Raw genomic sequence first — 56869 nt, 5'->3', positions numbered from 1 at the left:
CTCGGCGACACGCTTGATGCGCTCGGCCGTCGCGACCGACGAACCACCGTATTTCTGCACCACCAGGGCCACGGCGAACCAATCCTCCGGCTGTTCGTACCGGCGGCGCCGGTCAGGACAATCGCCACCACAGTAGCCGCGCCCCAGGCCGGGGCCGACAGGCGATCCCAGATTCCGGCGAATTCCCCGCGGACACGCGCGACACGCCGAAGCCGCGAAGGGCCCCGCAGCCGGGCGATACGGCCGGCGGAGGCGAGAATGTCTCGGTGCGCCCTTCCTCGATGTCTCGACGTGGTTTGTCCGCGTCGGCCGCCGTCCTGCTCCTGACCGGGGTGGCGGCGTGCTCGGGTGAGTCCGAGGGCGCCCCCGAGCCGACGGCCTCGGTCTCGGCTTCCCCGTCGGCCGAGGTCTTCTCGGGCGCTCGCGGTGCGCTGGCGGCCCGGGCGGCGCGAGCCATGGACACGGCGTACGCGGCTCTCTACACCCTCGACGACGGTCGCGGGCAGCCCCGCAACGTGGTCGCCACGGCCGGCCGCGACGGCACCTGGCGGGTCGACGTCACCGGGGGCGCGCTCGGCGGCACGGCCGACGTCAGCATCGTCTCGACCGCGGCCGGCGTCTTCCAGTGCACGCTGGGCTCGCAGTCCAACCCGATCAGCCCGACCTGCGTCAAGGTCGCCAAGCCGGGCAAGCGCGTGCCGGCCGAATACTCGCCGAAGGTCGAGCGGCTCTTCCGGCAGTGGCTGCCCGTCTTCACCGACCGGCAGCCGGCGCTGGCCGTCACCGAGGTGCCGCCGCTGGCCGGGGCCAAGGGCACGTGTTTCTCGATCGACTCGATCTCGGCGTCGCTGACCGCCCCGGTCGACATCGGCATCTACTGCTACGCCGACGACGGCGTGCTGACCGCGGCCCGGGTCGGGTTCGGCGAGGTCAAGGTGACCAACCAGATCGCCGGTCCGGCCACCGTGCCGCTGCCCGGGCCGGAGACCGCCGGCCCGCCGATGGGCATGGACGCGCCGCCGGCCGTACCCGTGCAACCGACCGGTGTCACCCCCTCGGCCTGAGCGTTCCCACGATCCGGGCTTACGGGTGGCAGCGCCCGAGTTGATCACGTAGGGTCATTTTCGACATGTGGCAGGCGTTTCTTCTCCTTCGCTGCCGCGACGAGGCCCCATTCCAGGCCGGCACCTCGTCGCGGGGCTGACGCGCGCCGCCTTCTCGTCTTCTCTCCCTTTGGAGCAGTCCCACATGTCCACTTCCGCTTTCGACACCCAGCGCTCCAGCAAGATGCCGTTCGAGCGCTACACCCCGTACGAGAAGCAGTTCGCCATTGACCTGCCCGATCGGCAGTGGCCCGCGCGGCACGTCGAGGCGGCGCCCCGCTGGTGCGCGGTCGACCTGCGCGACGGCAACCAGGCCCTGATCGACCCGATGTCGCCCGAGCGCAAGCGGCGCATGTTCATGCTGCTGGTCCAGATGGGCTACAAGGAGATCGAGGTCGGGTTCCCGGCGGCCAGCCAGACCGACTACGACTTCGTCCGCCAGCTGATCGAGCAGGATCTGATCCCCGACGACGTCACCATCCAGGTGCTGGTGCAGTGCCGGGAGCACCTGATCGACCGCACCTTCGAGTCGATCCGCGGGGCCAAGCGAGCCATCGTGCACTTCTACAACTCGACGTCCACACTGCAGCGCCGCGTCGTGTTCGGCCTGGACAAGGACGGCATCACCGACATCGCGACCACCGGGGCGCGGCTCTGCCAGAAGTACGCCGAGATTCACACCCCCGACACCGAGATCTTCTACGAGTACTCGCCCGAGTCCTACACGGGCACCGAGCTCGAGTACGCCCTGGAGATCTGCTCCGCCGTGATCGACGTCATCGACCCGACGCCGGACCGGCCGCTGATCATCAACCTGCCCGCCACGGTCGAGATGGCCACGCCCAACGTGTACGCCGACTCGATCGAGTGGATGCACCGCCACCTGCCCCGGCGCGAGTCGGTCGTGCTGTCGCTGCACCCGCACAACGACCGCGGCACCGCGGTGGCCGCCGCCGAGCTGGGCCTGCTGGCCGGGGCCGACCGCATCGAGGGCTGCCTGTTCGGCAACGGCGAGCGCACCGGCAACGTCGACCTGGTGACCCTGGGGCTCAACATCTTCTCGCAGGGCATCGACCCGATGATCGACTTCTCCGACATCGACGAGATCAAGCGCGCGGTCGAATACTGCAACCAGCTGCCCGTGCACGAGCGCCACCCGTACGTGGGCGACCTGGTCTACACGGCCTTCTCGGGCTCGCACCAGGACGCGATCAAGAAGGGCTTCGCCGCCCTGCAGGCCGACGCCGACGCGGCCGGGGTCGAGATCGACAAGTTCGCCTGGGGCGTGCCCTACCTGCCGATCGACCCCAAGGACCTGGGCCGCAGCTACGAGGCCGTGATCCGGGTCAACTCGCAGTCCGGCAAGGGCGGCGTGGCGTACATCATGAAGGAAGAGCACAAGCTCGACATGCCGCGGCGGCTGCAGATCGAGTTCTCCGGCGTCGTGCAGCACCACACCGACGAGGAGGGCGGCGAGGTCAGCCCGCAGGAGATGTGGGACATCTTCGCCGGCGAATACCTGGTCGACCACCAGACGGCCAAGGCCTTCACGATCGAGAACTACACGACCTCGATCCGGGACGGCAAGGTCGAGATCGACGTCGAGATCTTCCACCGTGGACAGCGGCGGCCGCTGGTCGGCGTGGGCAACGGCCCGATCGACGCGTTCGTGCAGGCCATCGCGCCACTGGGGATCAAGGCGCGGGTGCTCGACTACAACGAGCACGCGCTGACCTCGGGCGGCGACGCCCAGGCCGCGGCGTACGTCGAGGTCGAGGTGGGCGATCGCGCGGTGTGGGGCGTCGGCATCGACGAGAACATCGTGAGCGCCTCGATCAAGGCCGTGACGAGCGCCGTCAACCGCGCGCGCTGACCTTTCACCCAGCGGCATGATCCACTGCGGTACGCCGGGCGCACCAGCCTTACGCTGAGCGGGTGCGCCTACGTACCCCCCTGATCCTCGCCGCTGCCCTGCTCACCCTCTCGGCCTGCGAGGGCGTCTCCCTCGAGCCCGTCCCGACCGACACCCGCTCGACAAAGGACGCCTCGACGTCGCAGACCGAGCTCGACGGACTGAAGGTCGTCACCCGCGCGGGCTCGATGAGCGGTTACAGCCGCGAGAAGTTCCCGCACTGGCGCAGCACCGGCTCGAACTGCGACGTGCGCGACACCGTGCTCAAGCGGGACGGCAAGAACGTCAAGACCTCCGGCTGCAACGTCGTCGCGGGCACGTGGACCAGCTTCTACGACGGCAAGGTGCTCAACGCGCCGGACAAGGTCGACATCGATCACATGGTGCCGCTGGCCAACGCGTGGCGCTCGGGCGCCTCGAAGTGGACGACCGACCGGCGCGAGCAGTTCGCCAACGACCTCGACGACCCGCAGCTGATCGCGGTGTCGGCCGCTGCCAACCGCTCGAAGGGCGACCAAGACCCGTCGACCTGGAAGCCGACCGAATCGAGCAGTTGGTGCGAGTATGCGCAAGACTGGATCGCGGTGAAGGCCAAGTGGAAGCTGACCGTCACCACCAAGGAGAAGAACGCGCTCGAGGACATGCTGGGGAGTTGTTGATGACCACACCCGAGGAGCAGCCGGAGGAGACCGGCCCGGCCGCGGAGGCAGCACCCGCGCCCGCTGAGCCGGCGCCGGCAGAGGCAGCGCCGGCAGAGGCAGCGCCGCTCACCACCGACATCGTGGCCGGGCAGGGCGGGGTGATGACCGACGAGGTCGGCGTCGTGACCGGCGATCTGACGCTGCGCTCGGAGCTCACCGGCGCCGAGGTCGTGGTGCGCGTGCAATACAAGGACGCCGACGAGTGGTATGTCGTGACCGGCGCCAAGGCGACCCTCAAGGACCCGGCCGACCTCGAAGCCGTGCACGCTGTCGTAGTGGGCATCCTGAACCGTCCGGAAGGTTGATCTTCCAGGGCGGTACGGGAGAGCGAAACGCCCCCGTACCGTCCTATGCTCTCCTGGCTTCGAGCCACGAGGGAGAGCCAGCTGTGAGCAAGCGCAAGACCGCCATCCGGGCCGGAGCGGGTGTGGCCGGGGCGGCCGCGGTCGCCGGGGCCGCCTGGATCGCGATCCCGGCCGAGGCCGCCACCACCGGGGTCGTCGCCAGGACCGGCAACGTGGTCGTCTACACCGCCGCGGCCGGCAAGGCCAACTCCGTAGTGCTCACCCGCACCGGCGCCACGGTCACCGTCGATGATGTCCACGGCCTCAAGGCGGGCGCCGGCTGTGCCGCCGTCAAGGGCGACGTCACCCGGATCACCTGCGCCGGCGCGGCGTGGGTCCGCGTCGACCTGGGCGACGGCAACGACACCCTGATCAACAACTCCGGTCTCGGCATGACCGCTTGGGGCCGCGCCGGCAACGACAAGATCACCGGCGGCCCGCTCAAGGACGACGTCTACGGCGGCGCCGGCAACGACTCCCTCTGGGGTCTCGGCGGGGCCGACGCCCTGCGCGGCGAGGCCGGCAACGACGCCGTCTCCGGCGGTGACGGCAACGACCACCTCACCGACGGCACCGGCAACGACAAGGTGCTCGGCGGCGCGGGCGACGACACGATCGTCAACGACCAGGGCAACGACATCATCGACGCCGGCGACGGCAACGACTTGATGGTCACGGGCGCCGACTTCGCCGCGGGCACCGACCGCGACTCGTTCACCGGCGGCTCCGGGATCGACCTCCTCGACTACGCCAAGCGCAGCAAGGCCGTCTCGGCCGACGCCGACGGGGCACGCGGCGACGACGGCTCGGCCGGCGAGGGCGACACCATCAGCGGCTCGGTCGAGGGCATCGCCGGGGGCAAGGGCAACGACCGGCTGATCGGCACGGCACGGATGGACGGGCTGTTCGGCGGCCCGGGCAACGACCTGATCGCGGCCGGCGCCAACGACGATTTCCTCGACGGCGAGGCGGGCCGCGACTCGCTCAACGGCGCGAGCGGCAACGACGAATGCGTGTCGGACGGGAGCGACACCGTCCTCAACTGCGAGGACACTGGGCTCGCGGCCGCAGCCACCAAGGCCAGGCTCGTCTCGACCCTGGCGAGCCTGCGCGCCACCAGCAAAGCCGTCGAGTAGCCGGGGGAAACTGCCATGTCTCGTACGCGCTGGGCCGCTCGATCCGGCCTCGCCCTGCTCACCGTCGGTGGCGTGGGGGCGATCGCGATGCCCGCCGCCCAGGCCGCCACGACCGGGGTCGTCTCGATCGTCGAGTCGCAGGTCGTCAAATATGTCGCCGCGGCCGGCCGGGCCAACCGGGTCGTGCTCACGATGACCGGCGCCACCATGACTATCGACGACGTCTACGGCCTCAAGGCCGGCGCCGGCTGCAAGGCCGTCAAGGGCGACAGCACCAAGGTCACCTGTACGCCCACCGGCGGCCGCCCGGTGATCTGGTCCCGCGTTTATCTGGGCGACGGCAACGACACGATCGTCAACAACAGCGGGCGCGGCGCGACGATCGACGCCGGCGCCGGGAACGACCGGATCACCAGCGGCCCCAGCTCGGACAACGTTCTCGGCGGCCCGGGCAACGACGCCATCTGGGGCAACGCTGGTGGCGACCGGATCGACGGCGGGCCCGGCAACGACGCGATCTCGGGCGGCGACCACGACGACATCCTCCTCGGCGGAAGCGGCCACGACCGGATCTACGGCGGCAACGGGATGGACCAGCTGACCGGCGGGCCGGGCAACGACCTCGAGGACGGCGGCAACGACGGCGACAAGTTCTACAACTGGACCCAGTACGCCGCGGGCACCGACTCCGACACGTTCATCGGCGGCGCGGGTCTCGACATCGTGCAGTACACGAGCCGCAAGCTGCCCCTCACGGTCGACATCGACGGGGCGACCGGCGACGACGGCACCGCGGGCGAGCGCGACACGGTGACCGGCACGATCGAGGGTGTGGTCGGCGGGGCCGGCAACGACCGGCTGATCGGCGGCCCGAACGACAACGCCCTGTACGGCCGCGAGGGCGACGACGTGATCGCGGGTGGCGACGGCAACGACCTCATCGAGGGCGGCCGCGGCCGGGACTACCTCAGCGGCGGCGCCGGCAACGACAACCTGACCGGCGACGATCCGTACGGCGCCCCGAAGTACGCCGACCGGATCTTCGGCGGCACGGGTCGCGACCTGGTGTCCTACGCGAACTACGAGCAGGGCGTCCGGGTCGATCTCAGGGGCTCGAACGGCAACGCGGGCCGGGCCGGCGAGGGCGACTGGATCGCCGCCGACCTGGAGAAGGTCTACGGCAGCTACGGCAACGACGTGATCATCGGCAACGCGGCCGACAACTACGTCTCGGCCTTCAGCGGCGACGACGTCATCTACGGCGGCGACGGCAACGACCACCTGGAATCGGGCTTCGGGGCCAACCGCATCTACGGCGAGAACGGCGACGACGAGGTGCTGGCGACCGGCGGCACGCTCGACGGCGGCCCGAACGCCACCGCGGCCGGTGACGCCTGCCCCTCCCGTACGGGAATGACGGTCGTCAACTGCGAGCGTCTGATCACCTGGCCCTGACCACGGGACAGCGGAAGCGCGGGCATCGATCTATCATGCTTGCGCTTCGATCTTCACGAGAGGAAACACCAGCCGTGAACAAGCGCATTGCCCTCCGCACCGGTGCGGCCGCGATCAGTGCCGCCGCCGTCGCGGGCGCCGCCTGGATCGCGCTCCCGGCCGAGGCCGCCACGACCGGCATCGTCCAGGTCGTCGGGGGCAACATCGTCACGTACACCGCCGCCACCGGCAAGGCCAACACCGTGGTGCTGACCCGCTCGGGCAACCGGGTGACCGTGGACGACGTCTACGGCATCAAGGCGGGCACGGGCTGCTCCGCGGTCAGCGGTGACGTCACCAAAATCAACTGTGCCCTCAAGGTCGCCCCGATCTGGGTGCGCGTCGACCTCGGCGACGGCAACGACACCCTGATCAACAACTCCGGCCTGGGCATGACCGCCTGGGGCCGGGCCGGCAACGACAAGATCACCGGTGGTCCGCTCAAGGACGACGTCTACGGCGGCGACGGCGTCGACTCGATCTGGGGCCTCGGCGGCGGCGACACGCTGCGCGGCGAGGGCGGCGCCGACGCCATCTCGGGTGGCGACGGCGACGACTTCCTGTTCGGCGGGGCCGCCGGTGACCGTCTGCTCGGCGGCAACGGCGAGGACGGCCTGTGGGGCGAGGCCGGCAACGACGTCGTGGACGGCGGCGCCGACGACGACGTGCTCCTGGAGTCGGCCGACATCACCGGTGCGGATGCCGACGCGCTCATCGGCGGCGCCGGCACGCAGGACATCGTCACCTACAGCCAGCGCACCAAGCCGGTCAGCGCGGACGCCGACGGTGTCGCCGGTGACGACGGCCGCACCGGCGAGAAGGACACGATCAGCGGCACGGTCGAGGTCATCATCGGTGGCAACGCCGGCGACCGCCTGCTCGGCACCGCCCGCGAGGACATGCTGCTCGGCGGGCCGGGCAACGACGCGCTCGCGGCCGGCGACGCCGACGACATCCTGGCCGGCAACGAAGGCACCGACTCGTTCAACGGAGCCGGCGGCACGGAGGACTTCTGCGCCGACCCGGTGGCCGGCGAGACCGTGCTCAACTGCGAGCTGATCGGCACGGGCCCCATCGCGGCCGCCCGGGCCAAGTCCACCCAGAGCAAGATCGATGAGGTCGAGCAGCTGGTGGCGCGCGTCTCTCGCGTTTCCTGACCGCGTAACGGCGAAGGCCGTTCCGCCCCGCACGGGGTGGAACGGCCTTTTTCGCGTACGGGGTCAGGCGGGGGTGGCCGCGGGCCGGCGGCCGGCCACCGTCTCGTCGTCGACGACGGGGAAGTGACACGCGGTCAGGTGCGACTGCGGGTCCTCGAGCCGGACGGTCAGCGGCGGCTCCTCCGTGGCGCAGATGTCCTGCGCCTTCCAGCAACGGGTGCGGAACCGGCAGCCGGACGGCGGGTTGATCGGGCTCGGCACGTCGCCGGTCAGCAGCACCCGGTCGCGCTGGGCCCGGTCGCGGCGGGCCGGGTCGGGCACGGGCACCGCGGACATCAGGGCGACCGTGTACGGGTGGCGGGGGTTCTTGTAGAGCTCGTCGCGCTCGGCGATCTCCACGACCTTGCCCAGATACATCACGGCGACCCGGTCCGAGATGTGCCGCACCACTGACAGGTCGTGCGCGATGAACACGTACGTCAGGTCGAACTCGCGCTGCAGGTCGTCGAGCAGGTTGACCACCTGGGCCTGGATCGACACGTCGAGCGCGGAGACCGGCTCGTCGGCGACGATCAGCTTGGGCCGCAGGGCGAGCGCCCGCGCGATGCCGATGCGCTGGCGCTGGCCGCCGGAGAACTCGTGCGGATAGCGGTTGTAGTGCTCCGGGTTGAGGCCGACCAGCTCGAGCAGCTCCTGCACGGCCTTCTTGAGGCCCTGCGGCGTCGGGATGTTCTGGATCTGCAGCGGCGCCGAGATGATCGCGCCGACCGTGTGCCGCGGGTTCAGCGACGAGTACGGGTCTTGGAAGATCATCTGTACGTCGCGGCGCAGCGGCCGGAGCTGGCTGACGTTCTTGTGCGAGATGTCCTCGCCCTCGAAAACGACCTTGCCGCCGGTCGGCTCCAGGATCCGGGTGAACAGGCGCCCGGTCGTCGACTTGCCGCAGCCGGACTCGCCGACCAGGCCCAGCGTCTCGCCCGCCCGCACCTGCAGGTCGATGCCGTCGACCGCGCGGACCGCACCGATCTGCCGCTTGAGCAGGCCCTTGGTGATCGGGAAGTGCTTCTCCAGGCCGGAGACCTCGAGCAGGTTCTCGCTCATAGTCTTTTTCTCTCCGCTCACAGGTTCGGGAGCACTTCCTCCTGGAAGATCTTGTTGCGATCCTCCGAGGGCAGGTGGCAGGCGACCTTGTGCGCGTCGCCGCGCAGCTCGGGCACCTCGGTGAACGACCGGTTGCCGTTGCGTCCCGCGTACGGGCAGCGCGGGTGGAAGGCGCAGCCGTCGGGCAGGTTGATCAGGCTGGGCGGCGAGCCCTTGACCGGGTTGAGCCGCTCGCGCACCTCGCGGTCGAGACGCGGCATCGAGCCCAGCAGGCCCCACGTGTACGGGTGCTGCGGGTTCTGGAAGACCTCGAGCGCGGCGCCCTTCTCGATCACCTTGCCGCCGTACATCACCAGGACGTCGTCGGCCAGCTCGGCCACCACGCCGAGGTCGTGGGTGATCATGATGACCGCGGAGTGGAACTCCTCCTGCAGGTCGCGGATCAGGTCGAGGATCTGCGCCTGCACGGTCACGTCGAGGGCCGTGGTGGGCTCGTCGGCGATCAGCAGCTTGGGGTCGTTGACCAGCGCCATCGCGATCATCGCGCGCTGCCGCATGCCGCCGGAGAACTGGTGACCGTAGTCGTTGAAGCGCCGCTCCGGCTGCGGGATGCCGACCCGGGCCAGCATGTCGATCGCGCGCTCGCGGGCGACCTTTTTGTTCACACCGGGGTGGTGCACCCGGTACGCCTCGACGATCTGCGACCCGACCGTGAAGTACGGGTGCATCGCGCTCAGCGGATCCTGGAAGATCATCGCCATCTTGCCGCCGCGCAGCTTGCGGACGTCCTCGTCGGTGGCGGTGACCAGTTCCTGGTCCTCGAGCCAGATCTCGCCGCTGACCTTCGCGTTGCTGCGGGTGCGGTGCAGGCCCAGGATGGCGAGCGACGTGACGCTCTTGCCCGAGCCGGACTCGCCGACGATGCCCAGGGTCTGGCCGGCCTCGAGGCTGAACGTCGAGCCCGAGACCGCCTGGACGATGCCGTCGTCGGTCTCGAACCGTACGGCGAGGTCTTTGATCTCGAGGAACGGGCGGGCGTTGGTGGCGCCGATGGACACGTGACTCTCCCTCAGGCCAGTCGCACGCGCGGGTCGATCCAGCCGTAGACCAGGTCGACGATGAGGTTCGCGAAGACGATGAAGAACGCGGCGATCAGCGTCACGCCCAGGATCACGGGCAGGTCGTTCTGCCGGATCGCGTTGAGCGCCTGATAGCCGAGGCCGCGCAGGTTGAAGACGTTCTCGGTGAGGACGGCGCCGCCGAGCAGGGCGCCGAGGTCCAGACCGAAGATCGTCACGATCGGGGTCAGGCCCGACCGCAGGGCGTGCTTGCCGATGACCACCCGCTCGGTGAGGCCCTTGGCCCGCGCGGTCCGCACGTAGTCCTCGCCCAGCGTCTCGAGCATGTTGGCTCTCGTCAGGCGGGCGTACGTGGCCGCGAACAGGAACGCGAGCGTGATCCAGGGCAGGATCAGGCTGGTGAACCACTGACCCGGATCCTCGGTGAACGGTTTGTAATTGCTCTCGGGGAGCCAGCCCAGCGCGTAGACGAAGATCGCCGAGGAGAGCAGACCGGTGAAATAGACCGGTAGGGAGACGCCGGCCAGTGCCGTGGTCATCGCGGCCCGGTCGACGAACGAGCCTCTGCGGAGCGCCGAGACCACGCCGAACGAGATGCCGATGATCAGCCACAGCACCGCCGCGCCGAGCGCGAGCGACAGGGTGACCGGGATGTCCTCCAGCAGCAGCGGGGTGACTTCCTGGTCGGTCGAGAACGAATAGCCCAGGCACGGCGCCGGGCAGTCGGTAACGTCCGGGCCGTTGGAGTATTCACGGCCGGCCACGATGCCCTTGAGGAAGTTGCCGTACTGCACGTAGATGGGATCGTCGAACCCCATCTTCTGCCGGATGCCCTCGATGGCCGCCGGGTCCGACTGCTTGCCGATGTAGAGCAACGCCGGGTCGGTGCCGATCGCCTTCGGAATGGCGAAGAAGATGCCGAACGTGACCGCAGTCACCACCAGCAGCGTGATGATCGCGTTGAACACGCGACGAACGATGTATGACAGCACGACGTTCGGCCATCGGATGGGCGGGCACCGGCTTCCTTGCGGAAACCGATGCCCGCCCGCTCCGGGCGGCCTTCACCAACCCTTCGAATTACCCGATGCCGTTAAGGGCAGAGCGAGATCACTTACCGTCGCTGACGCCGAGCGCCTGGAAGTCCAGCATGCCGAAGGACTCGTGCACGTACGCGTTCGTCAGCCGCGGGTTGCGGTAGTTGAGCGCCTTGTCGACCACGAACGGCAGAACGTACGCGCCGTCCATGACCTTCTGGTTGATCTGCTTGTAGATCTCGGCCGCCTTGGCCGGGTCGGTCTCGCCGGCGGCGTCGTCGAACAGCTTGTCGATCGCCGGGTCCTTGATCTCCGAACGGTTGAAGTTACCGTTCTTCGTGATGAATCGGCTGTCGGCGAGCGGCTGCATGTAGCCGGCGCCACTCGGGTAGTCCGCGCCCCAACCGGTGATGATGATGCCGTAGCCGCGCTGCTTCACGATCTCCGGCGAACCACCGATGGCCGAGTCCTGCGCGCCGTCGTACTGGTCGATCGAGGCGGTGATGCCGGCCGCCTTGAGCGACGCCTGCAGCGCCTCGGCGGTCTTGACCTCGGCGGCCCGGTTGTTACGGGCGGCGATCTTCACGTTGAAGCCGTTCGGCTGGCCACACTTGGTCAGGGCCTCCTTGGCCTTGTCCAGCTGCGGCTTGCCCTGCTTGCGGTTGTACGGGTCGTAGTTCGTGTCCGAGCCGGCGATGTTCGGCGGCAGGATGCTGGTGCCGATGTCGCCACCCGCGTACGGGCCACCGCGAGCGGTCTGGATCGAGGTCGGGTCGGCGGCGTAGATGACCGCCTTGCGGCACTCGATGTTGTTCAGCGGCGCGACCGGCGTCATGTCGGCGAAGCGGAGGAAGCCCGTGTTGGGGGCGTCGGCGTTCGCCTTCAGGTTGTTGTCGGTCAGCAGCTTGGTGCGGGCCGCGGCCTGCACGCCGGTCTGGCCGACGTCGAGGTCCGCCGTGCCGGCGAGCAGACGGTTGTCCAGGTCGTCGGCGTTGGTGGTGATCGTCAGGTTGATCGCCTCGGGCAGCGCCTTGCGGATCGGGTCGCTGGCCGGGTCCCAGTTCGGGTTCCGGACCCACGACACGCTCTTGCCGGGGGCGATCGACTTGAACATGTACGGGCCGGAGGCGGCGGGCTTCTGGCCGTACTGGGCGCCGGTGTCACGCTTCTGCGGAACCGGGCCGGAGCCGGGCATGGCCAGCAGGTACAGGAAGTCCGAGTACGGCTTGGCCAGCTTGAAGATGATCGTCGAGTCGTCCGGCGTGGTGACCGACTTCAGGCCCAGCTTGTCGGGCGCGGTGTCCTTGTACGGGCCCTTGTAGTTCTGGCCCTGGTCGAGCACGTTCGGCAGGTAGTAGGGGCCGCCGGAGATCACGTCGGTCGCCCAGACCCGCTCGACGCCGTACTTGACGTCCTTGGACGTGATGGGCGCGCCGTCGTCCCACTTCAGGCCGCTGCGCAGCTTGAAGGTGTAGGTCAGCTTGTCCGCGCTGATCGTCGGCTCGGCCTCGGCCAGGTCGGGCACGACCTTCAGGCCGTCCTTGCCCGGAGCGGCGGCGTAGTCCACCAGCTTGCGGGTGTAGAGGCGGTTGAGGTTCCAGACGAAGGCGTAGTAGCCACGCGCCGGGTCCCAGCTGTCTGCGTCCTGCGACGACCACAGGTTCAGCGTGCCGCCCTTGGTCGTGCTCGGGTTGACCACGCTGGTGATCGCGGCGCCGAACTCCGACTTGCCGTTGGAAGCGGTACCGCCGTTGTCATCGTCGTCCGAGCCGCCACCGCACGCGGCGGTGGTCAGCCCGAGTGCGAGAGCGACGCCTGACGCCGCCAGCACCCTTGTCTTGCGTGCCACCTGTTCCTACCTCCTCGAAAGCGAACCCGGCCGGTCCGCGGAAATTGCGTGGTTCTTCGTCCCGCCGGCTCAGCGAGCCTTGGGGTCGAGCGCGTCGCGCAGGCCGTCACCGAAGAGGTTGAAGGCGAGCACGGTAATGAAGATCACGGAGCCCGGAATGATCATGTACATCGGGTCGATGCGATAGAACTGCACCGCGTCCGACAACATGCCGCCCCAGGACGGGTTCGGCGGCGGGATGCCGACGCCGAGGAAGCTCAGGGCGGCCTCGGTCAGGATGTTGGTCGGGATGATCAGCGTCGTGTAGACGAGGATCGGCGCGGCCAGATTGGGCAGCAGCTCCCGGAACAGGATCCGGCCCGAGCGGGCGCCCAGGCTGCGCGACGCCTCCACGAACTCGCGCTCGCGCAGCGACAGCGTCTGGCCGCGCACGATGCGGCCGATGTACGGCCAGCCGAAGAAGCCGATGACGCCGATCAGCACGCCCACCCGCGACCAGCGGGGGCCGAGCCCGAAGAACTCGTCCGGCAGGACCGACAGCAGCGCGATGGCGAACAGCAGCTGCGGGAAGGCCAGCAGGAAGTCCATGATCCGGCTGATCACCGAGTCGACCCAGCCGCCGAGGAAGCCCGCGGCCAGGCCGAAGATCGTGCCGAAGAGCGTCGACAGGAAGGCCGACAGGAACGCGACCGTCAGCGTGGTCTGCGCGCCGTAGATGATCCGGCTGAAGATGTCACGGCCGGTCTGCGGCTCCACGCCCAGCAGGTATTCCCAGCTCATGCCGCCGAGCGCGCCCTTGGGCAGGCCGGTGCCGAGCTCGGTGTCGAGCGCGTCGTTGTGATACTCGTCGATCGGGTGACCGAGCAGCTTGATCAGCAGCGGGGCCAGGATCGCCACGACGATGAGGAAGATGACGACGCACGCACCGGCGATCGCCACCTTGTCCTTCTTGAGGCGACGCCACGCGATCTGCTTGAGCGATCGTCCGGCGATCGCCTGCTCGCCAGGGCGGTCAGCCGCGTCGGCGGTAGGCGCGGTCTTCTCGTCGGTGACCGACGCCTCTGGGCCAAGCGACATCTATGCGCCGGTCCTCTCCCGGCGGCCGGCCGAGCATGAGTCCACGGCCCCCGGCGCGCAGGGCTGGAGAACCCCCGCGAGACCCGGATGACGATGGCCCACGCAGCGAACGGCAACCGATCGGTTATCGCATGCCTCGAGTGCCGACCCTCGTCGCATGGGTCAGATCAGACCGACGCCACGAAGGCACTCGACGGCGGGTGTGCCGCCATCGGAGGAACACTCACCTACTGCGGTGCTTCAGGTCAAGTTCACCGACCGCACACGCGCGGTTCCGTGTCCCCGTCGTGATGTGACCGTGACCTGCGGCCCCGACCAAACGGAAACTACCGTGTAGATGACGTGCGAGGAGCAATTCCGGGCCAAAATGCTATCGCGTTGTGATCATGCAGTGACCCTGCGTACGCCTAGACTGCGCGGCGCCCCTCGAAGGCACGACCCAGAGTGATCTCGTCCGCATACTCAAGGTCACCACCAACAGGCAAACCGCTTGCCAGACGTGTGACGGCAATCCCCATCGGCTTCACCATGATGGCGAGATACGTCGCGGTCGCCTCACCCTCGGTGTTGGGGTCAGTGGCGAGGATCAACTCTTTGACCTCACCCGTGCCGAGCCGCTGCAGCAGCTCGCGAATGCGCAGATTGTCGGGGCCGATGCCCTCGAGCGGATTGATGGCCCCGCCCAGCACGTGATAGCGGCCGCGGAACTCGCCGGTCCGCTCGATCGCCACGACGTCCTTCGGCTCCTCGACGACGCACAACACCTCGTTGGTGCGCCGCGGGTCACGGCAGACCCGGCACTGCTCCGACTCGGCCACGTTGAAGCAGATCGTGCAGAACCGCACGAGCTCCTTGACCTTGCGCAGGGCGGTGGACAGCCGGTTGACGTCGGCCGGGTCCGCGGACAGGACGTGAAAGGCGATCCGCTGGGCGCTTTTCGGGCCGACGCCCGGCAGCCGCCCCAGCTCGTCGATCAGATCCTGGATGGCGCCTTCGTACACGCGATCAGAACCCCGGCAGGGACAGGCCGCCGGTGGCCGGACCCATCTTTTCCTCGGTGAGCGCCCGCTGCGCCTCGGCCGCGTTGTGGATCGCGGCCAGCACCAGGTCCTCCAGGGTCTCGACATCCTCCGGGTCGACGGCCTTCGGGTCGATCTTGACCGACTTGTATTCCCCGAGGCCCGTCACGGTCACGGTCACCAGCCCGCCGCCGGCAGTGCCGGTCAGCTCGGCCTCGGCCAGCTCAGCCTGAGCCTGCGCAACCTGCTGCTGCATCTTCTGCGCCTGCTTCATGATCTGCTGCATGTTCGGCTGTCCACCGGGCCGCATGGCCGCTCCTCCACATCGTTGAACACTCAAGCCCGTCGATCATCTCCGACGAGCCGTCGTAACCGCCGCCCAGCGTAGCCGCCCCCTACGCACACGACACGCCACGCCACTCGGGACACCTTGGACGCCCCGACCCCGTAAAGAGCCAAACCCTCATCCCGTACGAGTCGTCACCGCCCCCAACCGCACCACCACCGAACCCGGCGTGCCGGACCAGCTCACTGCGACACCGGGCCGTCCCCAGCCACCGGCGGCCTGCATGGGGCTGCCCCTGACCGCTTCGTCGCCCCCAGATCCACGAACGCCGGCCCAGTCATGCGATCGGGCACGAGCTGACACGGCAGCCATCCAGCCGTCAGCTCTCGCCGATCTTCTCAGCGCCGAAGGCCTCCTGCAGCAGCCGCATGGCCTGCTGTTCGCTGCTCTCGCGGGCCGTCTTCTCATCGATCACGTCGTCGAGCGGCTCGTCACCCGGGTCGAAGCCCTCGTAACCTCCGCCACCCCGGCCGGACGGCGGACCGTCGAACTCGGGATCGTAGGGCGCTTCCTCGGTGGGCGAGCCGTCCGACCAGCCCTCCGGTTTGCCGCCCTGGCGAGCACCCGCAGCTGGGCCCCGAGCCCCGGCGGCCGCCGCCCGCGCCGCCGCCAGCCCACCACCGGCCGCGCCCCGCCCACCACCGGCCGCGCCCCGCCCGCCACCGGCCGCCGAACCGCCCGCAGCCGCGGCACCGCCAGTGGCCGCGCCGTTGGCACCTGCCGGTCCACCGTTCGCCGGGGCCGCGGCAGCGCCACCAGCCATGGCCGCGGGAGCGCCACCAGCCGTGGCCGCACGCGCGCCGGCCCGGGCCGCAGCAGCCCGCGCAGCGGCTACGGCCGCGCTCCCGGGAGCGGCCCGAACGCCCGAGCCGCTTTCCCCGGCCGCCGTGTCGCTCTCCGGCCGCACGTCACCGGTTGCTCCTGCTGCGTCGCTGCCCGGCCCGGCCGCCGAATTGCCGGGTCCAATCGGGGCGCTGCTGGGCCCAGCCACAGTTCCGGCAGCCTCACTCGATCCAGCCTCGCGATCACCAGGCACGGTCGATGCGCCGCCGTCACTGACACCTGCGTCCGGGCGGTCGGCCGCGACACTCTCCGGAGCTGCCGTACCTGGGCTCGACGCGTGCTGACCCGCACCGATACGCGCCGGATCCGCGTCACCCAGCCCGGCCGCACTGCCCGCCGCGCCGTCGTCGGCCGCGTGGTCGGAGGCACCGCTGTCTCCGCCCGAAACCCATCCGTCCGCCGACTCAGCGCCCGATGCCATGTCGGCCGCTGCGTCGGCACTTCGCAGCGCAGCCTCACCGGATGCGTTGCTATCCGGATCGAGCCGGACCGCGGACTCCGGCTCGGCGTCGCGGGGAGCCGCGCTGGTCGGGATCGCGCGGACCTCCGGCCAGTCCTCGTCGTCGTCCTCTTCTTCCACCGCCGCCGCGGCGGGTGCGGAGGAGTGGCCGCCCGGGCGCGCCGGCTCCGGCCAGTCGTCGTCGCCGACGGGCGGGGCGTCCGCCTGACGCCGCTGAGTGTGGGGAGCTCGTCCGGCCGCCGCGGGTTGGGCCGTGCCGGCGGAAGCAGCACCCGAACGGGCCGGCGCGGCCTGCTGCGAACCCTGCCGCTGGCCACCGGCCTCGCCTCGCTGACCCGGCGCGCTCTGATTGCGGCCCCGGCCCGCGGACCCGCCACCACCGCCACCCGCGGGCCCGGACGGACCGCCCCGACCCGAACCGCCGCCACCGGGCCCGGCGACCTCGCACCGAACTTCCCAGCGCCCGCCGAGAATCTCGTAGAGCGCGTTCGGAAGCGCCGGCTCCTGACCGATCCGCTGGGCATGCGTCGCCGACGGCACGGTCAGGAACAGGGTCTGACCCTCCACCTCGCGCACGGTCGCATCGGCCACCATCGCCCGCAGCACCACGCCGCGGGGCTGCTTCTTGACCTCGTCGAGCACCTCGCCCCACACCTGCCGAACCGCCTGCGCCGTCAACTGCCCCGGCACGGCCGCCGCCTCCACGGCGGCGGCTCCCGGCTCTTCGGGCGCGTCCGGCAGCACCCCGGCGGGCTCCCGCCGACGACCCGAAGCACGCGCGGGCTCGGCCGGCGCACCCGCTTGGGACCGCCCCGCCGACGCCGCCTCGGCAACCGGCGCATCCGCAGCAGCGGCGGGCGGAGCGCTAACAGGCGCAGCACCAGCGCCGACGGACTCGGCACCAGCAGACACAGTGCCGGCGGCCGCCGCACCGGCAGGCGCAGCGCTGACGGGCGTAGCACTGACGGGCGTAGCACTGACGGGCGCAGCACTGACGGGCGCAGCACTGACCGGCGCGGCACTTCTAGGCGCCGCACCCGCCGGCGCAGCACTGACAGGCGCAGAGCTGACGGGCGCAGCGCTGACGGGTGCAGCACTAACGGCAGATTGCTCGTCCGCCTCAGGCTCGTCGTCCCACGGCGGCTCGTCGTATTCGGGCTCGCCAACCGCAGCGCCGGCCGCCGAAGCGGCACCCCCATCGGCTACGCCGTTCCAATCCGGCCCGGCGGCCCCAGCCGACCCGTCGGCCGAAGCAGGCGCAGCGCTAGCGGGAGCCGAGACTCCCCCACCGGCCGCGGCAGAAGCAGGCGCCGACGAACCGGGCGCGGCCGAAACCGGAGCAGCACTGACCGGAGCAGCAGAGACCGGCACCGCCGAAACAGGCGCCGCGCCACCAGACCCCTGCCCTCCGGCGGTCGGACGCCCACCCCCGCCGCCGCCCTTCTTAGCCGCAGCCGCAGCAGCACGCGCCGCAGCAAGCCCGCCCCCGCCGCCCGCGGCACCCCCGCCGCCCGCGGCACCACCGCCGTCGGCGGCAGCGGCAGCGGCAGCGGCCGGAGCCGAAGGAGCCACAGCCGGAGCAGCCGAGACCGGAGCCGACGCCGGCACCCCTTCGGGCAGGGTCAGCGGCTCCCCGCCCAGCGCGAACCGCCGTTCCATCCGCTCGAGCCGCTGCAGCAGCGCGCCGGTCGAATCCTCGGCCCCGGGCAGCAGCATGCGGGCCGTGATCAGCTCGAGCAGGAGCCGGGGCGCCGTGGTGCCGCGCATGTCGACCAGGCCGTTGTGCACGATGTCGGCGCAGCGCGACAGGGTCGCCGGGCCGAGCCGGGTGGCCTGGGCGCCCATCGCCTCGAGCTGGTCGGCCGGCCCGTCGATCAGGCCCTTGGCGACCGCGTCGGGCACCTGCTGCAGCACGATCAGGTCGCGGAAGCGCTCGAGCAGGTCGGACGCGAACCGCCGCGGGTCGTGCCCGGCCTCGGCGACCCGGTCGATCGTCGCGTACGCCGCCGCGCCGTCGCCGGCCGCGATCGCGTCGCACATCTCGTCGAGCAGGGTGACGTCGGTGACGCCGAGCAGGGCGATCGCCCGCGCGTAGCTGACCCCGTCGGGCCCGGCCCCGGCGATCAGCTGGTCGAGCACCGACAGCGTGTCGCGCGCGCTGCCCCCGCCGGCCCGCACCACGAGCGGGAACACCGCCGGCTCGACCTGCACGCCCTCGGCCTCGGTGAGCTGCTGGATGTAGGGCCGCAGCACGGCCGGCGGGATCAGCCGGAACGGGTAGTGGTGGGTGCGCGAGCGGATCGTGCCGAGCACCTTCTCGGGCTCGGTGGTCGCGAAGATGAACTTCACGTACTCCGGCGGCTCCTCGACGAGCTTGAGCAGCGCGTTGAAGCCGGCCGACGAGACCATGTGGGCCTCGTCGATCACATAGATCTTGTAGCGGCTGTTGGCCGGGGCGAAGAACGCCTTCTCGCGCAGCTCGCGAGCGTCGTCGACACCACCGTGGCTGGCCGCGTCGATCTCGATGACGTCGATCGAGCCGGCGCCGTCGTTGGCCAGCGAGCGGCACGACGTGCAGACCCCGCACGGCTCGGGGGTGGGGCCCTGCTCACAGTTGAGCGAGCGGGCCAGGATGCGCGCGCTCGACGTCTTGCCGCAGCCACGTGGGCCGGAGAAGAGGTAAGCGTGGTTCAGCCGGCCGCTGCGCAGAGCCTGCGACAACGGCTCGGTGACGTGCTCCTGGCCGATGACCTCCGCGAACGTGCGCGGACGGTACTTGCGGTAAAGCGCGAGTGCCACTGCTGCCCCTCCTCGACGACCGCGCCATTGTCCGCCGGGGGTACGACAAGAACCAACCCAGGTACCGCTGGGGTGAGGGAGAGAAAAGAAAAGACCTCTCGTGCACCCGTCAGAGCCCGCTTATCCTTGCTGCCTTCCGGCCCTGGGGAGGTTCACGAGATACACGCCGCACGAGAGGCTACGACGAGTGTAGCCGTTGCCTCGCCGTGCCGAGGCGGGGACCCATGCGTCCCGCGGCCCACGCATCTGTATCCTGGCTGACGGAGGATTCGCCTAGAGGCCTAGGGCGCACGCTTGGAAAGCGTGTTGGGTTCACACCCTCACGAGTTCGAATCTCGTATCCTCCGCCACAACAGCATGAGCCGGGCCCGGGGCCCGGCTCAGCTTGTTTTCAGGAGCGCCGCGCCAGCCACAACGTGTGTTCCCGCGAGATGGCCCGCTCCCCGTCGCCGACGTAAAGGCTCCATGCCTCCGGATCGTCGGGCGGCGCGGATTCGGCGATCAGGCTCAGCTCGTTCGCCGCCACCCGGTACGACTCGGCCAGGTTCTGGCTGTCGCGGGTCTGCACCCAAGCCAAAGCGCTCGCGGCCGCGGTCGAGGCGATGCCCAGCAGGTCGGCGTCGACCACGTTGGTGGCCTTGAGCCACGCCAGCACCACCCCGGCGGCCTGGAAGGCGATCGCCCACAGGAACCAGCGCCGGGCCCGCCGGCGGTTCTCCTCGGCCTTGCGCGTGTAGTACCGATGCTGGTCGTCGATCCGCTGGGCCCGATAGATCGCCTGCCGGTCGGCCAGCGGCAGTTCGCGCACCGCCCGCATGGTCTCGGTGACGCCCGCGTTGTGGCCGGTCACGGTCAGCCCGGCGTGCCGCATCGCCCCTGCCACGGCGGCGACCTCGCGGGCGAAATGCCGTTCGTCGCCGGGCGTGTCGCGGTCGAGGGAGCCGCCGCGCATGCAGAACTGCCAGGCCAAAGTCTTGATCGATTCGGCCGCGGCCCGGCTCTCGTACCAGGCGCGGTCGGGCCGGCGCCGGAAGAGATAGAGCGTCAGCCCGCCGCCGACCAGGAAGGCCAGGCCGGAGATGGCGCCGCCGAGGTCGAGCGACGGGGTGACGTCGATGGAGAGCGCGCTGCCGATCGACGCGACGACCGCGGCGATCAGCCCGATCCGGCTGACCGCCAGATAGCGGCCCTGTCGTTCGATCGCGGCCCGGTCGGCGTCCCGGAACAGGCCGGGCAGGTCGCTTTCCACAGTCGAGGGTGCCGCCACGCCCCCAACTGTAAAGAGTCAGAGCTGCGCGGCCGCGATCGCGTCGTCGACCTCGGGGAAGATGGCGAAGTATCGGCTGAGGCCCACGGTCTCCATCAGCTGGGTGAGGAAGGGGTTGGCGCCGGCGAAGCTGAGCCAGCCACCCCGCGCGTTGATGACCTGTTTGCTGGTGATGAAGGCGCTGAGCCCGACGGAATCGCAGAATTTGAGGTCGGTGAGGTCGACCACGATCCGCGGGACCGGGCGTTCCAGCAGGTCGGCCAGCGTCTTGTGGAGCTGCACGGCGGTATCGGCGTCGAGTTCGCCGCGCAGGTGAAGAACGGCGATGTCGCTGCGGTGATCGGTGACTGAGGCCTGCATGGGAATCGCTTCCTGGGCGCTGTTGATGGCAACTCAGGCTAGATCCACGCAAACAATTGTCACCGGACAAACGGTCCGCCGGAAACGGGAACGCAATGGGGACCAGATCCCGAATAGGATCCGGCCCCCATTGGAAAGATCGGCTGGCCGATGAAGTCAAGCCTGCGGCGCAGCCTGGGCTCCTGGCGCTGCTAAAGCTTGCGCCACTGCCAGCGTGGTCCACGCCACGCGTCGGCCAGGATCATGGCAGAAGCCCGTCCTGGACACTGCTGCACCTTGGACTTGCCCTCTGGTCCGCCCATCTGAGCTTCGACTTCCCAGAGATCGCCGTCGGTGCGGACGTAGACGTCACGGCGCGCAAGCCGGACGTCACCATTCCACCAGTGACTGTCAACTCTCACCAGTCAAATCTAGGACAGTTCCCAGGCATCGGCGTAGGGCAATCTTGTGAAATTTTCTCACCAGGCGGTTAAAGGGGATTGTCTGATCCGGTGGTTTTCGGCTGCGTGACTTGCGCGACAGCGGACGTATTAGGGCCGTCCCCATACCATCACCGTGAGTCATCAACACTGCCTGTGAATGCGGCAGCCGGACATCGAAACGGCGGCGTTACGTGCACGATACCTGATCATGGAGAAGAGCCGATCGTACGACCCACGGCCGGCCCGAACGGACGTCCCGTTCCGTGACACGCAGAGTGACCACAAACGGAGCCCAAAACAAAACCGGCGACCCCGTCAATGCGGAGCCGCCGGTCGGTGGCGGTGGTGAAGGGATTTGAACCCTTGGAGGGCTTGCACCCTCACACGCTTTCGAGGCGTGCTCCTTAGGCCGCTCGGACACACCACCGGGAAGTACGTTACCGGATGCCGATCGGCGCTCGCCGCCGGGTTCCCCAATACCCGCGCCCACCCGGAGTCACCTGCTCCGGCCTGGCAGGATCGGGGACATGAACGAGCGAGAAGAGACGCGCCGATGAGCGTGCACATCGGCGGACAGCCGGGCGACATCGCCGAGCGGGTCCTGCTCCCGGGCGACCCGATGCGGGCGAAATGGATCGCCGAGACCTTCCTGCAGGACGCCAAGTGCTACACCCAGGTCCGCGGGATGCTCGGCTTCACCGGCACCTATCAGGGTGTCCCGGTGTCGGTGCAGGGCTCCGGCATGGGCATGCCGTCGGCGTCGATCTACACCCACGAGTTGATCAACGAGTACGGCGTGAAGTCGGTCATCCGGATCGGCTCGTGCGGCGCGCTGGCGCCCGACCTCCAGCTCGGCGACGTGATCGCCGCGATCGGGTCGGCCACCGACTCCAACATGAACCGGTCCCGCTTCGACGGCCTGATCGACTACGCGCCGGTGGCCGATTTCGGTCTGCTGCGCACCGCCGTCGAGGTGGCCGAGCGGCAGGGCACGGCGATCCGCGTGGGCCCGATCCTGGCCGCCGACGCGTTCTACACCGACCGGCCCGACCTCTACGACTCGCTGGCCGACTACGGCGTGCTCGCGGTCGAGATGGAGTCGGCCGCGATCTACACGATCGCGGCCCGTTACGGCGCCAAGGCGCTGACCGTCCTGACCGTCAGCGACCACATCAAGACCGGCGCCAAGATGGACTCGGCGCAGCGCGAGCAGGGCTTCGGCGACATGGTCAAGATCGGCCTCGAGACCGCGATCACCGGCGCGTCCTGAGCCGGCTGCCGCGGCGCCACCTTCGTGCGGCGTCGCGGCCCTCACCCCGTACGGGGAACTCAGCGGAAGAAGTCGCGCAGGAGCGCGGCGCACTCGTCCTCGAGCACCCCGGCATACACCTCGGGCCGATGGTTGAGCCGGCGATCCCGTACGACGTCCCACAGCGACCCGACCGCGCCGGTCTTCGGCTCCCAGGCCCCGAAGACCAGAACCGACACCCGCGCCAGCACCAGCGCCCCCGCGCACATCGTGCAGGGCTCGAGCGTGACGACGAGCGTGCTCCCGTCGAGCCGCCACGAGCCGGTCTGCTCGGCGGCCCGCCGCAACACCAGGATCTCGGCGTGCGCGGTCGGATCGCCGGTCGCCTCCCGCTGGTTGCCCGCCGCGGCCAGCTCCCGGCCGTCCGCGTCGAGCAGCACGGCCCCGACCGGCACGTCGTCCCCGGTGGCGGCGGCCACCTCGAGCGCCCGCCGCATCCAGGCCACGTGCTGCGGCCGCGCCCGCAGGCTCACGCGTCCCGCAGCTCTTCCATCTCGTCGCCGCAGCCGATCCGCCCACAGATCTCGGCCGTCACGTCGGCCGGCATCGTGCCCTCGCGCCCGCACAACGTGAGCAGCCGGTGCGCGTTGATCCCGAGGTCGTTGAGCAGCTCCGCGTCGCCGACCGGATCGGCGTCCGGGTCGACGGCGGGCTTGTCGTCGTCCTCGTCGTCCGCCCCGCCGTCGGTCAGCTCGTCGAGCTCCAACGCCGGCGCCTCGATCTCGCCGAGCAGCATCGCGCCGATCCGCGACTCGTCGGCGAAGGCCGAGTCGGAACCGAAGATCCGCAGGTCCTCACCCTCGTCGAGCCGCAGCACGGCCAGATATTGGTCGTCGCTCTCGACGAAGAGCAGCGTGACGTCCGCGTCCGGCTCCACGTCGCGCATCGCGTCGACGACCTCGTCGATGTCGGCCAGCCCACCCAGGTCCAGCTCGGACGCCGTCCAGCCGTTCTTGCCCCGGCCCACGGCGGCAGCGAATGTCGACAACTTTCCCCCCACGACTGATGTCTTCGCGAGTGACGGTAGCGGGAAGAACGGCGGGCGCGGCGCGCCACGCCTTGACTGTGGCGGAAGTCAGTTCACCAGGCGACGGCGCATCGCGATGAGCTCGCGCAGCCGGGCCCGGCGCAGCCGCTGCGGCTGCGTCGTCTCCCGTGCCGTTTTCGCGCTGGCGAGGGCGGCCAGCAACTCGAGGCGGCGTCGGCGACGATCGGGGTCGAGCCGATTCGCTGAGGGGGGCATGGACCCGAGGTTGAACCTTATCCGGACCTTAAGTCAAGACCGTGTGCGCACGGCGACGAGGACGGCACATCGGGTCGCCGACAAGCCCGGTCAAGATCGGACAATCACCACAGCGGCCAGTTCTCCGTGGTGATCCACTCGGCGCCGACGAAGGCCACGGCGATCGATAGCCCGACGCCGCTCGCGAGGGCCACGCCGACGGCCGTGCCGCGATCGCCGATCAGGGCCAGCACGATGGCGACAACCCACGCGCAGACCGCCGCGCACAGCGTCCACCACGCATATCCGGCCAGGTCACGGGCGAGCGCGCCGAACAAGGCCAGCCAGATCACCCCGGCCCCCAGGCCGGCCAGCAGCGGGGCCGCGGTGACCGGATGCGCCTCGCGATAGGTCGGCCGCGTCGGACCGGGAAACAGCCCCGACGGCGGCCGCATCGGCGGGGCCGGGGCCGTCGACCAGGCCCCCCGCCCATCAACCGCACCCGGATGAGGCGGCGGCGGGGTCGTAGCCCAGGCCTCGCGCCCATCGGCCGCGCCCGGGTGAGGCGGCGGCGCGGTCGTCTGCCAAGCCTCACGCCCGTCGGCCGCGCCCGGGTGGGGCGGCGGCGCGGTCGTCTGCCAGGCCTCGCGCCCGTCGGTCACAGCCCACCTCCAGCATCGGCCGGCCCGCCTGACCGGCCCGCACATGTGCCAGCGTAGCCAGCACGGGTCGGCGGGAACGGGCTACTCGTGCCAGGATGGCCCGGTGCGATTGCTCCGTACCCTCTCCGGTTTGACCGTAATAGCCGTCTGCCTGGCCGGTTGTGGCGGCAACTCCGGCGTTGGGTCGGCGTCCGCGACCCCGCAGTTCGTCGAGCCCGCGGCCACGTCGGCCGCGGCGGCCCCGGAGCCGTCCTCCGTCGCGCCGAGCCTGCCGGCTGCCACGTCGCCGAGCGCGTCCGCGAGCGCCACTCCGTCCGCGACGCCCTCCGCGTCCGCCGCCTCGGCGCTCACCGCGACCAAGAAGGTGAAATACGTCTTCCCGGTGAAGGCGTCGAACGTCGACTGGCACACCACGCACTCGAAATACAAGGCGACCGACATCTTCGCCGACTGCGGCGAGTCGGTGGTCGCCACGACCAGCGGCGTCGTGCTCGAGGTCAGCCTCAAAGACGTGTATGTGAAGGGCTCGCCCGACGGCCCCAACAACGGCGGCCTCTCGGTGTCGCTGCTGGGCGACGACGGCGTGCGCTTCTACGGCTCCCACCTGAGCAAGGTGCAGCCCGGCATCAAGAAGGGCGTCCGCGTCAAGGCCGGCCAGCTGCTCGGCAAGGTCGGCCACACCGGCAACGCGAACAATGTCTGCCACCTGCACTACGGCATCTCGCCGCCGTGCGCCAAGGTCGGCGACTGGAAGGTTCGCCGCGGTGTCGTCTGGCCCTATTCCTACCTGGCCTCGTGGCGCAAGGGCGGCAGCAAGAGCCCGGTCGCCGAGGTCGCCGCGTGGAAGCGCTCGCACAACTGCAAGGCCTGACTTCCGGCGTACGCAAGGGGCCGCACCCTCGCCCGATGGATGCGGCCCCCTGCTGCCGGGAGTAAAGCCTTTGGGTCCTAACTGAACTGCGCGAACCTCTTCTGCTGACGCCCCTCGACCGTCGTGAACGCCCCGCCCATGGCGACCGCGCCGAGCTTGGCGCTGCTGGCCAGGGCGAGCACCCCCTCGACCCCGTTCGCGTCGGCGGTCCAGTCGAGCAGGTGGCCGTCGGCCGTCGACAATGCGGCCAGCTTCACGCGGTGGTCCGCCCCGTCGACACAAGAGCCTTGCGACCCCGTACGGGCGGTGCTGCACGCGCGGTCGAAATGGCCACCCGCGTACACGGTGTCGCCGAGCACCGTGACCGCCTGCGCGTCCCCGTCGAACGTGGCCGACCACTTGTGCACGCCGTCCGGGGTGTAGCGACTGATCCGCCCGCCCTGCCCGCCGTGCGCCGAGTAGACGGCATCGGCGGTGACTGCCAGCCCGTACGTGATGACCGGTGGTTTGGGCTTGAAGCCGGTGACGACTGCCGCGCCCGCCGGATCGAGGGCGGCCAGACGCTCGTACCCGGGAAGGCTGTTGACCTTGCGGAATTTGCCACCCACGTAGACCCGCCCGCCCCCGGCCGCGATCGTCTCGACCTGATCGTCCACGGTGGGCCGCCAGCGCGCGTCGAGCTTGCCGCTGCTCAGGCTGAACGCCGCGAGCCGCCCGCGAGCCTGGCCGTCGACCGCGGTGAACCCGCCACCCACATAGAGCCGCCCGTGCGCCGCGGCGATCGCCATCGGGCGGCCGCTCATCGCATGCTTGAACGTGCTGCTCAGCGCCCCGCTGGCAACGTCGACGCGGGCCAGACTGTCCCGCTTCTGCCCGCCGATCGTGGCGAAATCCCCGGCCAGATAGACCGCCGAACCGCTGACCACCAGTGACTTGACCCGCCCGTCAGCAGCCGGCGCCCAGGGCAGAAGCGCACCGGTGCGGGCGTCGACCGCGGCCAGCCGTCCACGAGCGACAGGCCTGCCGTTGACGATCGCAGCCGTGAAGTCGCCGCCCACGTAGACGACATTCTTCGCGTACGCGATGGTCAGCACCGCACCGTTGAAGCTCGGCATGGCGTCGGAAACCTGCGCCGACGCGGGCGCGGCCCCGACCAGCGCGGCGCTCATCACGAGCCCCGCGGCGAGCATTTTCCCCCGGTAAGTCACGAGCTAACCGTAATTGCGGCACTCCCGCCCCAGCAGACCCGAAACGGACAAATCGGCACACCGGACCGGCCGCCTCCCCCTGCCCAAACGGCTGATCTTGGTCGTCGACAGTGGTGGGGGTCTGGTTTGCCGAAATCCTGGCTCGCTCATCCGGCATCAATGGCCAGTGAACGCTGATCATCACCGCGGGATGCGCGAAGCGGGACTGGCGCTGGCCCGGTCGGCAGCGGAGACGGCGCAAAGCCCGGCCGGTGCGCAGGGCGCGGGCCACCTCACGGCGTAGCTCTGCCCGGCCTTGCAGATAGCGGGCCTGGTGGATCACCACGGGTTGCCGGGACTTCGGGACGAGGCTACGTCCGGTCGGGCGGGGGGAACGGGTTATCCACAGGGGGATTTGTTATCCACAGGCGGGCGATGAAGCGGGCGGCCGGGGTGGGGGGTTGTGGGAGAGTTCCGGGCGTGAACATCGCAATCGTCGGGCTTGGGCTTATCGGGGGATCGCTGCTTCGTGCGCTGAGTGCGGGCGGGCATCGCGTCGTGGGATATGACGCGGATCCGGCCACTCGGGAGCTGGCGGCGGCCGCAGGGTTCGAGGTCGCGGCAAGTGTGGCGCAGGCGATCGCGGGGATTGAGGGGGCCGGCGCCTCGGATACGCGGCTTGTCGTGCTGGCTGTTCCACTGCCGGCTCTGGGTGAGGTGTTCGAGCAACTGGCCGGCTTCGAGGGGCTGGTCACCGACGTGACGTCCGTCAAGGCTCCGGTCCGCGAGCTGGCCGTCAAGCACGGCGTCAAGCGGTTCGTCGGGGGGCATCCGATGGCGGGCAAGGAGACGTCGGGGTTCGCGGCCACTGAGGCGACGCTGTTCGAGGGCTGTTCCTGGGTGCTGACCGTCGAGCCGGCGGCCGAGCTGGAGGACTGGGTTGCGCTTGCGGCGCTCTATACGGAGCTGGGCGCCCGCGTGGTTCCGGTGACGGCGAGCGAGCATGACCGGGCCGTGGCCGAGGTCAGCCATGTGCCGCACTTGTTCGCGGCTGCGTTGGCGCTTCAGCTGCGGGACAACCCGCTCGCGGGTGCGCTGGCCGCCGGGTCGTTCCGTGACGGCACCCGGGTCGCGGCGACCAGGGCCGAGTTGATCGTGGCGATGTGCGGCGGCAACGCGACCGAGGTCGATGGCGCGCTGGGGCGGCTGATCGGCGAGCTCGAGCAGATGCGTCGTGATCTCGGGAGGGAACCGGTGCGCGATCTGACGCCCACGGTGGCCCGCGCCGGGGAGTTGCGCCGGGCCTGGCCGGCCCCTCCCGGGGAGCCGGCGGAGATGGCCGCGACGGTCACCGGCCTGCTGGAGCTGGGCCGAGCGGGCGGCTGGGTCACGGAGGTGACCGGAAACAGGATCGCCGCAATGCGGCCGGAAAGTGGCCGCAATAGCTCCTAGCGTGAATGACAGAGCTACGAAAACCTAAGGAGTCCGCGATGCCCGGTCAGGTCGGTTCGATCGACAACGAACAGCAGGGTCTGCTCGCCTACCTCGCTCAGATGCGCTACGTGCTGCGGCTGACGGCGTACGGGCTGACCGACGAGCAGTTGCGGGCCACGCCGTCGGCCAGCGAGCTCAGCGTCGGCGGGCTGATCAAGCACTGCGCGTCGACCGAGGCGGGCTGGATGGGGCAGGTTCGGGGCGAGCCGCAGGTGCTCGACTACGAGGCCTATGCGAACAACTTCCGGCTGGCCGAGGGGGAGAGCATCGACGAGGTGTTCGCTCGCTATGACCGGGTCGCCGAGCAGACCGAGAAGACGGTCACCGAGCTCGACAACCTCGATCACGCCGTTCCGATCGATCACTCGGTGCCGTGGAACAGCAAGGACATGTCGCACTGGACGCTGCGGTGGATCCTGCTGCACCTGGTTCAGGAGACCGCGCGGCACACCGGGCACGCCGACATCGTGCGCGAGTCGGTCGACGGCGCGACCGCCTATCCGCTGATGGCCGCCGCCGAGGGCTGGCCCGAGACCGACTGGTTGAAGCCGTGGAAGCCTGGGCCGTAAACCAAGAAGCCGTGGAAGCCCGGGCCGTGAACAAAGAAGCCCGCAAAGAGGGGCTAGAGGGTCTCGGAGCGGTCCAGGCGGATGACCCGGCGATCGGTCACGATGGCGGTCACCAGGTCGTGCGGGGTCACGTCGAAGGCCGGGTTCGCCGCCGGCGCCCACGGCGTGATCTCGGCCGCGCCACGGTCCTCGATCGGCACGGCGTCGCCCGACGGGGTGCTCAGGTCGACGGTGGACTCGGGCGCGACCACCACGAACGGCAGGCCGGCCCGGCGGGCGCCGAGCGCATGGGCGTACGAGCCGATCTTGTTGATCACGTCGCCGTTGGCGCAGATGCGGTCGGCGCCCAGGATCACCGCGTCGACCTCGCCGCGGGCCATCAGGAACGGGCCGGCCGAGTCGACCGCGACCCGGTGCTCGATGCCCCACTGCGTCAGCTCCCACGACGTGAGCCGGGCGCCCTGCAGCAGCGGCCGGGTCTCGCTGGCGATCACCCCGCCGAGCCGGCCGCGCTGGTGCAGCTCGTGCACGACCCCGAGCGCCGTGCCGACGGTCACCGCGGCGAGCCCGCCCGTGTTGCAGTGGGTGAGCAGACGCGGCCGGGCGCCGCAGAGCTCGACGAGCAGGTCGGCCCCCCGCGCCGCCATGGCCGAGCTGGCGGCGATCTCCTCATCGCGTACGCGGAAAGCTTCGTCGAGGACGGCCTGCGGCCCGCGCGGCAGCACTCCGGCGGCGCGACGGGCCCCGCGGGCCAGGTTCACCGCGGTCGGGCGGGCGTGCTCGATCCGGTGCACCGCCGCGGCCAGCGCCTGCGGGTCGTCGGCGTGCACGCGGGCCGCCAGCGCCACCCCGAACGCGCCGGCCACACCCAGGGCGGGCGCACCCCGTACGGCCAGGGCCTGGATCGCCGCGACCAGCTCGCCCACGGTGTGCAGGCGGAGGATCTTCAGCTCCCCCGGCAGCACCGTCTGATCAATGATCTCGATGGCGCCGTCCACCCAGTCGATCGTCCGCATGGTCGCGATGTTAGCCACGAGAGCTTCTAGGCTGTCTTTCATGGCTTCTCGTGACCCGATCGCGGATCTGCGGCGCATCGCCTTTTTGCTCGAGCGTGCGAACGAGGCGACCTACCGGGTGCGCGCGTTCCGGTCGGCGGCCGCGAAGGTCGCCGCCCTCGACGAGGAGGAGCTGCTCGCGCGGGCCGGCGAGGGCACGCTGGGCCAGATCAGCGGCATCGGCTCGGTCACCGCCCGCTGCATCGAGGAGTCGCTGAAGGGCGAGGAGCCGGTCTATCTGCGCCGGCTCGAGTCGACCGAGGGCGTCGACCTGCACGGCGCCGCCCGCAAGCTGCGCGAGGCCCTGCGCGGCGACTGCCACAGCCATTCGGACTGGTCGGACGGCGGCTCCCCGATCGAGGAGATGGCGCTGGCCGCGGCCGACCTGGGGCACGAATATCTGGTGCTGACCGATCATTCGCCGCGGCTCACGGTGGCTCGGGGGCTGCCCGCGGCGCGGCTCAAGAAGCAGCTCGACTATGTGGCCCGGCTCAACGACCAGCTGCCCGAGGGCTTCCGCATCCTGACCGGCATCGAGGTCGACATCCTCGACGACGGCTCGCTCGACCAGGAGGACGCGCTGCTGGCCCGGCTCGACGTGGTGGTCGGCTCGGTGCACAGCAAGCTGCGGGACGAGTCGCCGCGGATGACCAAGCGCATGGTCAACGCGCTGGCCAACCCGCATCTCGACATCCTCGGCCACATGACCGGCCGCAAGGTCCCGTCCCAGGGCGAGGGCGACCGGGCCCACCGTACGGGGCGGACCCGCCCGCCGAGCACGTTCGACCTCGACAAGGTGATCGCCGCCTGCCTCGAGCACGAGAAGGCCATCGAGATCAACTGCCGGCCGGACAGGCTGGACCCGCCGAAGCGGATGCTGACGGTCGCGGTCGAGGCGGGCTGTCTGTTCAGTGTCGACACCGACGCGCACGCGCCGGGGCAGCTCGACTGGCTGGGTTTCGGGTGCGAGCGGGCCGCCCTGTGCAACGTCCCGATCGAAAACGTCGTCAACACCTGGTCGATGGAACGCCTGCTCGAGTGGACGGCGAGCCACGCAGGAAGAACGTAGGGTCGGCGAGTGGGACGAATTGATGACCTCGCTGACCGTTATGTCGATGAATGGGCCACTCTGAGCCCCCTCGGCGCCACCTATGCCGGCATCTCGGGGCACGACTCCAAGACTGACGACTTCTCCCCCGACGGCTTCGCGGCCCAGACCGAGCTGGCCCGCCGTACGCTCAATGATCTTGATGTGATCGATCCGGAGCACGAGTCCGAGGCCGTCGCCAAGGACGCGATGCTGGAGCGGGTCGGGCTGGAGCTGGCCCGCGACGAGGCCGGCGTGGCCAAGAGCGAGATCAGCGTGATCAGCAGCGGGCTGCACTCCCTGCGCGGCGTCTTCGACGTGATGCCGACCGAGGGCGAGGAGGCCGTCGCCAACATCGCGATCCGGCTCAACGACCTGCCGCGCGCGCTCGACCAATATCGCCGCACCCTGCTCGAGGAGGCCGACGCGGGCCGGGTCAGCGCCCGCGCGCAGCTGCTGGCCGTGGCCGAGCAGTGCGATGCCTGGACCGATCCCGACCGCGACGACTTCTATCGCGGGCTGGCCGGGCGCCTCGAGGCCAGTGGCGCGCTGGCCGCCGAGTTGACCCGAGGGGCCGACGCCGCCACCGCCGCCACGGCCGACTTCGCCGAGTTCCTGCGGCGCGACCTCGCCCCGCGGGGCCGCGAGAAGGAGGCCGCCGGCCTGGAGCGGTACGAGCTGGCCTCGCAGTTCTTCCTGGGCGCCAAGGTCGACCTGCAGGAGACGTACGAGTGGGGTTTCGCCGAGCTGTTCCGCCTCGAGGAGGAGATGCGCTCGACGGCGACCCAGATCGCCGGCCCGGGCGCCTCGATCGACGAGGCGGTGGCCGCCCTCGACGCCGACCCGGCCCGCAACATCCCGGGCAAGGAGGCGTTCCGCGACTGGATGCAGGCGCTCGCCGACAAGGCGATCTCGGAGCTGAACGGCACGCACTTCGACATCGAGCCGCCCGCCCGCAAGATCGAGTGCATGCTGACGCCGACCAGCGACGGCAGCATCTACTACACCGGCCCGAGCGAGGACTTCAGCCGGCCCGGGCGCATGTGGTGGGCCGTGCCCGAGGGCATCACCGAGTTCTCCACCTGGCGTGAGGTCACGACCGTCTATCACGAGGGTGTCCCCGGCCACCATCTGCAGGTCAGCCAGGCGCTGCTGCGCGCCGACATGCTGAACCGCTGGCAGCGGCTGCTCTGCTGGTGCTCGGGGCACGGCGAGGGCTGGGCGCTCTACTCCGAGCGGCTGATGGACGAGCTGGGCTATCTCGCCGACCCGGGCGACCGCCTGGGCATGCTCGACGGCCAGGCGCTGCGGGCCGTCCGGGTGATCGTCGACATCGGCATGCACCTGGAGCTGGAGATCCCGCGCGACAACCCGTTCGGCTTCCACCCGGGTGAGCGCTGGACGCCGGAGCTGGGCTGGGAGTTCATGCGGGCGCACACGCGCATGGAGGAGAAGACGCTGCGGTTCGAGTGGAAGCGTTACCTTGGGTGGCCGGGCCAGGCCCCGTCCTACAAGATCGGCGAGCGGATCTGGCTGCAGGCCCGCGAGGAGACCCGGCAGCGCAAGGGTGCGGATTTCGATTTGAAAACGTTCCACCGGGACGCCCTCAACCTCGGATCCCTGGGTCTTGATCCCCTCCGCAAGGCACTCGCCCGCATCTGACCCGTTTCGGGCTTTTCCCCGATCCGTGTCGGGGGAAAGCCCGGAATAGGCGTGAGTACACCGCCACTATGCGCTACCTATTGCGCTGAGTGATCGCGCAATCACTAGCCGTTGAATCGATATCAGCCTTATCGGACACGGTTTTGGAATCTTGCGACTTCTCGTCCGGCCACTCTGCCGTTAACATCGCCGCGACAACTTTCCCGTCTTCCGGAACCGGTGTGGACTGGGGCTTCGGACCCAGGTATCGGAACCTGAGCGCTAGTTACAACGACGACAACCGCACCTTGTATCCCCCGATCAGCCGAGAGAGATGAGTCCCTTGGAAAGGGGTTTCTTGAGGTTTTCTCGGATAGATTGGCCCGGATCCGTGCGCCTGACGGCTACGGAAAGTAGCCAAAAATACGGCTCATCGCGTGTGCATGGCGGAGGACGAAAGCAATGAACAGCCGGCGAACCCGTTTAGGCTCCGCGATCGCGGTGATTTTGACGGTCTTGGTGCTAGTGCCGACAGCGGTGCTCTTCGGCCGGGTCTGGACCGACAACGCCGACCAGCGCGACAACACTGAGCTGGAGAAGCAGGGCGTGCAGTACATCACCGCCCTGACCCCGCTGATCAGCGCGCTTGCCGAGTCCCAGTCGACGGCCATCGCGGGCGTCGCCGAGCCGCCCGAGACCCTGGCCGCCGCGGTCACCGGTGTCTCCGCCGTGGACGCCCAGCTCGGTGACGACCTGCGCACCAAGGAGCGCTGGGCCGACCTGAAAAACAAGATCAGCAAGCTGCCCGACGCCAGCGGCCGGATCAACCAGCTCAACGCGCACATCGAGGTCACCGACCTGACGCTCGCGCTCTACTCCGCCGTCCAGCGGAACTCCAAGCTCACCCTCGACCCGGACGCCGACATCTCCAGCCTGCAGCAGGCCGTCGGCACCTACATGCCGCGCGTGACGGTCGAGGTGAACCGCACGGGCGACTACGCCAACCTGCTCCAGACACTGCCCGCCGCCAACCGCGCGCAGATCCAGGGCCAATTCGCGTACGAGGTCATCGCCGTGCAGGAGTCGGTCAAGCGGCTGACCGAGGCGCTGCAGTCCGCGGTCGACAACACGACGAGCGCGACGCTCAGCAGCAGCCTGGTCAACGCCCTCGACTCGTTCCGCCGCGGCATCGAGCAGCTGATCCGTGGCGCCGACCCGACCGGTGGCCAGCCCAGCTCCGGCACGACCTCGACCGCGCAGACCACGCTGCAGGGCGCGCTCAGCAACCTCGCCGGCGTCACGCTGCGCGAGATGGACCGCCTGCTCGACGACCGGGTCGACTCGCTGAACTACCGCCGCGGCGAGGCCGTGGTGATGGGCGCCCTGGCCCTGCTGTTCGTCGCCGGCGCCCTGGCCTGGCCGGCCTTCTCGCGACGGCGTGACACCGAGCCCGCCGCCGCCCCGGCCGACCGCCCGATCGGCGAGTCCACCCGCGACGTCGCGCTCGACCGGCCCGGCCCGGGCCCCGGCCCGTACGGTGCACCGCCGCCCTACGGCGCCCCCGGCCCGTACGGCCAGTCGCCCGGCTACGGCGACCTCGACGCGACACGTGGGGAGCGATCCGGTGCTCTTCGGTAAGCTCCGCATCCTGGGCAAGCTCGCCCTGCTGGTGCTCGTGCCGTTGCTCGGCGTCGTGGCGCTGAGCGTGCCGATCATCGTCAACCGCGTGCAGGCCGCCACCGACGCGCAGAACACGTCGGACCAGGTGGCCCTGGCCTCCCGCGTCGGCACCGCCGTGCAGGAGCTGCAGGAGGAGCGCCTGCTCTCGGTCGGCTTCCTGTTCAAGCTGGTCAGCCAGAACGACCTGGCCGTGCAGAGCGCCACCGCCCGCGACGCCGTGGCCCGCGTGGACGACGGCGGCGACGCCGTGACCCGCGAGCTGGCCCGCGCGCTGCGCAACACGTCCAAGCTGGAGAACACCCGGCAGAACGTGCTCAACGAGGCCATCGCGCCGAACTTGATCGTCGACGACTTCACCAAGGTCATCACGCCGATCATCACCGGGCTCGGGCTGTCGTCGAACGCCGACCTCAAGACCGGTGTCGGCCGGCAGATGTTCGCCCTCGAGCAGTCGCTGCTCAGCGACGACCTGATCAGCCAGGCCTCCGGCTACCTCACCGCGGCCGTCGTGCTCCCCCCGGAGCAGGGCGCCGGGATGATCGGCCTGTTCAGCCGGTCGCTGCTGCAGCTCCAGCAGGTGATCACCAACGGCGAGCAGTTCTTCACGCCCAGCCAGTACAGGCTCTATCTGGGCGCCCAGGACGCGTTCTCGGCCCGGGTCGGCACCCAGTTCCTCGCGGAGGCGCAGACCAACCCGGTCGAGGCGATCAGCCGCCTGAAGATCCAGACGCTGTTCCCGTCGCTGCAGTCCGTGCTCGTCCTCGGCGGCTTCGTCGAGAAGCGCGTGGCCGCGGACGTGGACGCGATCGTGACCAACAACCGCGACACGGCCATCCGCGACGCCTTCCTCATCGGTGGCGGCACGTTCCTGCTGCTGCTCATCGTGGTCGGGCTGAGCCTGTTCATGGCCCGCGCGGTGGCCCGGCCGCTGCGCCGCCTCACCGTCTCGGCCGACCGGATCGCCCGGGCCGCCGAGGCCGAGCTCGAGCGCGTGGCCGACGACGACGCCGAGTCGGTCCGCCCGATCCGCCTCGACCCCGTCGACGTCGAGGCCCAGGACGAGATCGGCGACCTGGCCCGCGCGTTCGACCGGGTCCAGACCACCGCCGTACGGCTGGTGGAGCGTCAGGTGCTCGGCCGGCGCAACGTCGCCCAGATGTTCGCGCACGTCGGCCGGCGTACGCAGAACCTGGTCGGCCGTCAGCTGGCCCTGATCGACAACCTGGAGCGCCGCGAGACCGACAGCGACCGCCTCTCCGAGCTCTACCGCCTGGACCACATGTCCAGCCGTCTGCGCCGAAACGCATCCAGCCTCGTCGTGCTCTCCGGCAGCGCCGGCGCCGACGAGCACATGGCCCCGCTGCCGCTGCAGGACGTGGTCCGGCTCGCCCTCGGTGAGATCGAGGACTACACGCGCGTCGACGTCGACGTGCCCGAGGAGATCGTGGTCGTGCCGGCCGTGCTGGCCGACCTGACCCTGCTGCTGGCCGAGCTGATGGAGAACGCCACCGCGTTCTCGCCGCCGCACACCCGCGTCGTGATCAGCGCGAACGAGCTGCGTGGGGGCGCCCGCCTGGCGATCATCGACCAGGGCCTGGGCATGCCGCCCGAGCGGCTGGCCGAGGAGAACGCCCGGCTCACCCGGCGTGAGCGCCTCGACCTCGCCCCCAGTGAGGTGCTCGGCCTGTTCGTGGTCGGCCGGCTCGCCCGCCGGCACGGCATCGAGGTCACGCTGACCGAGACGCCCGGCGGCGGCATCACGGCGTGGGTCGACCTCAACCCGTCGCACCTGATCGCCCGGGTGTCGGCCGTGCCGATGCAGGAGATCCCGCCGTTCCCGTCGGTCGCGGCCCCGGCCCAGGGTGGCTTCGCCTCCGAGTTCGCGCAGGTCATCGCCGGTTCCGCGGCCCGCTCCGGGGTGCCCGGCAGCCAGCAGCCGTTCGACGCCACCGTGCTGCACCGGGCCACGCAGACCCTGGAGACGGGGCAGTCGTGGAACGCGTTCGCCCCGGCCCGCAGCGGCGCGGCGCCGATCGAGGGCCAGCCCGTCTACGACGCCGAGCCGGTGTACTCGCCGTATCAGCAGCCGGTCGCCTACCAGGAGCCGGTCGCCTTCGAGCAGCCTGCCTACGACTTCGATGCCCCGGTCGCGGGCCGGGTCCCGGCCGCGATGCCGGAGCTGCCGGCGGCCGGTCCGAACGCGTGGCGCCAGCAGTCGCCGGAGCCGCCGCAGGCCACCTGGTCGGCCCCGGCCGTCGAGCCGCCCCCGGCCCGGCCGGCGATCCCGCAGCAGCGCACCAGCGAAGAGGACTACCGGTACGCGCCCCAGGCGTATCAGCAGCCGGCGGCGCCGCAGCAGCCGCCGGTCGAGCAGCCGTCGCAGCCGAGCACCGGCAACACCGGGCCGCTGCGCCGGCGGGTTCCGGGCAGCCAGCTTCCCGCGGAAAGCGGCACGCCCCTCCCCAGCCGCCCGCCGTCGCAACTCGACGCCGTGGCCGCGCGGGCCGCGTTCGACGACTTCGAGGCCGGGGTCAACCGGGCCCAGTGGGACGTCGCCGAGACGAACATGTCCTCGCCGCCGTCGGCCGGGCACGCCCCGCTCGCGCGCCGGGTGCCCGGGGCCACGCTGCCGCGTGACGAGCCGAACTACCCGCCGCCCGCCTCGCCGAGCCTGCCGCTGAACCCGGACGAAGCCCGAGCCCTGATGGAACAGTTCGAGTACGGAGTCGCACTCGCGCTGAACGAAACTCAGCCACAACCCGAGGGACAACCGCGATGACTTCCCCCTACAGCACCGACACCGGCAACGGCTACGCCCAGTCCCAGCTGAGCGCCGAGGCCAAGACCTTCAACTGGCTGCTGGATTCCTTCACCTCCGGCACCGCCGGGGTCATCGAGGCCATCGCGGTGTCGTCCGACGGCCTGCTGATGGCGATGTCGGCGATCAAGGACCGGCCGAACGCGGAGCGCCTGGCCGCGGTCGTCTCGGGCCTGACGAGCCTGGCCGGCGGCGCCGCGAGCTGGTATCGGCTGGGTTCGCTGAACCGCGTGATCATCGACATGGCCGACGGCTATCTGCTGGTCACCGCGATCAGCGCCGGTTCCGTGCTCGGTGTCATCGCCGACCGCTCGGCCAATCTCGGCACCCTCGCGTACGAGATGACGCTCTTCGCCACCCGGGCCGGTGGCGCCCTCAGCCCGCGCTTGATCGCCGAGTTGAAGAACGCCGTTCAGCAATGACCTATCCGGACTCCGACGACCCGGCACACCCGGCTCGGCCGAGTGTCCGCCCGTTCCTGCAGTCCGGCCAGTTCCCGGCCGGCGGTTACCGTCCCGCGACCCGGGACGCCGAGCCGCCGGCCGCGGAGCAGACCTCAGGCCTGCGCCCGTTCGTCATCACGTCCGGGCGCACCGACGGCGCCGATCCCGACATCGGGATGGAAACCCAGGTGACCGTCAATCCCGCCGCCGGTCCCGTGCGCCTCTCCCCCGAGATGCGCGCCATCGTGGGCCTCTGCGGCGAGCCCGTCTCCGTGGCGGAGATCTCCGCCCGGCTGCGCCTGCATCTCGGCGTCACGCGCATCCTCGTCGGTGACCTGCGGGCCGCCGGCCAACTGGACGTCCACGTGCTGGACAACGAGACCCCCGACCCTGAGACCATCATGCGAGTGATCCGTGGACTACGAGCAATCACCTGACCGCCACGTCGGCACCGCCGCGGTCGGCAGCGGCGATCGTCCGAAGAAGGCACCCGTCCCGGTCAAGATCATCGTGGCCGGCGGCTTCGGGGTGGGCAAGACCACCACCGTGGGGGCCATCTCGGAGATCTCGCCGCTGACCACCGAGGCCGAGATGACCTCGGCCGCCGTCGGCATCGACGACCCCGGCCAGGCCACCATGAAGACGACGACGACCATCGCGATGGACTTCGGCGTGCTGACCATCGACCAGACGCTCAAGCTCTACATCTTCGGTACGCCGGGGCAGTCGCGCTTCGCGTTCATGTGGGACGACCTGATCAAGGGTGCGCTGGGCGCGCTGGTGGTGGTCGATACCAACCGGATCGACGACTGTTATCCCGCCGTGGACTACTTCGAGCGCGCCGGGCTTCCGTTCGTCGTCGGCGTCAACACGTTCAACGGTCAAATGAGCTACAGCCTGGATGAAGTGCGCTGGGCCCTGGCCGTACGCGAGGACGTGCCGGTCCTCTCCTTCGACGCCCGTTTCCGCGGGTCGGTGCGCGACGCGCTGCTCGTCGTGCTCGATCAGGCCCTCGACAAGGCCATTCGGCAGAAGTCCTCGTACCCCTGACGGCGGGTGTGCGGCGGGTCGCGCAGATCGAGGTTCCCAAATCGGCCTCCGAGCGGGCAGAGTGGTAACCGGCGAGACCCGCCTACGAAGGGACGATCAGGTGCGAGGCGGACTGGATGACGCTCTCGACAAGCTCGCGCGCCGTGACGAACTGCGCCGGCGTGCCTCGGGTGAGGCGCCGTCGGCCACGCCGCCGGCCGTGAACGAGCTGGTCGAGGCCATCGCGGCGGTTGTCGCGCGCCATCCGGAGCTGGGCGTGAGCGTGGGTGTCGAGGGCGCCGGCGATCCGCTCCTGCTGCACTTCTATCTCTCCGAGGGCCAGGTTCAGGTCAACGCGGAGAACGCGGCCGTCCTGGCGCCCGACGAGTCCGGGCCCCGGCACGCCGATTTCGACCTCGAGGCCGACGACACGGCCGAGCGTCCCTATTCGGCGACGCCCTACTCGGCCGCTCCCGCTCCCGCCGCCGATCCGGTCGGCGGCGACACCAGGCGGATGAGTCAGGACGATCAGGACCGCTTCGGCCCGTCCACGTTCGGCTATCCGACCTCCCCGGCCTCGCCCGCCGCCGAGCGCTACCCGGCTTCGCCCGCCTCGCCCGCCGCCGAGCGCTATTACGCGGAGTCCGACACTGCCGAGCGACGCTACGGCTCGTTCGACTCCCCGCCCGCCGATGCCTCCGACCCGCGCTACCCAACGCGCGATCCGGGCGAGTCGTCGCGCGATCTGGGTGCACGCCTGCGCGACCTCGGCATGGCCTCCAACGGTCAGCCGATGACCTACACCCCCCACCCGTACGCGGCCACGCCGCCCCCGCCCGTGCCGCCGTCCGCCGCCGACGCCGCGACCCGCCGCATCCACCCCGAGCAGCACCGGCCGCCCGCCGAGGCGTCCGCGGCCGAGCGGAGCGCCCAGGCCCGGGGCCCGGTGCCCGAGCAGCGCGGCATGCCGACCCCCCTGCCGCAGCCGATCCCGCTGCAGGTCGAGCGCCCGGAGGAGACCGAGATGGCGGCCCGCCGCCTGGCCGCGCTGCTGCGTGACGACCCCTCGCTGCTCGACGGCCCCCGAGGCTGAAAGTCGCTCACAGTAATGTCGGCGTCGCGACGCAGCGCAGCGCCGACATGACCGGTTTTCGCCCTGCTTGCCCCTCCTGAGATGTCTGGGTTAGGCCGTTCGGCCAGTTTGCCCGCCCAGACCTTGAATCACGCTGAGTAACTGAAATAGCGTTCGAGTCGTTCCCGCTACGGCGCGTCACCGTCACCGGTTTCGCGGCCCACCTGCGTACGTCTCGGAGTGCTCGATGTCGTTGCCCGAAGTCCACCTGGTCGCCGGCTCCCCCGCCGAGGCCGTGCGGCTCGCGCCGGTCGCGCTGGCCATGCGCGAGCAGGGCCGCCTCACCCCGATCCCGGTGGCCACCGGTCACGCCCCGGACGCGGTCGGCCTCACCCTTGCGGCGTTCGGCCTGACCCCGAAAATCACGTTGCCGGCCGGCGCCGACGACACCGAGACGATGCGCCGCTTCGACGAGCTGTGGGCGGTCCGCACGCCCGCCGCCGTGGTCGTCCGGGACGGGCTCGCCCCCGCGCTCGCCGCGTTCTGGCGGCGCGTCCCGATCATGACGATCGACGCGGGCCGGCGCTCCGGCGAGCTCGGCTCGGTCTCGGCCCTCGAGTCGCAGCGGCGGATGCTGGCCCAGATCACCACCGTGCACCTGGCCGCCACCCCGCTCGCCGCGATGAACCTGCTGGACGAGCGCGTGATCGCCGGCGACACCCTGCTCACCGGTGGCACCGCGCAGGATGCGGCCCAGTTGCTGGCGGCCAAGACAATCGTCGCCCCGGCCCGGGAACGCCGCACGATCGTGCTCGGCCTGCCCGCCGAGCGCGCCGAGGCGATCGCCCCCGCGCTGCGCTACCTGGCCGGGCGCTATCCCGACCTCGAGGTCGTCCGGGCCGCCGACACCGCGCCCGGCCTCGACTTCGCCACGCTGCTGACCCAGGCCTACGCCGTCGTCACCGACGAGGAGGACCTGGTCGAGGAGGCGCTGGCCGCATACTGCCCGGTGCTGATGATCGGCATGGAGTCGCAGCACGCCGAGGCGCTGCACGCCGGCAGTGCCCGCCTGGTCCAGCCCGACCCGGCCGCGATCACCAGCGAGGTCGCGTCGCTGCTGGAGACCCGGGTGCGCCGCGACTCGATGGCGCTCTCGGGCAACCCGTACGGCGATGGTCTGGCCGCGTATCGCGTCGCCCAGGCCACCGCCGCCCTGCTCGGTCACGGGCAGTTCCCCGACCCGATGCCCGCGAAGCCCGTGGCCGGTGTCGCCCGATGAAGGAGGAAACGATGGACGTCGCGTCCTTCTGGACCCGCTCGTGGACCAGCGACGACCGGATCGCGGTGCGGCAGCTGCTGGCGCCGGACGCCGAGATCGAATGGAACCTGGACGCGCCGGTCGACGACGAGGAGCTGGTGCAGGTGCTGCACCGGATCGCGGTCTTCGCCGACGACGTGACCCTGGTCGGGCAGACCCGGGCCGACGACGGCGCCGCGCTCGTCTACGACCTGCGAGCGCCGTTCGGCACCGCCAGGATGGTGGAGTTCCTGACCATCGCGGACGGCCGGATCACCGAGGTGCGCCAGGTCTACGACGTGACCGCGACCGACCGTTTCTTCCCGGGCCTGTACGCGAACTAACCCTTGAATCGGTCGAGCAGCGCGAACAGGGCGACCCAGTGCCGCTGCTCGGCCTCGCGGTCGTACATCGCGGTGTCCGACATCGTGAACCCGTGCGGCGCCCCGGCGTAGACCTCGGACGTGTAGGTCACGCCGGCCTCGTCGAGCGCGCTCTCGAAGGTCTTGATCTGCTCGGGGGTCATCGACCGGTCGTTGTCGGCGTGTGCGAAGTAGACCTCGCCGCGCAGCGACCCGACGCCCAGGTGCGGGCTGTCCGGCTGGTCGGTGACGACGCCGCCGGCGTGGAAGCTGGCCACTGTCGTGATCCGGTCGGGGTGCCGCTCGGCCGCCACCAGCGCGTTGCGGCCACCCATGCAGTAACCGACGGCCAGCACCGGTCCCTCGGTGTTCAGGGTCTCCAGATAGGCGCTGGTATCGGCGGCGACCCGGTCCGCGGTGAGCTGCTGGATCATCGGCATGAGCCGGCCGAACGCGGCGCCCCGCTTCTCGTTGTCGGCCAGCTCCTCCGGCGAGACCAGCGGCGACGGCCCGCCGCGGTAGAGGATGTTGGGCGCCAGCACGACGAACCCGCGTTCGGCGATCCGCTCGGCCATCTCGGCGATGCGCGGGCGCAGCCCGAACGCGTCCATGAAGAACAGAACGCCCGGGAACGGGCCGTCGCCGTCGGGCCGCACCAGGTAGGCGTCGGCCGTCCCGTCCGCCGCGGGGATCTGCACGGTAGTGGTCTGCATGGGCGCGACCGTAGCACCAAATGGGGATGAATCCCCGGTGCCGTAATACCCTGTCACCCATGGCCGATCGACTGCGCGCGGACGCGCAGCGTAACCGGGCCGCGCTGATCACCGCGGCCCGCGACGTCTTCGCCGAGCACGGCCTGGACGCGTCGCTCGACGAGATCGCGCGCCGGGCCGGGGTCGGCAACGCCACCCTGTATCGGCGCTTCCCGACCCGCCGCGACCTGATCGCCGAGGTCTTCGCGGGGCAGATGACCGGCTATGTCGAACTGGCCGAGTCCGCCCTGGCCGAGCCCGACCCGTGGGCCGGCTTCGCGGCCTATCTGACGAGCCTGTTCGAGATCCAGGCGACCGACCGAGGCCTGTCCGAGCTGCTCGTGACCAGCGGGTTCGACGACGACGAGCGGCTGGCCGGCCTGCTCGCGACCGCCCAGCGCGGCGCCACCGAGGTGATCCGCCGGGCCCAGGCCGCGGGCCGGCTCCGCGCCGACTTCGCCCGGCAGGACATCAGCCTGCTCATGCGCGCAAACGCCGGGGTGCTGCGCTCCTCGGCCGACCCCGGCGCGTGGCGGCGCTACCTCTCCCTCGTACTGGAAGGGTTGCAGGTTTTTAAGGATGTTTAAGGCTGTTCGCAAGACTGTTTAACGCGCCGCGGCCAAGACTGATTTCGCTCGAATCGCCTTCGATCGGAGTCACCCATGCAACGGAGCCGTCTGCGCTTGGCCATCTACGCCTCGGCGGCGGTCGTCGCCGTGGCCGGCGGTGTCGGCGCGGCAGTCGCGGCCACCAACCCGACGACGAAGGCCGCGGGCGCCCTCACCGCCACGTTCAGCAAGGACAGCGACTGGGGCACCGGGTATCAGGCGCACTACACGATCTCCAACGGCACCGGCGCGGCGGTCAACGGCTGGCAGCTCGTGTTCGGCCTGCCGGCGAGCGCCAAGCTGGGCAGCTTCTGGGACACCACGATCACCGCCTCGGGCGGGGTCGCGACGGCCAAGAATCCCGCGTACGCCCCGACGATCGCTCCCGGCGCGAAGGCGGAGTTCGGCTTCATCGTCAACGGCAGCGGGGCCCCGACCAGCTGCACGATCAACGGCGCGTCCTGCGGCGGCGCCACCACGGTTCCGCCGACCACGGCGCCGACCAAGCCGCCGACAACCGCGCCGACCACTAACCCGCCTGCGACCACTCCACCGGTCACAACTCCGCCGGCCTCGTCGAACCGGGTGCTCGTGGCCCCGTACGTGGACATGGGTCTGCTCTCGAACGGCTCGACCACGCTCGCCCAGCTCGGCCGGAGCGGCAACGTCAAGTCCTTCAGCCTGGCCTTCGTCACCAGCGCCGGCTGCAAGGCGAGCTGGTTCGCCGCGTTCGACCCGCGGGCCAAGCAGTTCGCCGACCAGATCAACGCCGTACGGGCGGGCGGCGGCGACGTGAAGGTCTCGTTCGGCGGTGCCACCGGCGTCGAGCTCGCCCAGGCCTGCACCAGCGTCGCCGCGCTCCAGGCCGAATATCAGGCGGTCGTCTCGGCGTACGACCTCAAATACATCGACCTCGACATCGAGGGCGCCGCGGTGGCCGACCCGACCACGATCGCCCGCCGCTCGACCGCGCTGGCCGCGCTGCAGAAGGCCAACCCGGGCCTGAAGATCTCGCTGACCCTGCCGGTGCTGCCCGAGGGCCTGACCGCGGACGGCCTCAACGTGGTGCGCTCGGCCAAGAACGCGGGCGTCGACCTCGACCTGGTCAACATCATGGCGATGGACTACGGCCGGGCCGGGCAGGACTACGGCAACCTGGCGATCCAGGCCGTCAAGTCCACGAAGGACCAGCTCAAGTCGATCTACGGCAACAGCGACGCGGCCGCGTTCCAGATGGTCGGCGTCACCCCGATGATCGGCGTCAACGACGACCAGGGCGTCTTCGGCCTGGCCGACGCGCGCGACCTGGTCGCCTTCGCCAACCAGAACCACATCGGGTTCGTCTCCTACTGGGAGGCCAACCGCGACAAGAACGCCTGCAACGGCGCGCTCTTCCAGTGCACCAACGTGACCCAGTCGCCGTTCGACTACAGCAAGATCTTCGCCGGTTTCACCGGCTGACCCACCTGACTTGCCTTCTTCCATCCCCAAAATAGGCGCGACTCCGGGCCCCCACCCGGAGTCGCGCCGTTTTACGCAAACCCTCGGCGCGCCTCGGCCAGCGTTGCCGAGACCAGCTCCCACAGGTTCGTCCCGGGCGGCTTGTCGAGCCAGATGTGCAGCCCCACCCGCAGGGACGCCAGGAACACAGCCGAGGTCATCTTCACCCGTACGCTGCCCGGGTCGTCCCCGGAGCGAGCGGCGATCTCGGCCGACAGGTCGCGCTCGAGCGCCGCGAACGTCTGCACCTGCGCCGCCACGAGCGCGGGCTGAGCCCGTACGAGACGGGATTGGGCCACCCAGTGCGGGTCGAGATCGCCCAGCTTGAGATAGAACTGCTCGGCGGCCGCGGTGAGCGCCGCCCACGTCGTCTCGGCGGCCGGCCGCGCCCGCACCTGCTCGATCAGCAGGGTGATGCGCTGGCGCTCGCCATAGAGCAGCGCCTCTTCCTTGCTGCCGAAGTAGTTCGAGAACGTACGCCGGGAGACCCCGGCCTCGTCGGCGACCGCCTCCACCGTGACGCGGTCGAAGCCGTGCTCGATCGCCAGTCGCATCGCGGCCGCATGCAGGGCCTGCCGGGTCGCGGCCTTCTTGCGCTCGCGCAGCCCGGGCTCGGCAGTCGTGCTCATGCCATGAGGGTACCGGCGTGTGATTCCCTTCTCAAAGAGCAAACTTGCGCAATAGGCAAGCTTTCTAGATAGTTGTATGAAGCATCTACTTGCTCCTAGAGAGAAGGCCGCGCGCATGAGCGCCAATACCGTCGGCACCCGCCCGGGCGCCATGTCCCACCGCCAGATCATGGAGGCCCTCTCCGGCCTCCTGCTGGTGCTCTTTGTCGCGATGGCCAGCTCGACCATCGTCTCCACGGCACTACCCAAGATCATCGGCGCCCTCGACGGCAGCCAGACGCAGTACACCTGGGTCGTCACCGCCACCCTGCTGACCGCCACGGCCTCCACCCCGATCTGGGGCAAGCTGGCCGACCTCTACAGCAAGAAGCTCCTGGTCCAGATCTCGATCGTGGTGTTCGTCCTCGGCTCGATCATCGCCGGCTTCTCGCAGACCGCCGGTCAGCTGATCGCCGCCCGCGCGTTCCAGGGTCTCGGCATGGGTGGCGTGCAGGCCCTGGTGCAGGTCGCGATCGCCGCGATGATCCCGCCCCGCGAGCGCGGCCGCTACAACGGCTACCTCGGCGGCGTGATGGCCCTGGCCACGGTCGGCGGCCCGCTGCTGGGCGGCCTGATCGTCGACACCGACTGGCTCGGCTGGCGCTGGTGCTTCTTCATCGGCGCCCCGATCGCCGTGATCGCCCTGGTCGTGCTGCAGAAGACGCTCAACCTCGAGGTCATCCGCCGGGCCAACGTCAAGATCGACTATCTCGGCGCCGCCCTGATCGCCGCGGGCGTCAGTGTCCTGCTCGTCTGGGTCTCGTTCGTCGACAGCAACTTCGCCTGGATCTCGTGGCAGACCCTGGCCATGGTCGGCCCCGGCCTGGCCCTGCTGGCCGCCGCGGTCTGGGTCGAGTCCCGGGTCGCCGAGCCGGTGGTCCCGCTCGACATCGTCAAGCAGCGCGGCACGGCCCTGTCGATCATCGCGAGCCTCGCGGTCGGCATGGCGATGTTCGGCGGCGCGGTCTTCCTGGGGCAGTACTTCCAGATCGGCCGCGGCTACAGCCCCACCGAGGCGGGCCTGCTGACGATCCCGATGATGGCCGGCATCCTGGTCTCGTCGACGGTCTCGGGCCGCATGATCACCAAGACCGGCCGGATCAAGCCGTACATCGTGGCCGGGACGATCGTGCTCGTGATCGGTTTCGCCATGCTCTCCTTCCTCGACCACGAGACCCCGCTTTGGTACGTCGGTGTGGCGATGGCCCTGGTCGGCGCGGGCGTCGGCATGTCGATGCAGAACCTCGTGCTCTCGGTACAGAACACGGTCTCACTCAAGGACATCGGCGCGGCCAGCTCGACGGTGGCGTTCTTCCGCTCGCTCGGCGGCACGATCGGCGTCTCGGTGCTGGGCGCGGTGCTGGCCCGCCGGGTCAGCGACCAGATCACTCACGACCTGGCCAACGCCGGGGTGCCGGCCGGCAGCACGGGCGGCGGCAGCACGCTCAACCTGGCTGCCCTGCCCGACTCGATCCAGCACATCGTGCGGGCCGCCTACGGTGACGCGACCGGGCACATCTTCCTGATCAGCGCGGCGATCGCGGTGATCGGCGTGGTGGCCGCGCTGCTCATGCGCCCGACCGCGCTGCGCTCGACCGTCGACGTGGCCCCGGCCGCGGTGACCGAGGAGGAGCCGGTTGCGGCGCTGAGCCGCTGACAGCTTTTTGGGCGGCGTCCGCTTCGGCGGGCGCCGCCCTTGTGTGGTCTATGTGACCTTCTGTGGCGACATTGCTCACGTCTGTGACCATAGGCTCACGGCCTTACCGAGAGCTAACCTTCGGAAGCAGAGCGCTGATCATGGCGGAATCCCTCAACCGACGGGCGACGCTGTCGATCAGTGGCCCAGAAGCGAAAGGGGGTTGGCCACGTGGATCACGACCGGGAAGTGCTCGACGCGGAGAGGTTGCACGCCGCCCTCCTCGAGCTCGAAGACGAGATCCACTGGGATGCCGCCCCCACGCTCGACCTGGCCCAGCGCTACGAGCGGCAGGCTCGCCTGCTCGGTGACGAGCTGCTCGTCACCCGCGCCCGGCTCTGCCAGGTCAACATGCGGATGCGCGCCGGCGACGTCGCCGAGGCCGCGCAGCGCATGTGGCACATCCACCAGTGGGCGGTCGACCACGGCGCCCGCCAGCTGACCGCCCGCACCCACCTCGTCTGGGCGGCCATCCACCGCCACCTCGGCGACGCCGCGCAGAGCCTCGAGCACGCCGTCCGCAGCGTCGAGCTGCTCGACGAGACCGCCACCGACTTCATGCGGATCTGGCACCGGGCCAAGCTGGCCGACTCGCTGGCCTTCGCCGGCTCGATGGAGCCCGCCCGCGAGCGGTTCGCCCAGGCCGAGCGGCTCACGGTCGAGCTCGACCGGCCCTTCCTGCTGCTCTACGTGCTCAACAACTACGCCTATTCGGAGCACGCGGCCGGCAACTTCGAGCTGGCCGACCAGGTCGCGAACAGGCTGCGCGCGCTCTCCGACAAATACGGCTACGAGCTCGACGCCACGGTGCTCGACACCATCGGTGCCATCGAGATGAGCAACGGGCACTACGCGGCGGCCGAGCAGACCATGCAGGCCTCCATCGAGAAGTATCGGTCGATGCGCCGGCACGACGCCGACGCCATGCCCGAATACCTGCTCAACCTGGCCCGGGCCCAGCGCGGCCTCGGGGCGTACGAGCGGGCCCAAGCCAGCCTCGACGAGTCACGACGGCTCTGCACCGACCGCGAGCTCGGCCACTTCCTCGTGCAGACCCACCAGGAGCAGGCCGAGCTGCACGCCGCCCGGCGCGAGTTCGCCGAGGCGTACGAGGCTCACAAGGTCTTCTTCGCGGCGTACAAGGTGCTGCAGTCCAGCCAGCGCGAGGCCCAGGCCCGCACCCGGCAGGCGATGTTCGAGACGGCCGAGGCCCGGCAGGAGGCCGAGCGCTTCCGCGAGCAGGCCCGGCGCGACCCGCTGACCGGCCTGCGCAACCGGCGCTACCTCGACGAGCAGCTGCCCCGGCTGATCGACACCGACCCCGACCTGACCGTGGCCATCGTCGACCTCGACCACTTCAAGCGGATCAACGACCAGCTCTCGCACGACGTCGGCGACCAGGTGCTGGTGCAGGTGGCCAAGCTGCTCGAGACGGAGCTGGCGGTCGTGAGCGCCGACGGGTTCGTCGCCCGGATGGGTGGCGAGGAGTTCCTCATGGTGCTGCCCGGCTGCCCCGCCTCCCGGGCCGGCCACGAGATCGACGGCATTCGCCGAGCCGTCCGCGCCTACGACTGGGCCGGCATCACCCACGGGCTGCCGGTCACGGTCAGCATCGGCGTGGCCGGGGTCAGCGAGGCCGAATCCCGTACGCAGCCCGGCCTGTTGTCCACAGCCGACCGCAACCTGTACGCGGCGAAGCACGGCGGCCGCAACCAGGTCGTGTGCGGAGTGCCCGGTCCGGATAGGACCCGTTCGTACCGAGATCGGGCCTCCGCCGCCTGACCAGCGACTTCCTCTCGTCAGTGAGCGGTCTGAATTTGATCGTCTGGGGCGGTTAGGCTTGGTCGACTGACGGACAGACGGCTCTGTGCGGGTCGGACGAGGAGGCGGACGCGTGGACGAGGTTCCCCCGGTGCCCGAGGTCGCGCCGCCCGGCGTCAACATCAACGTGCCGCACTCGGCCCGCATCTACGACTACTGGCTCGGCGGCAAAGACAACTTCGCGGTCGACCGGGCCGTCGGCGAGGCCATGATCAAGGCGATCCCCGGCATGCGCTACATGGCCGGCGAGAACCGGAAGTTCGTCCACCGCGCGGCCCGTGACCTGGTGTCCAAGGAAAAGATCCACCAGTTCCTCGACATCGGCACGGGCATCCCGACCCGGCCCAACCTGCACGAGGTCGCGCAGCAGATCATCCCCTCGGCCCGCGTGGTCTATGTGGACAACGACCCGATCGTCCTGGTCCACGCGCGCGCCCTGATGATCAGCACGGACGAGGGCCGCAGCGAATACATCTCGGCCGACATCCGCGACCCCGAGTCGATCCTGACCGACAAGACGCTGCGCGACACACTCAACTTCGACGAGCCGGTCGGCCTCACGCTGATCGCCATCCTGATGCTGATCGCCGACGACGACGACCCGTGGTCCAAGGTGGCCGCCCTGCGCGACGCGATGCCGTCGGGCAGCCTGCTCGCGATCACCCACCCGACGGCGGACTTCGCGCCCACCGAGGTCAACGAGGCAGTCGACGCGGCCCGCGACGCCGGCATGACACTGGTGGCCCGTCCCCGAGCCGACATCGAACGCTTCTTCGGCGACTGGGAGCTGCTCGAACCGGGTTTGGTGCCGGTTTCGAGCTGGCGCCCCGACGAGCCGGTCGACAATCCGGAGGCGGCTTACTACTGGGCCGGGGTGGCTCGCAAACCCTGATCGGCTTCAAATCCGCTTCATCCCGCTGTCACGTGTCTGCGGCGAACGCGGCGCGCGCGCGTTGTGCTGGGGGACGCGGGAACATCCCGCAGCCGCGCTACGGCCCGGTGGGCCGACTGGGTCGCGCTGCTGGCCGAGATCGGACATTCTTGCGTTTGTGGGAGTCACGACGCGTACGGGATGGGTCTGATCCTGAAACGCCAAACCGGCCGAGCCGTCCAGCACGGGGGAACCGGACGACCCGGCCGGAGCCAGGGCGTGCGCGCCGGGACACGCGGCGCGCGCGAATTTTGCCTCACCCGGTTTAGAACCGGTCCAAACCGGGAACTTGCTGTCCAGCAACGGGTCTCAGGTGACCGTCCACTTAGCGGCGACGGTCCGTAATCACAGTCTGCCCGCAGATAATCACCGCGGGCAATCCGTATTGCGATCCCAATCCATCACGGAAAGTGATCAAGCTCGGCTTCCGGACGCGATCAATTTCGGGCATCGGACTCCCCCTCGTCGATCGTCGGCCGGCCGTCAGCCGGGCGGGTGATCGGGCGAGAAAGGGCCAGCCTGACTCCCCCGAACCGGTGTGAAACCACCGCTGCGCGGGCCGTCGCGGCACTGACGTCGTCAGTGATCGCCACGCCCCGGCAGAGCGGCGCCGGGTTGCCCATCCGCAGTTCCACAGCGAATGAATCCCCCTGGTCGAAGCGCTCGGGACCGATGTTGGGAACGGTCATCTCGTTACCTCTCGCTAGGACGCCCCCGCCAAGGAGCCTCGCGTCGAGGCCGCGAAACACCGTTTCCGCGACCGGTCCGTCACTCAAAGATGTCACCCTAAGTGATACCAATGGGTTTCGTACGTGCGTTATCATGCTCACAATCCCGTGAGTACGCAAGGCCAGATGCACGTGCATTTGCACCAGCTGTGAGGCAGCGGTTGCTCACTGGAGATCATTTGACTCCGGGCGATCCCCGACCGGAGGAAAACAAGGGAGCATCAACATGCAGTACGCGGTCAACGGCATCCCGGCCGGCGAGCTGGAAGGTGTCACCTGGCAGAAGAGCCGGCGCAGCAACCCCAGCGGCAACTGCGTCGAGTGCGCCGTCCTCCCCAACGGCGAGGTTGCCATGCGCAACTCCCGCGACCCCGAGGGTCCGGCACTCATCTACACCCGCGCCGAGATCGAGGCTTTCCTCGGCGGGGTCCACGACGGTGACTTCGACAACCTGCTCGCCTGAGCCATCAGCGAGAGTCGTCCGTCATCGAGCCGGCGACGCTGGCCGACAACGGCCGGCCGTCTCGTCCGCGACGTGCCCATCTCCGCGTCCCGTTCGAGACTCGAGAGCCATCCGTCCGATCACGACCGTCAGTTGACAGGCGGCGCGACGATGAGATGGCCGGGTAACGCGACGAGTCAGGCCGCGTGCCCCGGAAAGGGATGGGCCTGCCTAGCGGTTCAAGCCAGGCAGGACCCGGGACGGTAATGCGGTCTCGTCCACGGTCGTCGGCAGCGGACGTGGGCGAGCCCTTACCAGCACTTGCCCGTTGCGCAATGCGGACAGGCAAGTGCGCAGAGCGTACCGCCGGTTGGGTCGCGGCTCCAGAGAGTCGCGAAAGATCAGGCCGGACGCCCTACTTCGTGGAGAAGTTTGCCCAAAATCTCCGGCGTGTGGTTCGGCGGCTCGGCGTCGATGCAGACCCGCTCCATCGCCATCGCGTACTGGTCGACGTCCTCGCGCTTGTCGAGATAGATCGCGCTCGTCAGCTGTTCGACATAGACCACGTCGGGCAGCTCGGGCTCGGGGAAGCGCAGGATCGCGAACGGGCCGCCCGCCGCGGCATGACCGCCGGCGTGGAACGGGATGATCTGCAGCCGCACGTTCGGCTTCTTGGCCGCCTCGATCAGGAACTCGATCTGGGCCTTCATGATCTCGACGCCGCCGATCGGCCGACGCAGGACCGCCTCGTCGATGACGGCCCACAACTGGGGGCCCTCGGGACGGTCGAGGATGGCCTGCCGCTGCCGGCGGAGCTCGACCCGCTTGTTCATCTCTTCGGGCGTGACCCCGGCGTGGCCGAGCATGATGACCGCGCGGGCGTAGTCGGGCGTCTGCAGCAGACCGGGCACGAACTGGATCTCGTACGTCCGGATCAGCGTCGAGGCCGCCTCGAGCCCCAGGTACGACTGGAACCAGCCCGGCATCACGTCACTGAACTGCTGCCACCAGCCCGGGTTGTTGGCCTGGCGGGCCAGCACGAGCAGCGCCTCACGCTCGTTCGACTCGGCCACGCCGTACAGGGTCAGGAGGTCGCTGACGTCGCGCTCCTTGAAACTGACCCGGCCCAGCTCCATCCGGCTGATCTTCGAGCCCGAGGCCCGGATCTCCCAGCCCGCATCCTCGCGGGAGATGCCCCTGGCCTCGCGCAGCCTGCGGAGCTGGGTCCCGAGCAGAATGCGCAGAACGGTGGGGCCGCCCGTCGGGGCCTCCTCCTGCTGCGTGCCCGCGCTCACCTGGCTCCTCGTTTTCGGTCTCTAGGGGGCTGCCCGGCCGCAGTCCCAAAGCATCCTAAGGGGGAGATCGTCCACAACGAAACAGACGAGACGCTCGCCCGGGCGTCTGCCCGCTACGAATGCACGTGCATCCGGCCTTGCGAACGCCTTTGTACGCGAGCATGATAGCTGACAGACACGCACCGCCCGCATACACAGCGTGGTGGAAAGTTCGGCTTCTCGGCCGACACGCACGGCTTGGTGGCGTTCCCCCGCCACCTGGACGACCGAGTCCCCGAGATCATGGAGGGTCATCTCGATGTCCACGGCACCGACGTCCGCCCCGACCACCGCTCCGCCCCAGCGTGACCCGGCGGATGTGGCGCCCGCCGACAGCTACCACCCCTCCGACCGCGTGTGGGTCTACCGCGACGGCTGGCGGGCCGGCGTGATCGAGGCGGCGTCCCCCCGCGCGGTCACCGTCACCTACCGCCCCGGCGCCCACCTCGGCACCGGGGTCGACACTTTCACCGCGCCGTACGTCACCGCCCGCTCGAGCGAGGACCCGGCCGTCGACCGGCGTCACCTCGGCCGCGGCATCTACACGCCCACCAGCCTTCCGGTCCGGGGCTCCGCGGCATGACCGGCGCGGTCACCGTCTCGGCCGTCGCGGGCCTGCTGAGCCTGCTGGCCGGCGTCGGGCTGGGGTGGCGGCTGCGACAGTGCCCCTCCTGCTCCTGCGACAAAGAGACGGCCGCGCCCTGACGGCTCGCCATCCGTCCGGCCCGGGAATTCCCCGGGCCTTTTTTGCTTTTGCGGCCACTCCGCTTCGCTTTGGTAAGGGCCTGACTTCGCTCAGTGAGACATAAGATAGGGCACCGTCAGTGCAATAATCATATGCATTGATGGGTCTTGTTTTTCAACTCTCCACTTTGGCCACTCTTCGTATGCGCCAATCCCCTTTCGAGGGACCCTCGCAGGTTTGACCCCGCGCCGACCTTGTCCGGATAAATCGGCATAATGGCTGCTTGGGCGGTTTGCTGATCCGCGCGAATCTCCCGATGCTCTGCCGTGGACACCGTCACGGGTTACGGCCTCACAACGGTGGGTATCTATTGCCGCGTCGAGCGGTCCGGCAGGCGGAGGTGGTTTTCGTGCTTGACCCCAAGGAGATGGCCGCGTTCGACGGCCTGGTGAGTCAGCTGCACTCGACCGACCCCAGGTTCTGCCGGCGGATGAGGAGACTGAGCACCCCGAAACCGCGCCTCTACACAACGGCGGCGGCAGCCCTGTGGCTACTCGCGCCGCTGTGCATCATCTTCGGCGGCTGGACCGGCACCCTGATCGCGGCCGTCTGTTGCGCGTACGGGTTCCGCCTCTACAACAAGCGCAACGGCAACGCGCCCCAGCCGGCGTGGTGGGTGGCCACTCCCCGCTTTAAATCCAGCGGTCCCCGGTGAGCCGCTCGTAAACCTCGACGTACCGGTTGCGGGTGGCCTCCACGACCTCATCCGGAATCTCAGGCCCCGGAGCCGTACGATCCCACCCGGTCAGCGACGACGACCAGTCCCGCAAGAACTGCTTGTCCAGATAGCGCGGCGTGCCCCCCGGCTTCCATTCGTCAGCACTCCAAAACCGCGACGAATCCGGCGTCAGCAGCTCATCCCCGAGCTTCAGGCCGCCGTCGGCCGCCACCCCCAGCTCAATCTTCGTGTCGGCGATGATGATGCCCTTGCCCCGGGCAATCTCCTGCCCCCGCCGATAAACCTCGAGCGTGATCCGCTTGAGCTCGGCCGCCCGCTCTTTATCGAGCGCCTCTTCCACATCCTCGTACGTCATGAACTCGTCGTGCCCCTCACCCGGGGGCACCTTGGTCGTCGGCGTAAAAATCGGCTCCGGCAGCTCCGAGGCCTCAATCAACCCCGGCGGCAGCTCGACACCGGAGACAGCACCGTCCCGCTCGTACTCCTTGAGCCCCGAACCCGCCAGATAGCCACGAGCGATGCACTCCACCATGACCATGTCGAGCCGCTCACACCGCACAGCCCGGCCGGACCACTCCTCGGGCACGTCGGTGCTGGAGATGACGTGGTTGGGGACTACGTCGGCCAACTGCTCGAACCACCAGAGAGACAGCTGGGTCAGAATCTTCCCTTTGTCGGGGATCGGGGTGGGAAGCACAACGTCGTAGATCGAGACGCGGTCGGACGCTACTAGCAGGATGTCCTGCCCGTCCGCGTAGACCTCACGAACCTTCCCCGAGTGCAACAGCTCCACGTGCTCCCCTTAGCTTGCCGGGCTTGAGGGTTCACGCTATCTGACCAGTTGGCGAGCCTTCGCATAGCCCAATACCTGACAGGCCGAGACACTTGATCCGGCAAACTTACGCTGTGGCAGATGACCTTTCCGCGGGCCTGTACGAGACCGTCATTACCGAGTCCTTGCTGGCCCGCATCTCGGCCATAGATTCCGAGCTGGTTCGGACGCAAAAGCTGCGCCCCGCCGATGCAGCCGACCGCATCGCCCAACTCCTGGCCCGACAGGTGCTGCGCGCCCTCGAGGCGATCGGCGAGGACGACCGCGTTGCCGTCGGTATTGAGGTCGCCCAGCTTCTGACCGATGCGCTCGACCAGCGGCTGCCTCGTGCCGGGGTTCGCGGTGATCGCCCGACCGAACCGGGATCCATCCTGTCTGCGCTCGGCGAACTGCTGCCGGATGGCTCAGTACACGTCCCCGCCCGGCCACTCATTCCGCTGCTCGACACCACGGTTCTTACTAACGCTCCCGGCGAACCGCGGCTCATCCACCAGGTGATGCAGGAGATTGAGTCAGCCGACGCGATCGACGTGGTGATGGCCTTCGTCCGCAAGACCGGCATCAACCCTCTCCTGTCCGCCTTGCGCCGGCACACGGACCGCGGTCGCCGCCTCCGCGTCTTGACCACCACCTATACCGGGTCAACTGAGGCGTCCGCCCTCGACCTGCTGTCCGACGCCGGGGCCGAGATTCGCGTCTCCTACGACACGACGTCCACTCGTTTGCACGCTAAGTCCTGGATCTTCCACCGCAGGACTTCTTTCGATACCGCTTATGTTGGCTCTTCGAATCTGACGCACTCGGCTCAGGTCTCAGGCAAAGAGTGGAACGTTCGGCTCTCGGCTGCTCGAAACGACGACGTGATCAAGAAGATGGTGGGGATCTTCGAGACTTACTGGGAGGGTGGCGACTTCGTCCGCTACGAGCGGTCGCAGTTCGAGGAATACCTCAGTCGGATGCGTCGCGCGGATCGGGGTGACCAGATCATCCTCAGCCCCCTCGAGATCCGCCTCGAGCCCTTCCAGAATCGACTCCTCGAGTTGATCGAGGTGGCCCGCACCGACGGGCACCACCGTAACCTCCTCGTGTCGGCCACCGGCACAGGCAAGACGGTGATGGCAGCAATGGACTACGCCCGCCTTCGACAGCGCATGCCTCGGGCTCGACTGCTGTTCGTCGCCCACCGTCGAGAGATCCTGCACAAGAGCCTCGCCACCTTCCGGCATGCGCTTCGCGACCACGCCTTTGGCGAACTGTGGGTCAGCGGCGAACGCCACCGCGACTTTGATCATGTCTTTGCTTCGATTCAGAACCTCACCCCGGAACGGCTCGAGCGGCTGGCCGAGGACCACTTCGACGTGGTTGTCATCGACGAGTTCCACCACGCGGCCGCAAAGTCTTACGCCACACTGTTGGACAAGCTCAAACCGCGTGAGTTACTCGGACTGACCGCCACCCCCGAGCGCACGGACGGCCAATCGATCCTGCACTGGTTCGACGATCGGATCGCCGCCGAACTACGCCTGTGGGACGCGATTGAACAGCAGCGACTTACGCCGTTCGCCTACTACGGCATTCACGACGGCGTTGACCTACGCGAAGTGCCCTGGCGTCGAGGCCAGGGATACGACGTCGATGCCCTCACCGACAAGTACGTTGCCGGCGGCACTTGGGCCAGGTTGGTCTACCAACAGTTGTCCGACCGGGTTGACGACATCCGGACGATTCGCTGTCTGGGTTTCTGCGTCAGCGTCGCACACGCCCAGCATATGGCCGAGCAGTTCCGCTCGATCGGGCTCGAGGCCGTCGCGGTGCACGGCGGGACCTCCGACGCCGATCGGGACGCGGCGCTGGCCGGTTTGGGGGCCGGTCGCATCCACGTCATTTTCTCGGTCGACCTGTTCAACGAGGGCGTCGACCTACCCACCGTCGACACCCTGCTCATGCTGCGTCCCACCGACAGCGCGACCCTCTTCTTGCAACAACTCGGTCGAGGACTGCGGCTCTCGGAGGGAAAGACGGTCTGCACGGTCCTCGACTTCGTGGGCCAGCATCGGCGCGAGTTTCGGTTTGACCGGCGTTATCGAGCCCTGCTGGGTGGCACCCGACGCGAACTAGAGAAGGCCATCGAGGACAAGTTCCCGTTCTTGCCGGCCGGCTGTCACCTGGAACTGGACAAGGTGGCGCAGGACATCGTGCTGCGCAACGTTCGGGAGGCCGTGCCCTCGCGCTGGGCCGCCAAGGTTGAAGAGCTACGCACCATGGGCCGGGCCCGCGGAATCGTTTCGCTCGCGGAGTTCCTCCACGAGACCGGCCTCGAGCTGTCCGACATCTATGACACCTCCGGCCGGACCTGGTCGACCATGCTTAAGGCAGCGGGACTGGCGGTCCTCCCGGAGGGACCGGACGAAAAGCCCCTCCGCCGGGCGATCGGCCGACAGCTCCACATCAACGACCATCAGCGATTGGGCGGCTACCTCACCTTCCTCCAAGGCGACGCGCCCAACGTCGAGCAGCTGGCCGCGGTCGACCGACGGCTGCTGCGCATGCTGGTCGCCAGTCTTAGCAACACGGCACTCGCCAAGGACACGGGTTTGCAGCGTGCAGTCGACCTTGTCTGGGCGCACCCCCAGGTGCGCTACGAATTGCAGGAAGTGCTGACAGTCCTGCGCGATGCACCGGACCATCTCCAGCACTCGGCGTGAGTTCCCCCCGTTTCGACGGAGCGGTGGTTACCTGCTTCCGGTCGGGGCAGGGGTGAGGTTATCTGGCTCGGTTTGGGCGTGCCAGGCCGCCTCGTATTCGTCGGGGCTGAGGTAGCCGAGTTCG

Annotated in this window: 52 protein-coding genes, 2 tRNA genes, 1 other RNA gene and 3 pseudogenes (1 of these 58 cut by a window edge); 33 read left to right on the top strand and 25 right to left on the bottom strand. The window is 69.6% G+C overall.

Annotated elements, in window-relative coordinates; all coding sequences use genetic code 11:
* Positions 1–72, bottom strand: the start of a protein-coding gene (locus tag JKJ07_RS47070; RefSeq protein ID WP_203078353.1) for an aspartate kinase. 1194 nt of this gene lie to the left of the window's left edge; 72 of the gene's 1266 nt are visible here — the first part of the coding sequence; the start codon lies at positions 70–72; its stop codon lies beyond the left edge, outside the window.
* 209 nt (positions 73–281) lie between these two features.
* On the opposite strand from JKJ07_RS47070, the gene JKJ07_RS47065 reads away from it, so the two are divergent.
* The 7 genes from JKJ07_RS47065 (at position 282) to JKJ07_RS47035 (ending at position 7847) form a co-directional block, all read left to right on the top strand.
* Entirely contained in the window at positions 282–1064 is a 783-nt protein-coding gene (locus JKJ07_RS47065; RefSeq protein WP_203078351.1) for a hypothetical protein, read from the top strand.
* Between the two features lie 184 nt (positions 1065–1248).
* Entirely contained in the window at positions 1249–2976 is a 1728-nt protein-coding gene (leuA, locus tag JKJ07_RS47060; RefSeq protein WP_203078349.1) for a 2-isopropylmalate synthase, read from the top strand.
* A gap of 62 nt (positions 2977–3038) precedes the next feature.
* On the top strand, positions 3039–3674 hold the full coding sequence (locus JKJ07_RS47055) for an HNH endonuclease family protein (protein WP_203078347.1): 636 nt from the start codon (positions 3039–3041) through the stop codon (positions 3672–3674).
* Entirely contained in the window at positions 3674–4021 is a 348-nt protein-coding gene (locus tag JKJ07_RS47050; RefSeq protein WP_438871520.1) for a hypothetical protein, read from the top strand. The genes JKJ07_RS47055 and JKJ07_RS47050 overlap by 1 nt, the downstream gene beginning before the upstream one ends.
* Before the next feature lie 83 nt (positions 4022–4104).
* Positions 4105–5196, top strand: coding sequence for a calcium-binding protein (locus JKJ07_RS51465; protein ID WP_203078345.1), 1092 nt, complete (start codon positions 4105–4107; stop codon positions 5194–5196).
* Between the two features lie 15 nt (positions 5197–5211).
* On the top strand, positions 5212–6651 hold the full coding sequence (locus tag JKJ07_RS47040) for a calcium-binding protein (RefSeq protein WP_203078343.1): 1440 nt from the start codon (positions 5212–5214) through the stop codon (positions 6649–6651).
* A gap of 74 nt (positions 6652–6725) precedes the next feature.
* Positions 6726–7847, top strand: coding sequence for a calcium-binding protein (locus JKJ07_RS47035; protein WP_203078341.1), 1122 nt, complete (start codon positions 6726–6728; stop codon positions 7845–7847).
* 63 nt (positions 7848–7910) lie between these two features.
* Here the strand turns inward: JKJ07_RS47035 and JKJ07_RS47030 are convergent, their stop codons facing one another.
* From JKJ07_RS47030 to JKJ07_RS47000, 7 genes are all read right to left on the bottom strand, one after another.
* Entirely contained in the window at positions 7911–8948 is a 1038-nt protein-coding gene (locus JKJ07_RS47030; RefSeq protein WP_203078336.1) for an ABC transporter ATP-binding protein, read from the bottom strand.
* A gap of 17 nt (positions 8949–8965) precedes the next feature.
* A complete protein-coding gene (locus JKJ07_RS47025; protein ID WP_203078334.1) occupies positions 8966–10006 on the bottom strand; it encodes an ABC transporter ATP-binding protein in 1041 nt (346 codons plus the stop codon).
* Between the two features lie 11 nt (positions 10007–10017).
* Complete coding sequence (locus JKJ07_RS47020; protein ID WP_203078332.1) at positions 10018–11019, bottom strand: ABC transporter permease; 1002 nt, start codon at positions 11017–11019, stop codon at positions 10018–10020.
* Between the two features lie 118 nt (positions 11020–11137).
* Positions 11138–12913 carry an ABC transporter substrate-binding protein gene (locus JKJ07_RS47015; protein ID WP_203078330.1) on the bottom strand — a complete coding sequence of 592 codons (1776 nt, stop codon included), beginning with the start codon at positions 12911–12913 and terminating at the stop codon, positions 11138–11140.
* A gap of 69 nt (positions 12914–12982) precedes the next feature.
* Positions 12983–13990, bottom strand: coding sequence for an ABC transporter permease (locus tag JKJ07_RS47010; protein ID WP_203078328.1), 1008 nt, complete (start codon positions 13988–13990; stop codon positions 12983–12985).
* A gap of 407 nt (positions 13991–14397) precedes the next feature.
* Complete coding sequence (gene recR / locus JKJ07_RS47005) at positions 14398–14991, bottom strand: recombination mediator RecR (RefSeq protein ID WP_203078327.1); 594 nt, start codon at positions 14989–14991, stop codon at positions 14398–14400.
* Positions 14992–14995: 4 nt separating this feature from the next.
* A complete protein-coding gene (locus tag JKJ07_RS47000; RefSeq protein WP_236031416.1) occupies positions 14996–15295 on the bottom strand; it encodes a YbaB/EbfC family nucleoid-associated protein in 300 nt (99 codons plus the stop codon).
* A gap of 2276 nt (positions 15296–17571) precedes the next feature.
* Between JKJ07_RS47000 and JKJ07_RS52390 the strand changes: the two are divergent.
* Positions 17572–17706: pseudogene (locus JKJ07_RS52390) on the top strand (hypothetical protein); the annotation flags it as partial.
* Between the two features lie 74 nt (positions 17707–17780).
* Here JKJ07_RS52390 and JKJ07_RS52385 read toward each other — a convergent pair.
* Both JKJ07_RS52385 and ffs read right to left on the bottom strand, forming a co-directional pair.
* A pseudogene (locus JKJ07_RS52385) lies at positions 17781–19457 on the bottom strand (DNA polymerase III subunit gamma and tau); the annotation flags it as partial.
* A gap of 86 nt (positions 19458–19543) precedes the next feature.
* Positions 19544–19640, bottom strand: an RNA gene (gene ffs / locus JKJ07_RS46985) — signal recognition particle sRNA small type.
* Positions 19641–19719: 79 nt separating this feature from the next.
* On the opposite strand from ffs, the gene JKJ07_RS46980 reads away from it, so the two are divergent.
* A tRNA-Ser gene (locus tag JKJ07_RS46980) sits at positions 19720–19807 on the top strand.
* Between the two features lie 41 nt (positions 19808–19848).
* On the opposite strand, the gene JKJ07_RS46975 is transcribed toward JKJ07_RS46980, so the two are convergent.
* The 3 genes from JKJ07_RS46975 to JKJ07_RS46965 all read right to left on the bottom strand — a co-directional run bounded on the left by JKJ07_RS46975 (position 19849) and on the right by JKJ07_RS46965 (position 21933).
* The gene (locus tag JKJ07_RS46975) at positions 19849–20724 is read right to left on the bottom strand and encodes a DUF4231 domain-containing protein (protein WP_203078323.1); all 876 of its coding nucleotides are present in this window, start codon (positions 20722–20724) and stop codon (positions 19849–19851) included.
* A gap of 18 nt (positions 20725–20742) precedes the next feature.
* On the bottom strand, positions 20743–21084 hold the full coding sequence (locus tag JKJ07_RS46970; RefSeq protein WP_203078321.1) for an STAS domain-containing protein: 342 nt from the start codon (positions 21082–21084) through the stop codon (positions 20743–20745).
* A gap of 759 nt (positions 21085–21843) precedes the next feature.
* Positions 21844–21933: transfer RNA gene (locus JKJ07_RS46965), tRNA-Ser, on the bottom strand.
* A gap of 126 nt (positions 21934–22059) precedes the next feature.
* Between JKJ07_RS46965 and deoD the strand changes: the two genes are divergently transcribed.
* Positions 22060–22776, top strand: coding sequence for a purine-nucleoside phosphorylase (deoD, locus tag JKJ07_RS46960; RefSeq protein WP_203078319.1), 717 nt, complete (start codon positions 22060–22062; stop codon positions 22774–22776).
* 59 nt (positions 22777–22835) lie between these two features.
* On the opposite strand, the gene tadA is transcribed toward deoD, so the two are convergent.
* The 4 genes from tadA to JKJ07_RS52505 all read right to left on the bottom strand — a co-directional run bounded on the left by tadA (position 22836) and on the right by JKJ07_RS52505 (position 24699).
* Positions 22836–23282: a tRNA adenosine(34) deaminase TadA gene (tadA, locus tag JKJ07_RS46955; protein ID WP_438871521.1), complete on the bottom strand. Its 447-nt coding sequence runs from the start codon at positions 23280–23282 to the stop codon at positions 22836–22838.
* A gap of 2 nt (positions 23283–23284) precedes the next feature.
* A complete protein-coding gene (locus JKJ07_RS46950; protein WP_203078317.1) occupies positions 23285–23803 on the bottom strand; it encodes a tRNA adenosine deaminase-associated protein in 519 nt (172 codons plus the stop codon).
* Between the two features lie 87 nt (positions 23804–23890).
* A complete protein-coding gene (locus tag JKJ07_RS46945; RefSeq protein ID WP_184954586.1) occupies positions 23891–24058 on the bottom strand; it encodes a hypothetical protein in 168 nt (55 codons plus the stop codon).
* A gap of 104 nt (positions 24059–24162) precedes the next feature.
* Complete coding sequence (locus JKJ07_RS52505) at positions 24163–24699, bottom strand: hypothetical protein (protein ID WP_438871519.1); 537 nt, start codon at positions 24697–24699, stop codon at positions 24163–24165.
* Between the two features lie 103 nt (positions 24700–24802).
* Between JKJ07_RS52505 and JKJ07_RS46935 the strand changes: the two genes are divergently transcribed.
* Positions 24803–25570 (top strand): M23 family metallopeptidase, encoded by a 768-nt coding sequence (locus JKJ07_RS46935; protein ID WP_307834817.1) that lies wholly within the window; start codon positions 24803–24805, stop codon positions 25568–25570.
* A gap of 77 nt (positions 25571–25647) precedes the next feature.
* Here JKJ07_RS46935 and JKJ07_RS46930 read toward each other — a convergent pair whose 3' ends face one another.
* Together JKJ07_RS46930 and JKJ07_RS50855 are read right to left on the bottom strand one after the other, a co-directional pair.
* Complete coding sequence (locus tag JKJ07_RS46930) at positions 25648–26778, bottom strand: outer membrane protein assembly factor BamB family protein (protein ID WP_307834816.1); 1131 nt, start codon at positions 26776–26778, stop codon at positions 25648–25650.
* Positions 26779–26950: 172 nt separating this feature from the next.
* Positions 26951–27097: pseudogene (locus JKJ07_RS50855) on the bottom strand (IS30 family transposase); the annotation flags it as partial.
* A 140-nt stretch (positions 27098–27237) separates the two neighbouring features.
* Here JKJ07_RS50855 and JKJ07_RS46925 point away from each other — a divergent pair.
* Together JKJ07_RS46925 and JKJ07_RS46920 are read left to right on the top strand one after the other, a co-directional pair.
* Positions 27238–28209 carry a prephenate dehydrogenase/arogenate dehydrogenase family protein gene (locus JKJ07_RS46925; RefSeq protein WP_203078313.1) on the top strand — a complete coding sequence of 324 codons (972 nt, stop codon included), beginning with the start codon at positions 27238–27240 and terminating at the stop codon, positions 28207–28209.
* 38 nt (positions 28210–28247) lie between these two features.
* Complete coding sequence (locus tag JKJ07_RS46920) at positions 28248–28820, top strand: DinB family protein (protein ID WP_203078311.1); 573 nt, start codon at positions 28248–28250, stop codon at positions 28818–28820.
* 53 nt (positions 28821–28873) lie between these two features.
* Here JKJ07_RS46920 and mtnA read toward each other — a convergent pair whose 3' ends face one another.
* Positions 28874–29836 carry an S-methyl-5-thioribose-1-phosphate isomerase gene (mtnA, locus tag JKJ07_RS46915; RefSeq protein WP_203078310.1) on the bottom strand — a complete coding sequence of 321 codons (963 nt, stop codon included), beginning with the start codon at positions 29834–29836 and terminating at the stop codon, positions 28874–28876.
* A gap of 40 nt (positions 29837–29876) precedes the next feature.
* Here mtnA and JKJ07_RS46910 point away from each other — a divergent pair, with 40 nt between their 5' ends.
* The 10 genes from JKJ07_RS46910 to JKJ07_RS46865 all read left to right on the top strand — a co-directional run bounded on the left by JKJ07_RS46910 (position 29877) and on the right by JKJ07_RS46865 (position 41286).
* A complete protein-coding gene (locus JKJ07_RS46910; protein WP_203078309.1) occupies positions 29877–30944 on the top strand; it encodes a PHP domain-containing protein in 1068 nt (355 codons plus the stop codon).
* A 9-nt stretch (positions 30945–30953) separates the two neighbouring features.
* Positions 30954–32624, top strand: a complete 1671-nt coding sequence (locus JKJ07_RS46905) for a DUF885 domain-containing protein (protein WP_203078308.1) — start codon at positions 30954–30956, stop codon at positions 32622–32624.
* Positions 32625–33122: 498 nt separating this feature from the next.
* Positions 33123–34241, top strand: a complete 1119-nt coding sequence (locus JKJ07_RS46900; RefSeq protein WP_307834820.1) for a hypothetical protein — start codon at positions 33123–33125, stop codon at positions 34239–34241.
* Entirely contained in the window at positions 34228–37062 is a 2835-nt protein-coding gene (locus tag JKJ07_RS46895; protein ID WP_203078307.1) for a sensor histidine kinase, read from the top strand. The genes JKJ07_RS46900 and JKJ07_RS46895 overlap by 14 nt, the downstream gene beginning before the upstream one ends.
* Positions 37059–37523, top strand: a complete 465-nt coding sequence (locus tag JKJ07_RS46890; RefSeq protein ID WP_133874038.1) for a roadblock/LC7 domain-containing protein — start codon at positions 37059–37061, stop codon at positions 37521–37523. Before JKJ07_RS46895 ends, JKJ07_RS46890 begins: the two co-directional genes overlap by 4 nt.
* Entirely contained in the window at positions 37520–37981 is a 462-nt protein-coding gene (locus JKJ07_RS46885) for a DUF742 domain-containing protein (RefSeq protein ID WP_203078306.1), read from the top strand. The genes JKJ07_RS46890 and JKJ07_RS46885 overlap by 4 nt, the downstream gene beginning before the upstream one ends.
* Complete coding sequence (locus JKJ07_RS46880) at positions 37959–38594, top strand: GTP-binding protein (protein ID WP_307834815.1); 636 nt, start codon at positions 37959–37961, stop codon at positions 38592–38594. The genes JKJ07_RS46885 and JKJ07_RS46880 overlap by 23 nt, the downstream gene beginning before the upstream one ends.
* 100 nt (positions 38595–38694) lie before the next feature.
* Positions 38695–39666: a hypothetical protein gene (locus JKJ07_RS46875; RefSeq protein ID WP_203078304.1), complete on the top strand. Its 972-nt coding sequence runs from the start codon at positions 38695–38697 to the stop codon at positions 39664–39666.
* A gap of 226 nt (positions 39667–39892) precedes the next feature.
* Positions 39893–40924: a UDP-N-acetylglucosamine 2-epimerase gene (locus JKJ07_RS46870; RefSeq protein ID WP_203078303.1), complete on the top strand. Its 1032-nt coding sequence runs from the start codon at positions 39893–39895 to the stop codon at positions 40922–40924.
* A gap of 11 nt (positions 40925–40935) precedes the next feature.
* Positions 40936–41286, top strand: coding sequence for a hypothetical protein (locus tag JKJ07_RS46865; RefSeq protein ID WP_203078301.1), 351 nt, complete (start codon positions 40936–40938; stop codon positions 41284–41286).
* Here JKJ07_RS46865 and JKJ07_RS46860 read toward each other — a convergent pair.
* On the bottom strand, positions 41283–42017 hold the full coding sequence (locus tag JKJ07_RS46860) for a dienelactone hydrolase family protein (RefSeq protein WP_203078299.1): 735 nt from the start codon (positions 42015–42017) through the stop codon (positions 41283–41285). The genes JKJ07_RS46865 and JKJ07_RS46860 overlap by 4 nt on opposite strands.
* 59 nt (positions 42018–42076) lie before the next feature.
* On the opposite strand from JKJ07_RS46860, the gene JKJ07_RS46855 reads away from it, so the two are divergent.
* Together JKJ07_RS46855 and JKJ07_RS46850 are read left to right on the top strand one after the other, a co-directional pair.
* Positions 42077–42643 carry a TetR/AcrR family transcriptional regulator gene (locus tag JKJ07_RS46855; protein ID WP_203078297.1) on the top strand — a complete coding sequence of 189 codons (567 nt, stop codon included), beginning with the start codon at positions 42077–42079 and terminating at the stop codon, positions 42641–42643.
* A gap of 75 nt (positions 42644–42718) precedes the next feature.
* On the top strand, positions 42719–44125 hold the full coding sequence (locus JKJ07_RS46850) for a cellulose binding domain-containing protein (protein WP_203078295.1): 1407 nt from the start codon (positions 42719–42721) through the stop codon (positions 44123–44125).
* A 71-nt stretch (positions 44126–44196) separates the two neighbouring features.
* Here JKJ07_RS46850 and JKJ07_RS46845 read toward each other — a convergent pair whose 3' ends face one another.
* On the bottom strand, positions 44197–44793 hold the full coding sequence (locus JKJ07_RS46845) for a TetR family transcriptional regulator (protein ID WP_203078287.1): 597 nt from the start codon (positions 44791–44793) through the stop codon (positions 44197–44199).
* Positions 44794–44908: 115 nt separating this feature from the next.
* On the opposite strand from JKJ07_RS46845, the gene JKJ07_RS46840 reads away from it, so the two are divergent.
* The 3 genes from JKJ07_RS46840 to JKJ07_RS46830 all read left to right on the top strand — a co-directional run bounded on the left by JKJ07_RS46840 (position 44909) and on the right by JKJ07_RS46830 (position 49241).
* The gene (locus tag JKJ07_RS46840; RefSeq protein WP_203078286.1) at positions 44909–46489 is read left to right on the top strand and encodes an MDR family MFS transporter; all 1581 of its coding nucleotides are present in this window, start codon (positions 44909–44911) and stop codon (positions 46487–46489) included.
* 210 nt (positions 46490–46699) lie between these two features.
* On the top strand, positions 46700–48310 hold the full coding sequence (locus JKJ07_RS46835; protein ID WP_307834814.1) for a tetratricopeptide repeat-containing diguanylate cyclase: 1611 nt from the start codon (positions 46700–46702) through the stop codon (positions 48308–48310).
* 112 nt (positions 48311–48422) lie between these two features.
* Complete coding sequence (locus JKJ07_RS46830) at positions 48423–49241, top strand: SAM-dependent methyltransferase (protein WP_203078285.1); 819 nt, start codon at positions 48423–48425, stop codon at positions 49239–49241.
* Positions 49242–49717: 476 nt separating this feature from the next.
* Here the strand turns inward: JKJ07_RS46830 and JKJ07_RS46825 are convergent, their stop codons facing one another.
* Positions 49718–49969 carry a hypothetical protein gene (locus tag JKJ07_RS46825; protein ID WP_203078281.1) on the bottom strand — a complete coding sequence of 84 codons (252 nt, stop codon included), beginning with the start codon at positions 49967–49969 and terminating at the stop codon, positions 49718–49720.
* 265 nt (positions 49970–50234) lie between these two features.
* On the opposite strand from JKJ07_RS46825, the gene JKJ07_RS46820 reads away from it, so the two are divergent.
* Positions 50235–50471: a DUF397 domain-containing protein gene (locus JKJ07_RS46820; protein ID WP_203078279.1), complete on the top strand. Its 237-nt coding sequence runs from the start codon at positions 50235–50237 to the stop codon at positions 50469–50471.
* A gap of 380 nt (positions 50472–50851) precedes the next feature.
* Here JKJ07_RS46820 and JKJ07_RS46815 read toward each other — a convergent pair whose 3' ends face one another.
* Positions 50852–51745: a Sco1979 family transcriptional regulator gene (locus JKJ07_RS46815; protein WP_203078277.1), complete on the bottom strand. Its 894-nt coding sequence runs from the start codon at positions 51743–51745 to the stop codon at positions 50852–50854.
* 298 nt (positions 51746–52043) lie between these two features.
* On the opposite strand from JKJ07_RS46815, the gene JKJ07_RS46810 reads away from it, so the two are divergent.
* The 3 genes from JKJ07_RS46810 to JKJ07_RS46805 all read left to right on the top strand — a co-directional run bounded on the left by JKJ07_RS46810 (position 52044) and on the right by JKJ07_RS46805 (position 53184).
* Entirely contained in the window at positions 52044–52367 is a 324-nt protein-coding gene (locus tag JKJ07_RS46810) for a hypothetical protein (protein ID WP_203078275.1), read from the top strand.
* On the top strand, positions 52364–52489 hold the full coding sequence (locus JKJ07_RS51460; RefSeq protein WP_268919451.1) for a hypothetical protein: 126 nt from the start codon (positions 52364–52366) through the stop codon (positions 52487–52489). The genes JKJ07_RS46810 and JKJ07_RS51460 overlap by 4 nt, the downstream gene beginning before the upstream one ends.
* Before the next feature lie 389 nt (positions 52490–52878).
* On the top strand, positions 52879–53184 hold the full coding sequence (locus tag JKJ07_RS46805) for a DUF3040 domain-containing protein (protein WP_203078273.1): 306 nt from the start codon (positions 52879–52881) through the stop codon (positions 53182–53184).
* Here the strand turns inward: JKJ07_RS46805 and JKJ07_RS46800 are convergent.
* On the bottom strand, positions 53162–54001 hold the full coding sequence (locus JKJ07_RS46800; RefSeq protein WP_203078272.1) for a phosphoribosylaminoimidazolesuccinocarboxamide synthase: 840 nt from the start codon (positions 53999–54001) through the stop codon (positions 53162–53164). The two genes, JKJ07_RS46805 and JKJ07_RS46800, sit on opposite strands and share 23 nt — an antisense overlap.
* A gap of 113 nt (positions 54002–54114) precedes the next feature.
* Between JKJ07_RS46800 and JKJ07_RS46795 the strand changes: the two genes are divergently transcribed.
* Entirely contained in the window at positions 54115–56745 is a 2631-nt protein-coding gene (locus JKJ07_RS46795) for a DEAD/DEAH box helicase family protein (protein WP_203078270.1), read from the top strand.
* Positions 56746–56869 lie beyond the last annotated feature (124 nt).

This window comes from Paractinoplanes lichenicola, assembly GCF_016785085.1.
Lineage (GTDB): Bacteria > Actinomycetota > Actinomycetes > Mycobacteriales > Micromonosporaceae > Actinoplanes > Actinoplanes lichenicola.
The sequence above is the reverse complement of the archived record's forward strand: the minus strand, read 5'-3'. Positions and strand labels throughout refer to the sequence as shown.

Bases quoted from the DNA above. Each gene is read 5' to 3' on its own strand.
- JKJ07_RS47065 (WP_203078351.1), top strand. From the start codon at position 282: ATGTCTCGACGTGGTTTGTCCGCGTCGGCCGCCGTCCTGCTCCTGACC.
- leuA (WP_203078349.1), top strand. From the start codon at position 1,249: ATGTCCACTTCCGCTTTCGACACCCAGCGCTCCAGCAAGATGCCGTTC.
- JKJ07_RS47050 (WP_438871520.1), top strand. From the start codon at position 3,674: ATGACCACACCCGAGGAGCAGCCGGAGGAGACCGGCCCGGCCGCGGAG.
- JKJ07_RS47040 (WP_203078343.1), top strand. From the start codon at position 5,212: ATGTCTCGTACGCGCTGGGCCGCTCGATCCGGCCTCGCCCTGCTCACC.
- JKJ07_RS47030 (WP_203078336.1), bottom strand. From the start codon at position 8,948: ATGAGCGAGAACCTGCTCGAGGTCTCCGGCCTGGAGAAGCACTTCCCG.
- JKJ07_RS47010 (WP_203078328.1), bottom strand. From the start codon at position 13,990: ATGTCGCTTGGCCCAGAGGCGTCGGTCACCGACGAGAAGACCGCGCCT.
- JKJ07_RS47000 (WP_236031416.1), bottom strand. From the start codon at position 15,295: ATGCAGCAGATCATGAAGCAGGCGCAGAAGATGCAGCAGCAGGTTGCG.
- JKJ07_RS46970 (WP_203078321.1), bottom strand. From the start codon at position 21,084: ATGCAGGCCTCAGTCACCGATCACCGCAGCGACATCGCCGTTCTTCAC.
- deoD (WP_203078319.1), top strand. From the start codon at position 22,060: ATGAGCGTGCACATCGGCGGACAGCCGGGCGACATCGCCGAGCGGGTC.
- JKJ07_RS46945 (WP_184954586.1), bottom strand. From the start codon at position 24,058: ATGCCCCCCTCAGCGAATCGGCTCGACCCCGATCGTCGCCGACGCCGC.
- JKJ07_RS46920 (WP_203078311.1), top strand. From the start codon at position 28,248: ATGCCCGGTCAGGTCGGTTCGATCGACAACGAACAGCAGGGTCTGCTC.
- mtnA (WP_203078310.1), bottom strand. From the start codon at position 29,836: ATGCGGACGATCGACTGGGTGGACGGCGCCATCGAGATCATTGATCAG.
- JKJ07_RS46910 (WP_203078309.1), top strand. From the start codon at position 29,877: ATGGCTTCTCGTGACCCGATCGCGGATCTGCGGCGCATCGCCTTTTTG.
- JKJ07_RS46890 (WP_133874038.1), top strand. From the start codon at position 37,059: ATGACTTCCCCCTACAGCACCGACACCGGCAACGGCTACGCCCAGTCC.
- JKJ07_RS46885 (WP_203078306.1), top strand. From the start codon at position 37,520: ATGACCTATCCGGACTCCGACGACCCGGCACACCCGGCTCGGCCGAGT.
- JKJ07_RS46870 (WP_203078303.1), top strand. From the start codon at position 39,893: ATGTCGTTGCCCGAAGTCCACCTGGTCGCCGGCTCCCCCGCCGAGGCC.
- JKJ07_RS46865 (WP_203078301.1), top strand. From the start codon at position 40,936: ATGGACGTCGCGTCCTTCTGGACCCGCTCGTGGACCAGCGACGACCGG.
- JKJ07_RS46860 (WP_203078299.1), bottom strand. From the start codon at position 42,017: ATGCAGACCACTACCGTGCAGATCCCCGCGGCGGACGGGACGGCCGAC.
- JKJ07_RS46855 (WP_203078297.1), top strand. From the start codon at position 42,077: ATGGCCGATCGACTGCGCGCGGACGCGCAGCGTAACCGGGCCGCGCTG.
- JKJ07_RS46850 (WP_203078295.1), top strand. From the start codon at position 42,719: ATGCAACGGAGCCGTCTGCGCTTGGCCATCTACGCCTCGGCGGCGGTC.
- JKJ07_RS46845 (WP_203078287.1), bottom strand. From the start codon at position 44,793: ATGAGCACGACTGCCGAGCCCGGGCTGCGCGAGCGCAAGAAGGCCGCG.
- JKJ07_RS46840 (WP_203078286.1), top strand. From the start codon at position 44,909: ATGAGCGCCAATACCGTCGGCACCCGCCCGGGCGCCATGTCCCACCGC.
- JKJ07_RS46825 (WP_203078281.1), bottom strand. From the start codon at position 49,969: ATGACCGTTCCCAACATCGGTCCCGAGCGCTTCGACCAGGGGGATTCA.
- JKJ07_RS46820 (WP_203078279.1), top strand. From the start codon at position 50,235: ATGCAGTACGCGGTCAACGGCATCCCGGCCGGCGAGCTGGAAGGTGTC.
- JKJ07_RS46810 (WP_203078275.1), top strand. From the start codon at position 52,044: ATGTCCACGGCACCGACGTCCGCCCCGACCACCGCTCCGCCCCAGCGT.
- JKJ07_RS51460 (WP_268919451.1), top strand. From the start codon at position 52,364: ATGACCGGCGCGGTCACCGTCTCGGCCGTCGCGGGCCTGCTGAGCCTG.